At 62.0% G+C, this 57,671-nt stretch carries 46 protein-coding genes and 2 pseudogenes (1 of these 48 only partly in view); 25 read left to right on the forward strand and 23 right to left on the reverse strand.

Translation table 11 applies throughout. The features are described from left to right. Positions 1-52: 52 nt before the first annotated feature. Complete coding sequence (locus AC0L2R_RS21305) at positions 53-946, reverse strand: transglutaminase family protein (protein ID WP_473511352.1); 894 nt, start codon at positions 944-946, stop codon at positions 53-55. 318 nt (positions 947-1,264) lie between these two features. Between AC0L2R_RS21305 and AC0L2R_RS21310 the strand changes: the two genes are divergently transcribed. Then, positions 1,265-1,465, forward strand: a complete 201-nt coding sequence (locus tag AC0L2R_RS21310; protein ID WP_473511354.1) for a hypothetical protein — start codon at positions 1,265-1,267, stop codon at positions 1,463-1,465. Between the two features lie 128 nt (positions 1,466-1,593). Here the strand turns inward: AC0L2R_RS21310 and AC0L2R_RS21315 are convergent, their stop codons facing one another. Then, entirely contained in the window at positions 1,594-1,794 is a 201-nt protein-coding gene (locus AC0L2R_RS21315; protein WP_023800267.1) for a CsbD family protein, read from the reverse strand. Between the two features lie 207 nt (positions 1,795-2,001). Further along, on the reverse strand, positions 2,002-2,265 hold the full coding sequence (locus tag AC0L2R_RS21320; RefSeq protein ID WP_027155567.1) for a hypothetical protein: 264 nt from the start codon (positions 2,263-2,265) through the stop codon (positions 2,002-2,004). Between the two features lie 225 nt (positions 2,266-2,490). Here AC0L2R_RS21320 and AC0L2R_RS21325 point away from each other — a divergent pair, with 225 nt between their 5' ends. Next, positions 2,491-2,769, forward strand: coding sequence for a DUF3606 domain-containing protein (locus tag AC0L2R_RS21325; RefSeq protein WP_473511355.1), 279 nt, complete (start codon positions 2,491-2,493; stop codon positions 2,767-2,769). A gap of 33 nt (positions 2,770-2,802) precedes the next feature. On the opposite strand, the gene AC0L2R_RS21330 is transcribed toward AC0L2R_RS21325, so the two are convergent. The 3 genes from AC0L2R_RS21330 to AC0L2R_RS21340 form a co-directional block, all read right to left on the reverse strand. Further along, positions 2,803-3,723, reverse strand: coding sequence for a YihY/virulence factor BrkB family protein (locus AC0L2R_RS21330; RefSeq protein ID WP_473511357.1), 921 nt, complete (start codon positions 3,721-3,723; stop codon positions 2,803-2,805). 175 nt (positions 3,724-3,898) lie between these two features. After that, on the reverse strand, positions 3,899-4,618 hold the full coding sequence (locus AC0L2R_RS21335) for a hypothetical protein (protein ID WP_473511359.1): 720 nt from the start codon (positions 4,616-4,618) through the stop codon (positions 3,899-3,901). 216 nt (positions 4,619-4,834) lie between these two features. After that, on the reverse strand, positions 4,835-5,608 hold the full coding sequence (locus tag AC0L2R_RS21340; protein WP_091595146.1) for an SDR family NAD(P)-dependent oxidoreductase: 774 nt from the start codon (positions 5,606-5,608) through the stop codon (positions 4,835-4,837). A 195-nt stretch (positions 5,609-5,803) separates the two neighbouring features. Here AC0L2R_RS21340 and AC0L2R_RS21345 point away from each other — a divergent pair, with 195 nt between their 5' ends. Beyond that, positions 5,804-7,120: an NAD(P)H-dependent oxidoreductase gene (locus AC0L2R_RS21345; RefSeq protein WP_473511361.1), complete on the forward strand. Its 1,317-nt coding sequence runs from the start codon at positions 5,804-5,806 to the stop codon at positions 7,118-7,120. 249 nt (positions 7,121-7,369) lie between these two features. Here AC0L2R_RS21345 and proC read toward each other — a convergent pair whose 3' ends face one another. The 3 genes from proC to AC0L2R_RS21360 all read right to left on the reverse strand — a co-directional run bounded on the left by proC (position 7,370) and on the right by AC0L2R_RS21360 (position 10,600). After that, positions 7,370-8,185, reverse strand: a complete 816-nt coding sequence (gene proC, locus AC0L2R_RS21350) for a pyrroline-5-carboxylate reductase (protein WP_473511363.1) — start codon at positions 8,183-8,185, stop codon at positions 7,370-7,372. A gap of 128 nt (positions 8,186-8,313) precedes the next feature. Beyond that, complete coding sequence (locus tag AC0L2R_RS21355; protein ID WP_473511365.1) at positions 8,314-9,633, reverse strand: O-antigen ligase family protein; 1,320 nt, start codon at positions 9,631-9,633, stop codon at positions 8,314-8,316. Then, complete coding sequence (locus AC0L2R_RS21360) at positions 9,602-10,600, reverse strand: glycosyltransferase family 2 protein (RefSeq protein WP_473511366.1); 999 nt, start codon at positions 10,598-10,600, stop codon at positions 9,602-9,604. The genes AC0L2R_RS21355 and AC0L2R_RS21360 overlap by 32 nt, the downstream gene beginning before the upstream one ends. Positions 10,601-10,775: 175 nt before the next feature. On the opposite strand from AC0L2R_RS21360, the gene AC0L2R_RS21365 reads away from it, so the two are divergent. From AC0L2R_RS21365 to AC0L2R_RS21395, 7 genes are all read left to right on the forward strand, one after another. Then, the gene (locus tag AC0L2R_RS21365; protein WP_473511368.1) at positions 10,776-11,948 is read left to right on the forward strand and encodes a glycosyltransferase; all 1,173 of its coding nucleotides are present in this window, start codon (positions 10,776-10,778) and stop codon (positions 11,946-11,948) included. Then, a complete protein-coding gene (locus AC0L2R_RS21370; RefSeq protein ID WP_473511370.1) occupies positions 11,945-12,763 on the forward strand; it encodes a WecB/TagA/CpsF family glycosyltransferase in 819 nt (272 codons plus the stop codon). Before AC0L2R_RS21365 ends, AC0L2R_RS21370 begins: the two co-directional genes overlap by 4 nt. After that, positions 12,760-13,683 (forward strand): DUF6492 family protein, encoded by a 924-nt coding sequence (locus tag AC0L2R_RS21375; protein WP_473511371.1) that lies wholly within the window; start codon positions 12,760-12,762, stop codon positions 13,681-13,683. The genes AC0L2R_RS21370 and AC0L2R_RS21375 overlap by 4 nt, the downstream gene beginning before the upstream one ends. Positions 13,684-14,046: 363 nt before the next feature. Beyond that, positions 14,047-15,597, forward strand: coding sequence for an AbgT family transporter (locus AC0L2R_RS21380; RefSeq protein WP_473511373.1), 1,551 nt, complete (start codon positions 14,047-14,049; stop codon positions 15,595-15,597). Positions 15,598-15,648: 51 nt separating this feature from the next. Further along, positions 15,649-16,851: a M20/M25/M40 family metallo-hydrolase gene (locus AC0L2R_RS21385; protein WP_473511374.1), complete on the forward strand. Its 1,203-nt coding sequence runs from the start codon at positions 15,649-15,651 to the stop codon at positions 16,849-16,851. Between the two features lie 46 nt (positions 16,852-16,897). After that, complete coding sequence (locus AC0L2R_RS21390) at positions 16,898-18,733, forward strand: SLC13 family permease (RefSeq protein ID WP_473511376.1); 1,836 nt, start codon at positions 16,898-16,900, stop codon at positions 18,731-18,733. A 6-nt stretch (positions 18,734-18,739) separates the two neighbouring features. Continuing rightward, positions 18,740-19,783, forward strand: a complete 1,044-nt coding sequence (locus AC0L2R_RS21395; protein ID WP_473511377.1) for an AI-2E family transporter — start codon at positions 18,740-18,742, stop codon at positions 19,781-19,783. A 44-nt stretch (positions 19,784-19,827) separates the two neighbouring features. Here AC0L2R_RS21395 and AC0L2R_RS21400 read toward each other — a convergent pair whose 3' ends face one another. Next, the gene (locus AC0L2R_RS21400) at positions 19,828-20,166 is read right to left on the reverse strand and encodes a hypothetical protein (protein ID WP_473511379.1); all 339 of its coding nucleotides are present in this window, start codon (positions 20,164-20,166) and stop codon (positions 19,828-19,830) included. A gap of 40 nt (positions 20,167-20,206) precedes the next feature. Then, positions 20,207-20,722 carry a DUF1269 domain-containing protein gene (locus tag AC0L2R_RS21405; protein WP_091595172.1) on the reverse strand — a complete coding sequence of 172 codons (516 nt, stop codon included), beginning with the start codon at positions 20,720-20,722 and terminating at the stop codon, positions 20,207-20,209. 464 nt (positions 20,723-21,186) lie between these two features. Here AC0L2R_RS21405 and AC0L2R_RS21410 point away from each other — a divergent pair, with 464 nt between their 5' ends. From AC0L2R_RS21410 to AC0L2R_RS21425, 4 genes are all read left to right on the forward strand, one after another. Further along, positions 21,187-22,392, forward strand: coding sequence for a M14 family metallopeptidase (locus AC0L2R_RS21410; protein WP_473511380.1), 1,206 nt, complete (start codon positions 21,187-21,189; stop codon positions 22,390-22,392). Positions 22,393-22,674: 282 nt separating this feature from the next. After that, positions 22,675-22,980: a hypothetical protein gene (locus tag AC0L2R_RS21415; protein WP_091595177.1), complete on the forward strand. Its 306-nt coding sequence runs from the start codon at positions 22,675-22,677 to the stop codon at positions 22,978-22,980. Positions 22,981-23,138: 158 nt separating this feature from the next. Continuing rightward, positions 23,139-24,755 carry an alpha/beta hydrolase gene (locus AC0L2R_RS21420; RefSeq protein WP_473511465.1) on the forward strand — a complete coding sequence of 539 codons (1,617 nt, stop codon included), beginning with the start codon at positions 23,139-23,141 and terminating at the stop codon, positions 24,753-24,755. Positions 24,756-24,793: 38 nt separating this feature from the next. Continuing rightward, the gene (locus AC0L2R_RS21425) at positions 24,794-25,537 is read left to right on the forward strand and encodes an META domain-containing protein (RefSeq protein WP_473511382.1); all 744 of its coding nucleotides are present in this window, start codon (positions 24,794-24,796) and stop codon (positions 25,535-25,537) included. A 50-nt stretch (positions 25,538-25,587) separates the two neighbouring features. Here the strand turns inward: AC0L2R_RS21425 and AC0L2R_RS21430 are convergent, their stop codons facing one another. Continuing rightward, entirely contained in the window at positions 25,588-26,655 is a 1,068-nt protein-coding gene (locus AC0L2R_RS21430; RefSeq protein ID WP_473511384.1) for a helix-turn-helix domain-containing protein, read from the reverse strand. Positions 26,656-27,029: 374 nt separating this feature from the next. Further along, positions 27,030-28,325, reverse strand: a complete 1,296-nt coding sequence (locus AC0L2R_RS21435) for a lipopolysaccharide biosynthesis protein (RefSeq protein WP_473511386.1) — start codon at positions 28,323-28,325, stop codon at positions 27,030-27,032. A gap of 196 nt (positions 28,326-28,521) precedes the next feature. On the opposite strand from AC0L2R_RS21435, the gene AC0L2R_RS21440 reads away from it, so the two are divergent. The 7 genes from AC0L2R_RS21440 to AC0L2R_RS21470 all read left to right on the forward strand — a co-directional run bounded on the left by AC0L2R_RS21440 (position 28,522) and on the right by AC0L2R_RS21470 (position 36,145). Beyond that, positions 28,522-30,714, forward strand: coding sequence for a GumC family protein (locus tag AC0L2R_RS21440; RefSeq protein WP_473511466.1), 2,193 nt, complete (start codon positions 28,522-28,524; stop codon positions 30,712-30,714). Positions 30,715-30,837: 123 nt separating this feature from the next. Beyond that, complete coding sequence (locus AC0L2R_RS21445; protein WP_473511387.1) at positions 30,838-31,737, forward strand: bifunctional methylenetetrahydrofolate dehydrogenase/methenyltetrahydrofolate cyclohydrolase; 900 nt, start codon at positions 30,838-30,840, stop codon at positions 31,735-31,737. 19 nt (positions 31,738-31,756) lie between these two features. Further along, a complete protein-coding gene (locus AC0L2R_RS21450) occupies positions 31,757-32,755 on the forward strand; it encodes a GlxA family transcriptional regulator (RefSeq protein ID WP_287055993.1) in 999 nt (332 codons plus the stop codon). A gap of 165 nt (positions 32,756-32,920) precedes the next feature. After that, positions 32,921-34,582 (forward strand): vWA domain-containing protein, encoded by a 1,662-nt coding sequence (locus AC0L2R_RS21455; RefSeq protein ID WP_473511389.1) that lies wholly within the window; start codon positions 32,921-32,923, stop codon positions 34,580-34,582. Positions 34,583-34,772: 190 nt separating this feature from the next. Next, positions 34,773-35,096 carry a type II toxin-antitoxin system RelE/ParE family toxin gene (locus AC0L2R_RS21460; RefSeq protein WP_473511391.1) on the forward strand — a complete coding sequence of 108 codons (324 nt, stop codon included), beginning with the start codon at positions 34,773-34,775 and terminating at the stop codon, positions 35,094-35,096. 13 nt (positions 35,097-35,109) lie between these two features. Continuing rightward, positions 35,110-35,421, forward strand: a complete 312-nt coding sequence (locus AC0L2R_RS21465; protein ID WP_473511393.1) for a helix-turn-helix domain-containing transcriptional regulator — start codon at positions 35,110-35,112, stop codon at positions 35,419-35,421. Positions 35,422-35,611: 190 nt separating this feature from the next. Beyond that, positions 35,612-36,145: a dihydrofolate reductase family protein gene (locus AC0L2R_RS21470; protein ID WP_473511395.1), complete on the forward strand. Its 534-nt coding sequence runs from the start codon at positions 35,612-35,614 to the stop codon at positions 36,143-36,145. Between the two features lie 370 nt (positions 36,146-36,515). Here the strand turns inward: AC0L2R_RS21470 and AC0L2R_RS21475 are convergent, their stop codons facing one another. From AC0L2R_RS21475 to AC0L2R_RS21485, 3 genes are all read right to left on the reverse strand, one after another. After that, positions 36,516-38,405: a CHASE2 domain-containing protein gene (locus AC0L2R_RS21475; RefSeq protein WP_473511397.1), complete on the reverse strand. Its 1,890-nt coding sequence runs from the start codon at positions 38,403-38,405 to the stop codon at positions 36,516-36,518. A 5-nt stretch (positions 38,406-38,410) separates the two neighbouring features. Continuing rightward, positions 38,411-38,947: a FecR domain-containing protein gene (locus tag AC0L2R_RS21480; RefSeq protein WP_473511398.1), complete on the reverse strand. Its 537-nt coding sequence runs from the start codon at positions 38,945-38,947 to the stop codon at positions 38,411-38,413. A gap of 448 nt (positions 38,948-39,395) precedes the next feature. Continuing rightward, complete coding sequence (locus tag AC0L2R_RS21485) at positions 39,396-42,794, reverse strand: AAA family ATPase (RefSeq protein WP_473511400.1); 3,399 nt, start codon at positions 42,792-42,794, stop codon at positions 39,396-39,398. A gap of 508 nt (positions 42,795-43,302) precedes the next feature. Between AC0L2R_RS21485 and AC0L2R_RS21490 the strand changes: the two are divergent. After that, a pseudogene (locus AC0L2R_RS21490) lies at positions 43,303-43,758 on the forward strand (adenylate/guanylate cyclase domain-containing protein); the annotation flags it as partial. Positions 43,759-43,869: 111 nt separating this feature from the next. On the opposite strand, the gene AC0L2R_RS21495 reads toward AC0L2R_RS21490, so the two are convergent. Then, on the reverse strand, positions 43,870-44,247 hold the full coding sequence (locus AC0L2R_RS21495) for a hypothetical protein (protein WP_473511477.1): 378 nt from the start codon (positions 44,245-44,247) through the stop codon (positions 43,870-43,872). Here AC0L2R_RS21495 and AC0L2R_RS21500 point away from each other — a divergent pair. Both AC0L2R_RS21500 and AC0L2R_RS21505 read left to right on the forward strand, forming a co-directional pair. After that, on the forward strand, positions 44,141-47,791 hold the full coding sequence (locus AC0L2R_RS21500) for a FecR domain-containing protein (protein ID WP_473511402.1): 3,651 nt from the start codon (positions 44,141-44,143) through the stop codon (positions 47,789-47,791). The genes AC0L2R_RS21495 and AC0L2R_RS21500 overlap by 107 nt on opposite strands. Further along, positions 47,791-49,635: a CHASE2 domain-containing protein gene (locus tag AC0L2R_RS21505; RefSeq protein WP_473511404.1), complete on the forward strand. Its 1,845-nt coding sequence runs from the start codon at positions 47,791-47,793 to the stop codon at positions 49,633-49,635. The genes AC0L2R_RS21500 and AC0L2R_RS21505 overlap by 1 nt, the downstream gene beginning before the upstream one ends. Here AC0L2R_RS21505 and AC0L2R_RS21510 read toward each other — a convergent pair. The 4 genes and pseudogenes from AC0L2R_RS21510 to zwf form a co-directional block, all read right to left on the reverse strand. Further along, positions 49,632-50,165, reverse strand: a pseudogene (locus tag AC0L2R_RS21510) (GNAT family N-acetyltransferase). The gene AC0L2R_RS21505 and the pseudogene AC0L2R_RS21510 overlap by 4 nt on opposite strands. 499 nt (positions 50,166-50,664) lie before the next feature. Continuing rightward, on the reverse strand, positions 50,665-52,509 hold the full coding sequence (gene edd, locus AC0L2R_RS21515; RefSeq protein ID WP_473511406.1) for a phosphogluconate dehydratase: 1,845 nt from the start codon (positions 52,507-52,509) through the stop codon (positions 50,665-50,667). A gap of 66 nt (positions 52,510-52,575) precedes the next feature. After that, a complete protein-coding gene (pgl, locus tag AC0L2R_RS21520; RefSeq protein WP_473511408.1) occupies positions 52,576-53,292 on the reverse strand; it encodes a 6-phosphogluconolactonase in 717 nt (238 codons plus the stop codon). Next, positions 53,274-54,743, reverse strand: coding sequence for a glucose-6-phosphate dehydrogenase (zwf, locus tag AC0L2R_RS21525; protein ID WP_473511410.1), 1,470 nt, complete (start codon positions 54,741-54,743; stop codon positions 53,274-53,276). Before zwf ends, pgl begins: the two co-directional genes overlap by 19 nt. Before the next feature lie 308 nt (positions 54,744-55,051). Here zwf and AC0L2R_RS21530 point away from each other — a divergent pair, with 308 nt between their 5' ends. Further along, entirely contained in the window at positions 55,052-55,798 is a 747-nt protein-coding gene (locus tag AC0L2R_RS21530; protein WP_473511467.1) for an SDR family oxidoreductase, read from the forward strand. A 112-nt stretch (positions 55,799-55,910) separates the two neighbouring features. Here the strand turns inward: AC0L2R_RS21530 and AC0L2R_RS21535 are convergent, their stop codons facing one another. Next, positions 55,911-56,762 (reverse strand): SH3 domain-containing protein, encoded by an 852-nt coding sequence (locus tag AC0L2R_RS21535; RefSeq protein WP_473511412.1) that lies wholly within the window; start codon positions 56,760-56,762, stop codon positions 55,911-55,913. 228 nt (positions 56,763-56,990) lie between these two features. Next, positions 56,991-57,671, reverse strand: partial view of an NAD(P)/FAD-dependent oxidoreductase gene (locus AC0L2R_RS21540; RefSeq protein ID WP_473511468.1) — the 3' portion only. It continues 603 nt past the right edge of the window; only the last 681 of its 1,284 coding nucleotides appear in the window; its start codon lies off the right edge, out of view; its stop codon occupies positions 56,991-56,993.

The following is a 57,671-nucleotide window of genomic DNA, read 5'->3' on the forward strand; positions in this document are numbered from 1 at the left end:
CGGCGAGCAAACTCCCGCGAACAGTTGCGAGACGTATTAGGATACGCTGATTTTATTGATGCTGGTGATTGCCGGCTTCCCTCACCACCTTGACCTCCACCGTCATGCCGAGAAAGCTCGACGCGCTGCCGCAGTAGCTTCCCGAAAGTGGGATGGCTTGCCCAGGATGCCTGGCCACAGCCACCCTGATCAGATCCCGGTTCCCGACAATGCCGTTGGTGGGATCGAACTCGACCCAACCCGCGCCAGGCAAATAGACCTGGCACCAGGCATGCGTCGACCCGCCGCCGACGACAGAACCGCTGTCGCGGCTCGGCACATAGACATAACCGGTCACAAACCGGGCGGCAAAACCGAGCGAACGAACCGCTTCCATCATGAACAGCGCAAAGTCCCGGCATGTGCCTCGACGCAGGTGCAAGGTCATCAGAGGCGGTTGCGTCCCTGATTCAGTTCGACGCGAATAAACAAAGCTCTCGTGTATGGCGTAGCAAAGCGTCATCAGCAATTTGCCCGTCTCGGTGCGCCCTTTGGCGCTCACGAACTGTCGTGCCCATTTGCCGATCTCGTCGCCATCATCGAGGTGATGGCGCTCGATGGTTTGGCTGAGGTCGGTTGCCTCGTCGGAATCATAGGAAAATGGATAGCTGAGTGCTGCGTCATCGATACGGAAATCAGGCGCATGCTGCGGCGTGTGATCGAGCCGGATGTCTGTCACGAAACGCAGTTCGTCGCCCGAGCCGTTGAAATCGATTACCGCAACGCAGTTTCCGAAAACGTCGTGGATCCAGCCAATTTCTTTCGGCTCGGGGTCGACAAACAGGCCGTGATCCAGAAGTCGCTGATCGAAACTGTCGCGCGGCCTGAACATCAGCCGGTGCTCGCCGAACGTCACCGGCTGCGTATAGCGATAGACGGTCGTGTGCTTGACTGAAAAGATCGGCATTGGCTTGCGTCGACCACCTGCGATATCAGCGCCATCATATAATCTTTTTTGATGTGCAGCGGACAAAATGGGGCTGCCCCTCAAGACGGCCGTATCAGGCGGATCGATGAACAGATCGGCACGGCTAGCGCCGAAGTGATCCTCCATGCTGGCCCGCTGCTCTTGGTTCCGTTGGCAGCATGGCCGCGAAAAAAGCAGCGGACTTGCGCCGCAGGCCTTTTGCAATCTCTAATTGGTAGACTCTCTCAAGGCCGGGGAAGTTAATCCTTGCGCCGGGGAGGGGGCCAAGGCGAGGAACGTCGCAAACGGGAGGAAGCAATGAATGAGGACTACGAACTGGCCATAGACCACGACAAGCCTTACGAAATAGCTGCTTTCGCTAAAAAGCACGGCCTTACGACAAGGGCTGCCGAACTGATCCTTTTCGCCTATAGCCCGTCCCGAGCGGCGTGCGATACTGCCGCAACGGCTTTCCTTACCGCCGTCGCCGTGCAAGCCAAGAGACAAGCGGCGCGCTAGCTCCGAAAACCGGGAGCGACAGCTGGCACAGATCAACTCACCACCGTCGCATGCACCACATTTGCGAGCGTGAATTTGGATGATGCCGAGGCTGCGCCGATCGACGGCGCAGCCTGGATATTGAAGACTCAGGTGAGGCTTCTGGACCAGTCGTCTACCTGGCGCTCTGCCTCTTCCTTGGCGATTCCATACCGCTCCTGAATGCGTCCTGCGAGTTGGTCACGATTGCCCTCGATGCGATCAAGGTCATCGTCGGTAAGGTCGCCCCATTGCTCCTTGGCCTGGCCTTTGAACTGCATCCATTTTCCCTTGATTTGATCCCAGTTCATGAATTCCTCCTTTGTTGTCTAGAGGAAATGCAACTGGACACCACATGTTCCCAAACAGCGGATCGCCATGACGATTATTGCCGATGACGATTGTCATTGGCGACGCGGCAAACACGCCGCCGGCCGGAGCCAGCGGCGCGAATTGGAGCAGGACGGGAACGATCCGCGTCTTGAAATCACACTCGCCGGAAAGGTCCCTCAGCCGGATCAGCTGGCGCGCGCCAAGGCTATCGATATGACGTTGTCTGCATCCGCCCCCGGCAGATCGAACAGCATCGGAAGTTGGCGGGTCATGGCCATTTCAACGATCAACTCTTCGATGGAAGCTGTCGGCAGATCGGTCTCGAGACTATTCGAGATCATCGAGGCAAGCTTGTGGACTGGCACGGGTGCCGACTTCGCACGGTCGTCGAGCAACCTGCTGATTTCGATTACAACGTCTGCGTCAATGCTCTTTGGCAATTCGCGCATGGCTTTTCCTCCCTGCCCATATCATGCGCGTGCCTGAGGGCTGAGTCTCGAAAAATCGACGTATGGACTTAACCAGATACGTGCTTCGACCCGATTGCTTTGGCCGGGCGCTCGGGCCTGCGGCGAAAAAGCGAACTGCATTGGTGTCGCATGCGGCAACGAATTCGCCCGTTTTGCGTTGGCCAATCGTACATCGTCAGCAAACGTGACCAAAGGAGAGTAAGCATGGCAGCCGACGCGGCGAAGCTCTATCCTCGCCACCGGGATCGGATTTCTGGCAGCGAGGATTATGTGGTAAGGCATTTTGCCCGGCAAAACGGCATCACCCCGGCGCAAGTCCATCAGTTGATCAGGAGATACGGAAGCGACCGTGCCAAGCTGGTGGCTGCGGCGAAGGAACTTCGCATGTCGCTGCGACCGGCCAAAGCCATGCTCGCCTCAGGGCGCCGCGCCGGGCGTTTTAGCGCCGGTGTCGATGCCGGGAATGGCTTCGGGAGGCAGTGAGCAACCGGCTGAAAAAAATTCGAGACTTCGTTTTCAGACTTTTCGATCATGGCCGCCGTGGCTGGCTTCTGCTCGCGTTTTGCTTGCTTCAATGGTCGCCTCCAGATCGGACCGGCTGCCATATCGAACCGAGTAGGCTCGCGTAAATTCGGCGCCCAACAGAAAGATCTCGGACGAATAAAAGACCCACAGCAGCACGACGAGCAGTGCGCCGGCTGCCCCGTATGACGATGCGACGGCGCTGGTGCCGATATACCAGCCGATCAGCGACTTGCCGATCGTGAAGAGAAGCGCCGTTGCTACGGCGCCGACGCCGACGTCGCGCCATTGCAGGGCGCGGTCGGGCAGGACCTTGTAGATTGCCGCAAACAACAGCGCGATAAGCGCAAACGAAACGATCCCGTTGATAGCGCTGAGGATGAGGGTGCCAAAGGGCAGATAAGCGTTGATGATATCTGCAAGCGCCGATATTGCCGCGCTTACGACCAGGGACACCAGCAGCAGAAAGCCAAGCGCCGCGACCAGACCCAGGCTGGCAGCTCGTGCCCGCACGAGACGTGAAATCGATGTGCCGCCCGGTTTGACTTTCCAGATCTCGTTCAGGGCAACCTGCATTTCGCCGAACACGCCGGATGCGGTAACCAGCAGCGTAACGAGCCCCAAAATGCTCGCCAGAGTTCCCGCCTCCTTGTGTGCTGCGTTCTCGATTGTCGCTTGCAGGAGCTCGGCGCTCTGCGGACCCATCAGGCCCGCCATCTGGGCCGAAAGCGCCAGCTGTGCCGCATCGTTTCCGAAGGCCATGCCTGCGATGGCGACGACGATGAGCAGGATCGGCGGGAGCGAGGTCGTGGCATAGAACGCCATCGCCGCCCCGTGGCTCAAGGCATTGTCATTGATGAAGCCGACGATGCTCTCCCTAAGGAGTGTCCAGGCCTCTTTCGCCACATCCCACATGTTTGCCTCGCCTGCTTCTCAAGCAAATAGAGGCAGCACCGCGGCGGACCAGAGCGTGGCAGGTCGCAACCTCTAGGATTGGCTGAAACACCCCTCCACTTCGTCATCCTGGGGCGGAGCAAGGAGCGAAGCGACGCGGCGCAGACCCTAGGATGACGAAGGCGTGGCAGAGCAATCAGATGACCGATCCTGGCTTGTTTGGCGCGACCTGTCCGGCGGCTCTTTTTGTGAGACCGTCCTGCGTCGGGAAGGCCGCGAATGCCGCGATGGCCAGATAGATCGGAATCCCCAATTCGAGGATTTCCTCGAACACTGCCGAGGTATCGTTCCGGGCAACATGTATGCCGAGAAATGTGAGATTTGACGGCGCCCCGTCGATGACCTTCGAAAGGACGGCGCAACCGATAGCGGCGGCAATGGCAACGGCAGTCGCCTCGCCGTGGCGAAGCCCTTGCACAAAGCTACGGAGGCCGTCTTTGAGGAGAAAATAGAAGGCAATGGCGAGGGCGATAACGACCGTCGCGCCGATCAGCTTTTCCAACAGCGGAACGTCAGGCGAAATGTAGAGGGTGGTCTTGGTGATGTTGTGGGTGGTGAAATGCGCATGGAAGTCCAACTCGCGCAGGCACATCGCGATCGCTATGGCGACGAGATACCAGCGCTTGAGCAACTCCCGATAGGACATTTCCCGCACAAGCGTCGCCACGACGATCAGGTAACCGGCGGCCGAGAAGACTTCGATGGGACCGCCCTCGCTGAGGTAGAACTTCCTGATATCTTCGGGAAGAAAGGCGAGCGGCAGGGCGATGAGAAAGACGAGCACCAGCAGCGCAAGGCCCATTTGAATGAAATAGTGGCCCTTGCCGTAACCGATCTTTCTTTCATCCCATGCCATATGTGTCTCGCCCATCTGTCTTGTGCCGGTTCTCTATTAATCGTGATTTCACTCAATTTGAAAGACTGGACCGTTGTCAAGTTGCCGCATCGTAATGCCCGGCCACCTGTCGGTGCCCTGACGGCGTAAGCGCGGCGAACCTGCCGGGGCAAAGTGCGGCGTTGGCTGTACTGTCCAGACGTGTCTTTGCAGCCATCAGCGAGACGACCCATTCGCTCACGCCACTGACCAGCCGCCATCGACCAGTACATTCGCGCCAGTGATCATTGACGCGGCGGGCGAGGCCAGGAACACCACCGTGCCGGCGACATCGATCGGATCACCGATGCGGCCGAGCGGGATGTGCCCAAGCACATGTGCATGAAAGTCCGGATCGGCGAGCGAGGGCCGTGTTCCGTCGGTCCAGATGAAGGTCGGCGCGACGCTGTTGACGGTGATCTTGTGCTGCGCCCATTCGGCCGCGAGGCAGCGGGTGAGGTGGTTTATCGCCGCCTTGGTCATGCAGTAGATCGCTTCGCCCTTCAGCGTCACTGTGCCGGCCTGCGAACTGATGTTGATGATGCGTCCGGATTTCTGCTTGATCATCAGCCGTCCGACCGCCTGGGTGGTGAAGAACGTGCCCTTGAGGTTGACGTTCACGGTGAGGTCGAAATCCGCTTCGGTCACGTTCTCCGCCAGGTTTTCGGGCCCGAGCCCGACATTGTTGACCAGAACGTCTATGCGGCCGAAGGCGGCGTGGGCGTCGGCGACCGCTTTTCGCACCGTCGCCAGATCGGTGAGGTCCATCTGTACCGCCAGCGCGCGCCGGCCGATGCGCTCGATCTCGGCGGTGATATCCGCGCCGTCGGCAGCGCTGCGAACGCCAACGATCATGTCGGCGCCAGAGCCGGCGCAGGCGAGCGCGCAAGCGCGCCCGATGCCGCGCGAGGCGCCGGTGACCAGCGCCACCTTGTCAGCCAGATCGAATTTCGGCGTGAACTCGTTTGTCATCTCAACCTCCCTGAGAGCCCTGTCGGGGCGCCGCCCGACAGGGCGGTCTCCTCATCTCTGAACAGTAACTGGGAAGACTATCCGCTCGCGGCGCGAAAGCCAGCCGCAAGAAATTGACGACGGCGGCCGGTTTCGTTGGCAAAAGGCTGCCGTTCCCTGCTATTCCCCTTCAGATCAAAAGCAGTGGACTTGCGCATGACCAATGTCGCCTTGACTGGGCTTGCCCGCGATCTCGCCAAGCGTGCCGCGGAAGGCCGACCGGTGCGCATCGGCGTCATCGGCTCCGGCGAGATGGGCACCGACCTGGTGACGCAAGGCATGCTGATGCCGGGCATTTCGGTGTGCGCCGTCTCGACTCGCCGCCCGCACACCGCGCGTGATGCCATCCGCATCGCCTATGGCGATGAGGCGATGGCGCGCGAGGCCGATACGCCGTCGAAGCTCAGCGAGGCGATAGAGAGCGGAAAAATAGCCATCACCTCGAACGAGATGCTGGTCACCAATCCGCTGATCGAAATCGTCATCGACGCCACCGGCAAGCCCGGTGTCGCCGCCGATTTCGACCTGATGGCGATGCAGCACGGCAAGCATCTGGTGATGATGAATGTCGAGGCCGACGTCACCATCGGCTGTTATCTGAAGCAGCAGGCCGACCGCCTCGGCGTCGTCTATTCGGTCGGCGCCGGTGACGAGCCGTCGAGTTGCATGGAACTGATCGAGTTCGCCTCCGCGCTCGGCTACACCATCGTCTGCGCCGGCAAGGGCAAGAACAACCCGCTCAACCACGACGCCATCCCTGACGACTATCGCGCGGAAGCGCTGCGCCGCAACATGAACCCGCGCATGCTGGTCGAGTTCGTCGACGGCTCGAAGACCATGGTCGAGATGTGCGCCATCGCCAACGCCACCGGGCTGGTGCCCGACATTGCCGGCATGCACGGTCCCAAGGCCGACCGCGATGAATTGGCCAAGGTGCTCATCCCGCGCGCCGACGGCGGCATCCTGTCGAGGAAGGGCGTCGTCGACTACACAATCGGCAAAGGCGTGGCGCCCGGCGTGTTCGTCATCGTCGAGGCCACGCATCCGCGCATCATCGAGCGCATGGACGATCTGCATATCGGCCATGGACCCTATTACAGCTTCTTCCGGCCCTATCATCTGACCTCGCTGGAAGTGCCGCTCACCGCCGCGCGCATCGCGCTCTATGGCAAGCCGGACATGGTGCCGCTGCCGAGGCCGGTTGCCGAGGTCTGCGCCGTGGCCAAGCGCGATCTGGCGGCGGGAGAGACATTCGACGCCATCGGCGAGACCTGCTACCGCTCCTGGACGATGACTGTCGAGGAGGCCCGCGCCAACCGCGCCGTGCCGGTCGGCCTGCTCGAAGGCGGCAAGGTGCTGAGGCCGGTCAGCAAGGGCGAGCTGCTGACATCAGCCAATGCCGCGCCCGACCCGACCACCAGGTTGTTCGCCTTGCGCCGGCTGCAGGACGAGATGCTGTACGGGGCGGGGTAGTGCGCAGAATTTTGATGCCGGCGGGACAGCGCGCCCCTCTGTCCTGCCCTCTTTGCCAAAACTTGGGATCTCCCCCACTTGGGGGGAGATCGGGCGTCACGCCGGCTTTCGCCTATCTCCAACATCGCAGTGGTGAGTGGACCGCCGAAGCTGCCAATCTCCCCCCTTGTGGGGGAGATGTCCGGCAGGACAGAGGGGGCGCCGTAGAGCGCTGTATCCCGCACCTTGGATGCGACGTCGGACAAGCCACTACTTTCCCAGCTCGATCGACCGCAGCCGTGCCGCCTCCACCGCTTCGGTGAGCAGGTGGATCAGCCGGTCCTCGCCCATCAGCACGGCAAGTGCGGCGGCCGTGGTGCCGTTGGGGCTGGTCACCTGCTGGCGCAGCACGCCCGCATCTTCGCCGCTTTCGGCGGCGAGCGAGGCGGCGCCATAGACCGTCTGCACGGCCAGCAGCCTGGCGGTTTTGGCTGGCAATCCGGCCGTCTCGGCAGCCACCGCCAGTGCTTCGATGAAATGGAAGACATAGGCCGGGCCAGACCCTGACACCGCCGTCACCGCGTCCATCAGGCCCTCGTCGTCGATATCTGTCACTTCGCCGCTCGCCGAGAGCAGATCGGCAACGAAACGTTTCGTATCGATGGAAACCAGCCGGTTGGAAAACACCACCATCATGCCCTTGCCGATCGCCGCCGGCGTGTTGGGCATACAGCGCACGATCGGCGCGCGATCGCCCAGAATGGACTCGAAAGTGGCGACCGGCGTTCCGGCGGCGATGCTGAGGAAGGTGGTGCGGCCATCGTTGAAGCGCTTGTAGGCGGCGGTCACCTCGCGGATCACTTGCGGCTTCACCGCAATGACGGCGAGGGCCGGCACCGCGTCTGCCGGAATGCCGCCGGCATCCGAGGCAGCATTGCAACCCAGCGCTTCAGCGCGCTTGCGCAGATCGGCATTGGGCTCGACCACGAAAACCGCCGCCGGGGGGAGCTTGCCCGATTTCAGCCAGCCGGAGAGCATGGCGTAGCCCATATTGCCGCAGCCGGCGAGAACAAGCCTGATCGTCATGGAAAACCTCCGCAGAGCATTGGGCCCAAAAGTGGGTACCGGTTTTGGCAAAATCCGATGCTCAAACCAAAAGATGTTCTCCCATAGACCCTCGCGACTAGGCGGGGAAGCCCTGTTGGGACGGAGGATCAGGACGGACCACGAACCGCCATCGGCCGCAGCGACACTTGCCTCAGGCCGAACATGCCGAACACGAAGAGCAGCCAGACCGGGTCGGCGCGATGGAAGAAGAAGCTTTCGAGGAAGGCGTTCAGCGCTGCGAACAGCACCACCATCATGAAGAAGTCGCCGAGATAGATGTTCTCCTTGCGCAAGGGAATGCGCATGTAATCGCGCAGCGGCGCGACTAGGAACGTGTAGACCGCCACGCACAGCGCCGGGATGCCCATCAGCACCGCGATGTCGAGATAGCCGTTATGGCCGTGCACGATGGTCCGGATGTCCCAGGCGCGGTCGAAAGGCTGGTCCTGGTTCAACAGCAGCGGCGTGCCCCAGAAGCTCTCGAAGCCATAGCCGGTCCACGGCCGCTTCGCCAGCATCTCGCCGGCGAACTCCCAAAGCGTCGTGCGCCCGGTATAGGTCAGGTCGGGGAAATAGAGTGCCGCCAGATGCTTCACCGGCGGCAGGAAGACGATGCCCAGCGTGCCGATCGCTGCGGCGATGATGGCCAGCGCGAACAGGATCGGCGTGCCAAGCCGCATGCCGATCAGGCTTGGCAGCACGACGATCAGGATCGAAAACGGCACCAGTCCGGCCGTCGTCTTGGAACCGGTGTGCAGCATGAAGATCATCGCTGCGCAAAAGATCGATGCGCCCCAGAGCCGCTGTCCGCGCCGGTAGAGGTACAGCCCGGCGAAGCTGAAGCAGGCCATGACGGGCCCGGCGATGTTCTTGTGGGTGAACACGCCGCGCCACAGGCCGGCATGTTCCGGCTCCAGCGACGCGGCGGTGTGCAGCGCCTCGTTTGGAAAGACGATGAGCCCGATATAGGACAGGCCCATGACGACGACGATGGTGAAGATGATGACTTTCGAGAAAGCTTCGGCGTCGCGCGGCAGCGCCAGGATCGTCGCCATCGTCAAAATGCCGATCAGCGTGAAGAAGGCGGCGCGCATGGCCGACGGCGGATCGGTTGCCATCACCACCGAAAGCATCAGCAAAGCCAGCATCAGCAGCCAGGACGGGCTGAGCAGCGAGCGCACCACGCGCGGGTCGGCAAAAGCCATGAGCGAGAAGACCGAGATCGCGCCAAGCGAGCCGAAGCCGAGCTGGTTGACGATGTCGCCGCCATCGCCGGTCGTTGCGGCGCCGGCCGGCTGGAACGGACGGAACGACACCAGGATGACAGTGAACAGCAGCGCGGCGATCGCGGACGCGACACCGTCGCGTGTGAAGGCCGCGCTGAGCGGCGCGCGTTCAGTTCTTCTCAGGCTGCCGGTATTGCTCATTGGCGTATCCGAATTCGGCAAGCACGCGGCCGACAGCGACATGGATTGGGTATAAGGCCGTCGCCAACGACCCCGTCTGCGCCAGCCTGGCCGCGCCGCGAAACGGCGAGACGGCAAGCAGCGCCAGGCTCTTCAAGAAAACCCTGGTGCCGGCGAACGGCGTGCCGGCCCGCTTCTTCTTCTCGACCAGTGTCGAGATGACGCCGTTGCGCAGGCTGCGGGCACGGATCCAGTCGGCCTCGATGCGCCGGGCCGGAATTGTTTCATGCACTTGCGCTTCGGCGCACCAGCCAAGCACAAAACCTGTTTGTGCCGCCCGGCTCAGGAAATCGGAATCGCCGCCGCCCATGAAGTTGAATTTCAGGTCGAGGAAGGGCGGCCCCATGGCGGTGAGCACGTTGCGGCCGACCAGCAAATTGCCGGAGGAATACAGCGCGGGTACCCGCCCGGTCTGCCGATAAGGTGGCGCAAAGACCGGGTGCTCGGCCCAACTGGCATGGGCCGCGTCGGCAAACACAGGCGTTTGCGGGCCACCGACAATGTCGGCACCGATCGTCTCGGCCGCCTGGCACATGCGCTCGAGCCACTGCGGATCGGCGATCTCGTCGTCGTCGATGACCAGCAGGTGGCTGAAGTCAGGAAAGTGCAGGATAGCCGTCTGCCAGCCGGCATTGTAGGCGCTGCAATTGCCGCGCTCATGCGCGACGATCACCATGCCCGGGATGTCGCCGCGCTCGAACAGCGGCAGTGCCGCCTTGGCGCCGGCGCGCGCCTCGGCTTCGTTCTCGATGACGATGATTGCGAATCGTCTGCCGGTTTCCTGGGCCTTGAGCGATGCCAGCGTCGCCAGCAGTTGCTCGGGCCGTTTGAAGGTCGGCAGCGTAACGACCGCCTCGACGGCAGCGGCGACAAGTCCCGGCGACCGCCCTGCGATCGACACCGAACCGTCCAATGGCAAAGGGATCATCCGTGTCCAGCCCGGGATTGGTGAGTTTGGCTCTCGATAGCATCCGTGATGATAACGTTTCGTTTATCACCTTCGTGGACAAGCCCGCAAATCGGCAACGCCGGGCCACCAAATATCTTCACTTAATCAAGGCTTCACCGCGCTTTGTTAGCTGTATCCGCTTAGGATAGGTGAGATGCATCTGCTGTTCGCCACATCGATCGTGCCCGACGGAGCCCTTGCCTCGGGCTACGAGATCGCCAATGCCGCGATCATCGCCGCGTTGCGGCGCGCCGGCGCGCGGGTCACCGTGATCGGCTTCACCTGGCCGGGCAAGCCTGCGAGCGATCCGAAGAACACCATCGTGCTCGGCGCCGTCGATGTGCGCACCGAAACCGCCTCATCGCTGCAAAAGCTCGCCTGGGTTGCAAGGGCGATGCTCTCCGGCCTCACTTTCGCGTCGGTCAAGCTGCGCGTGGTCAACGCCAGCGAGGTCCGCGCCGCCGTCGAACGCGCCGGCCCTTTCGACGGCTACGTCTTGAATTCCGTGCAGTTCGCCGGCGCCTTCGAAAGGCTTTTCGGCGACCGGCCGTCGATCTTCGTCGCCCACAATGTCGAGCATCGTTCGGCGCGTGAGAACGCCGCTGCCGCCGGCGGCCTTTTCCAGCGCCTGCTGTTTCGCCGTGAGGCAAGGCTGCTCAAGACTGTGGAAGAACGGCTCTGTCGCCGGGCACGCTTCGTCTTCACGCTGGCCGAGGAAGATCGCTCAGCGCTCGGCGTCGCCTCCGACGACCGCTCGGCGGTGCTGCCGCTGGTGACCTGCGCCGAGCCGCCGGTGCAAAAAACCCCGCGCCGCATCGACTGCGACGCGGCGCTGATCGGCACCTGGACCTGGCAGCCGAACCGCATCGGTCTCGACTGGTTCCTGGAAAAGGTGGTGCCGTATCTCAGGCCCGATTTCCGGGTCAGGATTGCCGGCGGCATGCCGTCGGACCTCAGGTCCGCGCATCCCGGCATCGAATTCGTCGGCCGCGTGCCGGACGCGCAGGCTTTCGTGCGGAGCGCCGCCGTCATCCCGCTGATCAGCACCTCCGGCAGCGGCGTGCAGCTCAAGACCATCGAAACCTTCGAACTCGGCCTGCCCTCCGTCGCCACCAGCCATTCTCTGCGCGGCATCGACCATCGCCCGGTCAATTGCGTGGTGACCGATGATCCGGTCGCCTTCGCCGGCGCCCTGGAAGCAGCAGTAGCCGATGTCGGGGACGTCGACGGCAGCGCTTTCCACCGCCGGCAGCTGAAGGCGCTCCATGCCGCAATCAGGCTCGGCCTGGAAAAGCTCGGGCCTGTCGGCCAGGAGATGTTTGTATGAATGTGCACAACACCCGCGCCGTTTTCGGGGCCGACAGCTTGAAATCGATCCTGGGCATCCCGGTCCTTGCCATCCGCTGGGACGATGCGGTCGCGCACCTGACCCGGTTGATTGCAGAGCGGCGCTTCACCAAGGTCACCTTTCTCAACGCTCACAACGCCAATGTCGCCTATATGGACCCGGTAGTTGCCGAGGCGCTCGACGATTTTCTCATCCTGCCGGACGGCGTCGGCGTCGATCTGGCGGCGAAACTGCTTTACGGAGCATCGTTTCCGGACAATCTCAACGGCACCGATTTCATCCCTGCCTTCCTGCAGGCGTCCGCCAGGCCGCTGACCGTGGGGCTGCTCGGCGCGACCCGTGTCAACGCCGAGGCGGCGTCGAAGAAGCTGGCAGCGCTCGCGTTGCAGCACCGGTTCGTGGTCATCCATGACGGTTATTTCTCTCCCGCCGAGGAGCCGGCAATCGTCGATGGCATCGCCAGATTGCGGCCGGACGTGCTGCTTGTCGCCATGGGCGTGCCACGCCAGGAATTATGGATCGCACGCCACATCGACGCGCGCCACTGCACGCTGCCGATCGCCGTCGGCGCGCTGCTCGATTTCCTGAGCGGCACGGTGCCGCGGGCGCCGCTGTGGATGCGTCGGCTCAGGCTCGAATGGCTGTTTCGGTTGTGGATCGAACCGGGCCGTCTCTGGCGCCGCTATGTGGTCGGCAATCCCCTGTTCCTGTGGCGCGTCATCGGCCAGAAATTCTTGCGGAGGCCCGCTCCTGCCAAAACTCGCCCCAGAGCAGGCCCCGGAGCAGATCATTGAACAACCGGTTCGTGCCGAGCCCTGACACGGAGGCCGATTTCCTTCCCCGGGCGCCGACGGCGGCGGTCGTGACGGCAAGCTATGCGCCGGATTTGGAGCGCTGCCGCCTGCTGTGCGACACAATCGACCGCTACGTTTCCGGCGTGGCGCACCACTATATTCTTGTCGAGCATCGTGACGTGGCGCTGTTTCGTCAGTTGGAGAACAATCGCCGCACCATCGTCGACGAGCGGGACCTGTTGCCGCGCTGGCTGCATGCCTTCGACGATCCGCTCAGCCTGTTCCGCCGGCGCATCTGGCTCAGCCTGAAGACCAAGCCGCTGCGCGGCTGGCATGTGCAGCAGCTTCGCCGCATCGCGATATCGGCGCATGCCGGCGAAGACGTGCTGGTCTTCTGCGATTCCGACGTGGCGTTCCTAAAACCTTTCGACTGCAGCGCCTTCTGGCGCGATGGCAAGGTGCGGCTGTTCCGCCGCGACGGCGTGCTGTCTGCTGACGGTCATGAGGAGCATCGCATCTGGTCGCGCAATGCCGGTTCGGCACTTGGCATCGAGCCATCGGAGGTTTCGACCCACGACTACATTTCGACGCTGATTGCCTGGCGCCGCCAAACCGTGACGGCGCTGTGCGCGCGGATCGAGAAGATCCATGGCCGCAACTGGGTCGAAGTCGTCGGTGCGGCGCGCAAATTCTCCGAATGCATGATCTACGGCCGCTATGTCGACGACGTGCTCGATGGCGCCGGCCATTTCCATGACTCGGAGGCGTTCTGCCGCGTCCACTGGACGGGCGAGGCGCTGTCGGATGACGAGTTCCGCCGTTTCGTCGCCGCCATGGCGCCGCAACAGGTGGCCATCGGCATGCAGTCGTTCATCGGCACCGACGTCGGCCGCATCCGCCGTCTGATCGGGCTCGATTAGTGCTGGGTAAAAGCGCGATTACCTCGACCCGGTTCTGCATGACAATGCCGGGACCGAACCCCAAAGTATTTAAGCATCACGGCTGCTCATGGCTCTTCGAGAACCTTGACCGAGACTAGCAATTGCCGCCGCCCTTACACATCCGCTTAAAGTCCAGAGTCTACGCTGATCGTTCCATTCCTTGTGTTTCATTGTCAGGGCGATCGGGCGTGAAAGACTTACGGGCGATTTCGGGACAGGCGGCCAAGGCTTTGGATTCTGCGCTCATGACTCCTCACAGTAGAGGACTAAGCTCAAAGCCCGTTTGATCTGAGTATTGCCGGGGGGACGCGCTGCGCGGGTCCTGCAGAGAGGAAGGCCGAGATGCCCAACGCGAATGCGGTTCCAAAAACCGCAATGCAAAGATTTCTCGACGCAGTCGAAAGAGTGGGGAACATGGTTCCTCATCCGGTCGTCATTTTCCTGATCCTGATTGCAATCGTCATCGTCTTGTCGGCGCTCCTGAGCGCCTTCGGCGCCGCGGTGACGTTCGAACGCATCAATGCGGACACGCATGAGATTGAAACGGCGACCACCGAGATCCGTAGCCTGCTGAGCATTGAAGGCATACGCTTTCTGTATGCCTCGCTCATTCCCAACTTCATGAGCTTCACTGCGGTCGGGCTGATGATCGCAGCAATGGTCGGCGCCGGCGTGGCGGAGGAATCCGGCCTGGTCACCGCGCTGATCCGAAAGCTCGTAGTCGTGTCACCGGCCTGGGCCCTGACCTATATCCTCGCCTTCGTCGGCATCATCGCCAGCGTTGCCGCCGACGCGGGTTATCTGGTCCTGATTCCGCTGGCCGGTATCGCTTATCTCGCAGTCGGGCGTCACCCGCTTGCCGGTCTCGCCCTGGGTTTCGCCGCGGTGGCAGGTGCCTTTACAGTCAATATGCTTATCAAGCCGCTTGATGCAGTGCTGGTCGAATTTACGAACGATGCGGCGCATCTCGTCGACCCCAACAGATCGATCGGCTTGGCCTCGAATGTCTGGTTCTCCATAGCATCCGTGCTGTTTCTGACAGTGATCATCGCGTTCATCTCCGACCGCATGATCGAACCGCGGCTCGGGGTCTACAAGCCCGAGAAGTCTGTGGATGGAACGGTTCCCGATCAGAGTGCGGGACTGTCCGAAAGAGAATCCCGCGGATTGCGCTATGCCTTATACGGGCTGATCGGCCTGATCGTCGTCTTTTGTTTCCTGACACTGCCGTCTTGGGCGCCGCTGCGAAACCCCGAAACCGGCGAACTGATCGGCAACTCGCCCTTCATGAACGGCCTGATTGCGCTGATCATGCTGATCTTCCTGGTGACCGGCTGGTCGTACGGCATCGGAGCCGGCACGCTGCGCACCCTGACCGAGGTCATCGGCGCGATTGAAAAGTCGATCAAGAACCTGGGCGGGACGATCTTTCTGTTCTTCGTGCTCAGCCAGTTCGTCGCTTACTTTACCTACACCAACATGGGAACGGTGATGGCGCTGAGCCTGTCGGGTGCGCTGCAAGCTGCAAACATAGGCGCACTGCCCCTTCTGCTCGGCTTCATCCTCGTGGTCGCGATCATCGATCTGCTGTTGACTGGAGCAATCGCGAAATGGGCGATTTTCGCTCCGGTCTTCGTACCTTTGCTGATGAAACTAGGCGTCGAGCCGGAAGCTGTTTTGGCTGCTTATCGTGTCGGTGACTCACCGATGAACGCGATAACCCCGCTCAATGCCTATTTTGCTCTCGTAGTTGGATTTGCCCAAAAATACGACAAATCCGCAGGCGTTGGCACGATCGTATCGCTGATGCTTCCCTACGTCCTGTGGATGTACGTCCTGTGGACGGCACTCTTCGCGGGTTGGCAGGCGTTTGGCCTCCCATGGGGCCTGTAATGGCTGATCCAGCACGATGCGAAACAGCACTCAAATCTTGGAGGAGGTAACATGAGCGAAGTTCCGATTCCCCTCGATGTCGCTGCCGCCGAAGAGCACCTGATGCGGTTCCTTTCGATCGAAGGTGTGACCGGATACGAGGCCAATATCGCGGCGGCTGTCAGTGACGCACTGAAGGCCGTTGGCGTGCCAGCTTCGGCAATCCGCTTCGATGACGCCAATACCCGCATTGCGTTGCCAACCGAAACCGGCAATCTGATCGTAGATCTGCCTGGAACGCGCAGCGCACCAAGGCTGCTGTTCTCCACCCATCTTGACACAGTTCCGCTGTGCGCCGGGGCGAAGCCCCGAAGGGAAGGCGATCGCATCGTCTCCGACGGCACGACAGCACTCGGAGGCGACGCTCGTACCGGTGTGGCGCTTCTGGTTGTGCTTGCCGAAACACTGATGAGGCACAAGCTGCCGCATCCGCCGATCACGCTGCTTTTCACGGTACGGGAAGAGAGCGGGCTTCACGGGGCGCGCGAGTTGAACCCCGCCGATCTTGGTGGCCCGGTCATGTGCATCAATGTCGATGGGCAACTCGCCTCCGATCTGATCATCGGCGCGGTCGGACAGGAAAACTGGGAAGTCGAGATCAAGGGCCGCGCGTCCCACGCTGGCGTGGCGCCCGAAAAGGGCATATCGGCGACGCTGGTAGGAGCGATCGCCTTGACTGAGGCGCGGCAGGCAGGCTGGTTCGGCAAGGTTGTGAAACCCGACGGCCGGGGAACCAGCAATGTCGGCATTTTCGGCGGGAGGGATGGAAAGCCCGCGGGCGATGCAACCAATGTCGTTACCGACTACGCATCCATCAAGGGAGAGGCTCGCAGCCCCGAGGCAGCTTTCGCAACGAAGATCGCCAAGGGTTACGCAGATGCCTTCGGCAAGGCGAAGGGGCAGGTCAGAGATCATGAGGGCCAGACGGCAGAAGTAACGTTCAGCCACCAGACCTCCTACCCTCCTTTCAAACTCGCAGAGGACAGCCCGGTCGTGACGCGCGCCATCAAGGCGTTGAAGATGCTGGGTATCGAGGCCAACTGTCTCTTCTCCAATGGCGGGCTGGATGCAAATTGGCTCGACAAACATGGCATCCCTACCATCACCATCGGTGCGGGCCAGGCCGAGATCCATACCATCAAGGAATACGTGAACCTTGCCGAATACGAGAAGGGCTGCCGCCTGGGCGTACTTATGGCGACACTGGAAGAGTAGCAGTCATGCCGCGGGTCGGCCGTAGGGCCGGTGAGGAACCAAGCGATTGAGCCCCATAGCGTACACTGCCACCATCATCGCAGCCGTCGTCGTCCTGTTCGTCTGGAACCGGCTGCCAGTCGTCGTTGTCGCGATGGCGACGGCCACCGCGTTGTGGGCAACCGGCGTCCTGACGATTGATCAGGCGCTCGGCGGCTTCGGTGATCCCGCGGTGATCTTCATAGCCTCCCTCTTCATCGTCAGCGCCGGCCTCGACGTGACGGGCGTCACCGCCTGGGCCGGGCAACTTCTGATCCGTGGCGCAGGCGAAGAGAGCCGCGCCCGCCTGCTGCTGCTGACGATGAGTATGGTCGCGCTCCTTACGGCGCTGATCAGTGTCAATGGCGCCGTGGCTGCACTCCTGCCAGTGGTGGTCGTCATCGCCGTCCGCCTGAAGCGAAATTCGGCCCAGCTGCTCCTGCCTCTCGTTTTTTCCGCGCATGCCGGCTCAAAGTTGGCTCTGACGGGATCGCCAGTGAACGTGTTGGTGTCGAACGCGGGCAGCGACGCCGGCGTGGGCAGCTTCGGCTTCTTCGAATTCGCGCTTGCAGGCTTGCCGCTGCTGGCAGGAACGATGGCCATCATCATAGTGTTCGGAAAACGGCTGTTGCCCGAACGCAACGGCGCGACCATGCCTGCCGACTTCAGCCGCCATGCGAAGACGCTCGTCGAGCAATACGGCCTTGCCAGCGGCGTCTACCAAATGCGCGTGCGCGCAAGTTCGCCGTTTATCGGCATGCCCGCGTCTGCGATCGAGTTGGGCACCTATCCCGACCTGCAAGTCGTCGCCGTTCAGGAGGGTGAAACGGCCAGCCCGCTTCGCAGACCTGTTATCGCCGAGGGGGATCACCTGCTGCTGCGGGGCGACGCCGAGTCGGCCGCTGCGTTCGCTGCCGACAAACACCTCGCATTTAGCGAGTCGGCGGCGCCAGGGCAGGGAGAGGAGACGCTGTTCAACCGCAGCTCGGGCCTCGCCGAGGTGGTGATTCCGCCACGCTCCGGCCTTATTGGCCAGAACGTTTTCCCGGGCATGGTCACCGAGAGCGGCGACCTGATCGTCCTTGCCGTGCAGCGCGCCGGCGCAGAGGTGGTCGCCACCAACGCAACACGAGATGCAGGAGGTATCGTGCTGCAGGCCGGGGACACGATGCTCCTGCAGGGAACGTGGAAAGCTCTCGATCACCGCCTCAAGGATCCGGATGTCCTGGTCGTCAATTCGCCCGAACTGGTGCGTCGTCAGGCGGTGCCGATGGGGCCGGGTGCCCGCCAGGCCGTTGCCATTCTGATCGCGATGGTCGTGCTCCTCGCCACGGGCATCACCCCGCCAGCGGTAGCCGGCCTGCTCGCCGCCGGAGCGATCGTCCTGTCGGGGATCATGAGTGTCGATCAGTCCTACCGAGCCATCGATTGGACGACCGTGATCCTTGTCGGCGCGATGATGCCGCTGTCCACCGCCATGGTCGAGACAGGCGCCGCGAAACTGATGGCAGAGCATCTGGTGTCGCTGGTCGGCGACGCCGGTCCCATTGCCCTACTCGCCGGCCTGTTCGTGCTGACTGCCATAATGGGGCAGCTCATCAGCAACACCGCGACTGCTCTCATCGTCATCCCGATCGGGGTCGCAGCCGCGCTAACCATGGGTATTTCGCCCCGTCCCGTGCTCATGAGCACCGCCGTGGCGGCGGCCGCAGCATTCCTGACGCCGATCGCAACCCCCACGAACCTGATGGTCATGGGTCCCGGCGGTTACGCTTTCGGTGACTACTGGAAGCTTGGTCTACCGCTCATGCTCTGGTTCTTTGTCGTGGCCGTGCTCATAGTGCCGATGATCTGGAGCTTCTGAATTGCCATGAATGCCCGCTGGGTTCCGGTTCTGCTGGGCATCATCTGCGCAATTCTCCTGCTGGCCGCGCTCTATTTCGCCGACGCGATCATTGCGCCGGTCGCCTGCGCCCTCTTTATCATCGCGATCGTCTGGCCGGTTCAGAAACGGCTGCAGGCACGCCTGCCGCAGCTTCTGGCGCTCGCCATTGTTGTAACGCTCGTCATGCTGGTCTTTATCGTGTTCGCGTCCGTCGTGGCCTGGGGTTTCGGTCGGATCGGCAGATCCGTCATCGCCGAGACGCCGCGGCTTCAAGCGCTCTACGAACAGGCGACAGCCTGGCTGGAGACGCACGGGATCGCCGTTGCCGGCCTATGGGCGGAGCATTTCAATGTGCGCTGGGCTGTGGCGGCGATGCAGGGCCTGTCAGCACGGCTGAACACGACGATCTCGTTCTGGATCGTGGTACTGATCTACGTGCTGCTCGGCCTGCTCGAGGTCGGCCCGCTGGCGCGTAAAATCCCCAGCATCTTCAGCGGCGAGGCTGCGCGCATCCTGATCGTCGGCGGCGAACGCACAGCCGCCAAGCTGCGCCGGTACCTGGTGATCCGAACGATCATGAGCATTGCAACGGGTGGCATGATCTACGTGTTTACCCTGGCGCTTGGCCTGCAGCTTGCCACGGAGTGGGGCGTCATCGCCTTCACTTTGAATTTCATCCCCTTCGTCGGCCCGTTCGTCGCAACGCTGCTGCCGACCTTCTACGCGCTGGCCCAGTTCGAATCCCTGTATTCCGCACTTTTCGTCTTTGCCTGCCTCAATCTCATCCAGTTCGCGATCGGCAGTTATGTAGAGCCGCGTTTGGCCGGCAAGGCGTTGGCGCTGTCGCCCTTTCTCGTGCTGTTTTCTGTCTTCCTTTGGATGTTCCTCTGGGGCCTGTTCGGCGCCTTCATCGGGGTCCCGATAGCAATTGCAGTGCTGACCTTCTGCGCCCAGTCTCCGTCGGCCAGGTGGCTCGCCCAGTTGTTAGGCGCCCCTGACGATGAGGTGGGAAGCGCCCAAGGTAGATAGGGAACATGTGGATAGGGAACAGTAAGAGCAGCCAGCCCCGGAAATTAACCTTTCACGCGGGCTCGGATTAGACCGAGAACAGTCATCAGAACGACGCCACCGAGCAGGCCCGAAACGCCGACCCCGATCAGGACGGCAGGGGTAAGCCCGCCCAGCCCGCGCATGACGGAATCGGCGGCGTTTTCAGCGTGCCCAACCAGGTGGCCAATGCCGGGAATCTGCGCAGCTACGAAGGTCAACGCAAAACCTCCGGCCATGCCGGCCAGAACGGCTGCGATCTTGGTAAGTTCAACGCTGGGCCACCACCACCGCACAGCGAGTGCCCCCGCCGCGCCGCAGAGCATCTCGATGGCGATGGCTATGACAGTTTCGGTCGGGGACAACAGTCACTTTCTCCAGCACGAACGGGAGCGGCGATGCCGCCTACGCCGACGGCGCCGAACCGGCTTCTGCGGAATGGCGCTTGAGGGCGTCGCGCAGAACCTGCTCCTTGGTCTCGTCGAGCGAGGTCTTGAGGACGATTCCACCGAAGCCCTGGATCTGCTTCAGAACCTTGTCTTCGGTCATCTCCTGGATCAGCAGGAAGAGCGCGGCATTGCCTGGCACGATGCTTGCCGACAGATCTTTCATGAAGGCATCATTGATGCCGACATCGGTCAACGCGCCCCCAAGCGCACCCGAAGCCGTGCCAACCGCCACGCCTATAAGCGGATTGAGGAATAAAATCCCGATGAGCAATCCCCAGAAGCTGCCGGAAACGGCGCCGGTAGCCGTGGTGTTCATAAGCTGGTTCAGCTTGACCTTTCCCGCCTCGGTCTTGGTGGCGATGACAGCGTCGCCAAGCTTGATCACATATTCCTTCTGTAGACCGAGCAGGGTTTGGCGGACTTCTTCAGCCTTCGCCTCGGTGGGATAAACAATGACGATGAGGGTTGACATGGAGGCTCCTGTCGACGGCAGCCATTAGGGCTGCGTAGGGGGTGCCGTATTTTAGGGCGTCCAGCACCTGAAGAAATCGGCATGGAGTCCTGCTTATGTGCCCCATGTCTCTTTTTCGCAGCGCCGGGGAATCGATTGACTGATGTCAAATCCGTTTCCAGTCTTGCCACAGCCTGAGGCAACTAACTTGGCCTCACGCTTCCTCATGCCGGCGTCGCTGGCGAAATCGGGCGATAGGCCGAGGGAACAGGAGCGCTTTGGAGAATATCGTCCGATGTAGGACGAGAGGCACAGTTTTGGAATTCTGGGCCAATGGCAAGGCGGCCAGAAGGCGCTATCGTCAACAACGGAAGCGGAAGCATCCTAAGCTGTAGTCACGGTCCATCTGATGATCTCCGAGCGTTCCTTTCTCCATCAATGACCGCTCAAGCCGAAGCGACCTTGATACACACAAGGACTTGATCATGTCGGACCTATCCAAAAAAGGCCTCGACCGTCGCGATCTGATAATAGCATCCATCGCGACGGTTGGCGCGGCGGCCGCCCTCGCGGCCAACGCTGGCTCTGCAACCGCCCAGGACGTAGCGGCTCCCTCTGCCGACGCCGCATCCGGTGGGTCTCAGGGAACGGTCTATACCGGCGAAGTGATCCAGGGGAAAAAGGTCGTCAGTGCGCTCGACGTCAGCGACCTGGAAGCCGGGCAGAAGCACCTCTTGTACTTTCAGGGCGTGCAGATGCCCACCGGACAGTATTGGTATGTGTCCGTGGCGGTCGCCAAGGGGGCAAAGCCGGGCAAGCGCGTCGTTCTGACCAGCGGTGTGCACGGCGACGAGATGAGTTCCGTGCATACGGTCCTGACCGTGATGAACCAGCTCGATCCAGCGGAAATGTCGGGCACGGTGATGGCGGTCACGGACATCGCCCGCCCGGCTATGGAGGGCATGCAGCGCAGATGGCCCAATTCGGGCAGGGGCGCCGGCCTGATCGACATGAACCGGGAATGGCCCGGGAACGAGAACGGCTTCACCGCGCCCAGCCGGCACGCCGCGCTGCTGTTCAACCGGCTGCTGCGGCCGAACGCCGACGCGGCGATCGACTTCCATACCGGGACAAGCGGATTCGAAGTCACCGCATTCAATATTGCAAGCATGGATGTGCCCGAGATACGGTCGATGGTGGAACTCTACCCGGTCGGCCAGATCTTCGACAATCATACATATCCCGGTGTCCTGCATAACGCGTTTGTCGACGCGGGTATCCCGTCTTTTTGCCCGGAGGTCGGCGCTGCGCGCGTCCTCGATCTCGAGATGATCCCCCTGTTCGTGGAGGGCACGATGAATGTCCTCAAGCATCACGGCATCCTGGCCGGCCCAATGGGACGGACAGGCAAGGACGTGGGTGTTTTCTTAGGCAACAGCGCGGTTCCGGTCGTGGCAACCCAGGGCGGGTTTATCGAGCATCTGGTCAAGCTCAACGACAAGGTTGAAGCCGGACAAAAGGTGGCCATCCAGCGCAACAGCTTCGGCGAAGTGGTCGCGGAATATACAAGCAGCGTTAATGGAGAGATTGCGGGCCAGCGCAGCGAAGTACCGTCCGAGCCTGGCGACCCCTTGGCATTCATCCTTTTCAACAAGGCGGGGCCGGATGGCGGTGAAACTTACCCGGAGTGAGTACGCCACGACAGCGCCGAGAAAGGCGCCAGCTCCGGCTCCGGCTCCTGCGTCCGGTTCCTGCCCCCTTTTCGGTGGCGCCAAGGACGGCAACACGCAGACAGGAGGCAAGTTTTGTTTTCTACTCATCTCGAACTTAGCTTCGATGGAGAGAGGTCATGAGCACAGAGTCCTGAACTTTGTATGGTTGCCCCTGAGATATTGGCCGCCACCGTCTTTGCCTTGACAAGGCAGCCGAGGACGAATTGTTCTCGAAGAGCCCGTCGATATGGAGGAAGTCTTATGCGTCGTCTTTTGTTCGCTTGCTTTGGTGTAGCTCTCAGCTTCGTTCTCCCTGTAGTTTCGTCAACGCCCGCCCACGCAGTCACGATAAACATCAATATCGGCACCAGCCTCAATAACGGCCGTGCCATCACTTGTCGTGATGGCGAGCGAATCTTGCGCAATCGCGGCTTCAGAGACATTCGACGTGTCGATTGCCGCGGGCGGTTCTTCGTCTATCGCGCCAGGCGCGGCGCAAGCCGTTTCGAAATTGCAGTGAGCGCGAACAATGGCCGCGTCGTCGATCTGCGTCGCCTTAGAAGATAATGGCTAGGGCTATCTTCCAGGGTCTGGATTCCGTTAGACTCAGCCTAAGGACTCGATCGTTACGCCGTCCTTGCAAGTTTGCTGTCCGTTAAACGCTGAGGACCAATGGGTTGCGCGCGATCCTGACAAAGCTCGCACACTCATTCCTCGCGGCAGGGATGCTGGTAGCGACCCTTGCGTTCGCGGTCTCTCTTACGCCCAGCCTTATACCACGATCCTATCTGGTCCAGGGTGTGCTTTCGGGACTTTCGGCTGCTCTCGGATACGGCATCGGCTTCGTCGCTTATTCGCTGTGGACCTATCTCGAATTGCCGCAGCTACGGGACCGAACCCTGAAGGCGGCGAGAATTGCAGTCGCCGGCACGTGCGTTGTGATTGCCGCTGTCTTCCTTTGGAGAACTCTGGAATGGCAGAATTCGATCCGCGTTTTGATGGATCTCGCTCCGCTGGACACCGCGAGTCCGCTCAAGACAGGGATTGTCGCTGTCGTCGTATTTGCGACACTCATGTTGTTGGCACACCTTTTCAGGCACACCTTCCTGGTGTTCTCCGGCTGGCTTGGGCGCTTCGTCCCGAGGCGGGTCTCCCATCTTGTCGGCGGCCTGCTGGCGGTCGCGCTGTTCTGGTCGGTCGTCGAGGGACTGGTCTTCAGCCTGACGCTTAGAATCCTGGATTCCTCGTTCAAGCAGATGGATGCTCTCATTGAAGATGACCTCAGCAGGCCCGCGCAATCGATCAAGACGGGAAGCGCGGCTTCTTTGCTGTCATGGGAAGAACTCGGCAGGCAGGGCCGCAGGTTTGTCAGTTCCGGTCCAACGGCGGCAGAGATAACCACTTTCTTCGGGGAAGGGGCTGTGGACCCTATTCGGGTGTATGTCGGAATGGGTTCGGCCGACACTGCGGATGAACGCGCGAAGCTGGCCTTGCAGGAATTGAAACGCACCGGCGCGTTCGAGAGATCCATACTGATCATCATCGTGCCGACTGGTACCGGCATGATTGATCCGGCTGCGCTGGACCCGGTTGAATATCTTCACAGGGGCAATATCGCGAGCGTCGCAATGCAATACTCTTACCTCGCCAGTTGGTTATCCCTCCTGGTCGAGCCGGACTACGGTGCGGAGGCCGGCGACGCGCTGTTCCAAGAGGTCTACACCTACTGGTCTTCGCTTCCACGCGACGCCCGCCCGAAACTCTACTTGCACGGCCTAAGCCTCGGGGCGATGAACTCTGAACAGTCGGCGAACCTTTACGATGTCGTCGCAGATCCGTTTCAAGGCGCCTTGTGGAGCGGGCCACCTTTCGCAAGCCGCACCTGGCGATCCGTTACCGACGGCCGCAATTCCGGATCGCCCGAATGGCTCCCCCGCTTTCGCAACAGCTCGATCTTCCGGTTTACCAATCAGAACGATGCCTTGGACATTCCAGACGCGGAGTGGGGACCGATCCGGATAGTCTACCTTCAATACGCCAGCGATCCGATAACCTTCTTCGACGTCGCCACGCTTTATCGAGAACCCGATTGGATGAAAGAGCCGCGCGGACCCGACGTATCGGAGCAGGTTCGCTGGTATCCGCTTATCACGATGCTGCAACTGACGGTCGATATGGCAATGGCGACGACGTCTCCAATGGGCTACGGCCATGTCTTTGCACCGCAGCACTATATCGATGCGTGGCTGGCCGTAACCGATCCGCCGAGCATTACACCTGAAGACGTTGCTCGGCTGAAGGTCCTTTTCATCACGCGCGGGACGACGCCTGTCAGCGGATAAATCAGTTTTGTCATTGTTACAAAAGTAGGAGAAACGCCGTGAAGCTGCTGTCAGCCCTTGTTGCCGCAGCCATGTGCTGCCTGGCGTCGCATGGCGCGTATGCTGCGGATGTGAAACTGTCCGGCAGCGCCTTCTACCGGGAGCGGATTGCGCTACCCTCAGATGCCACTCTCCTTGTGGAATTCATAGATTTGGCCAAGCCAAAAACCGCCCTGGCCGCAACTGCGGTGGCGCCGGCCGGACAAGTTCCCATTGCCTTTGGCCTGGTTGTCGATTCAAGCAAACTCTCGAACGGAGGGGCCTATGCGATACAGGCCCGCATTGAGGTCGGCGGCTCCGCCTGGTTCGCCAGTGCCGAGCCGACCCCGTTTGATCTGGCGAGAGCGGGAGAATTGTTTTCAATCCTCCTCGTTCAGGCAGGCAGTAAGGATGCAGAGGAGGCTTCCGGCGTCTCGCTGGCAGGTACCGAATGGAGGGTTTTAGAGCTGGAGGGCAAGAAGGCCGATACGAACGTGACGTCGACGCTTATTTTTGATGCTGATGGCGCGGTGAGCGGCAATGGTGGCTGCAACGCTTTTCGCGGCGACGTCGATATAGAAGGTACGACAATGAGATTTGGCCAACTGGCATCGACAATGATGGCCTGCGAAGATGCCAAGTCCGTTCAAGAGGCGGTCTTCCACGCAGCGCTTTCGCAAACTGCGGCGTATTTTGTACAGGATGGAAATCTGATGCTCGTCGATGCTGCAGGTAAGACCGTCGCTCGCCTGGGAGCGCCGTGAGGCGGCTAAGCTGACGTTAGCGGGGACTTGTCCCGCCGTGCTCGGTCCGGTCAGGTTCCATCTACAGTGCGGAGTAGCTGGTAAAGCGTTTGCGGCCCTTCGTGTCGTGCCTGGCATTGCTGCGCCACGACGAAGCCATCGCTCGCCCAACCTATATCCCGTGCTTCCTTCGGTGAAATGCCGAATTCGTGCCTGAACGTTCGACTGTAGCTGGAAGCATCGACGAAGCCCCATTGCTCGGCGATCCGGGATATGGACCGCGTATCGCCAATGTCGGAGAGCGCGTCCCGCGTTCGCAGTAGCCGCTGCTTGCGAATGTAAGAAGCTACTCCCCCGAGCGGCTCGAAAATTCTGTATAGCCGGGAGCGGGACACGCCAAGTTCCGCGCACAGCGTTTGGGACGTCAGTTGGCGATCCACAAGTCTGCCGTCAATCATCCGTCGCGCTCGGCCTAGAAATGTCGCGTCGATTGGGGTTTGTGCTTCTCTCAAGCGATCCTGGGAGGGCGCGAGACATACGGCCACAAGGCTTCGTGTTGCCTCGACGACGTATGGTATCTCCGGCGACTGCAAATCCGCCAGCGACCGGTTGAGAAGAAGCAGGTAGTCTGCCAGCAGCTTACCGAGCCCTCCTTCGAACTTGGCATCCAACATTCGATGGAGCCCGGCAGTCGAGGTAAACAGATCGTTTGGGATGAAGAGCGTAAGGACCCCGTCGTGATTGATTTGTCTATCGAACGGGCTGGCCAGGCAGTGCAGCTCAGGCACAGCTTTCTCGCCTTTATGCCACTCACCCGGCAAGCAAAACGGCAGGGTGACATACCAATGGTCAAGAACGGCATTTTTCAGATGCTTCTGGCGATGAGCATGATTTTCGCCTGGAAGCTCAGTTCGCATAAAAGCGAGTCGATCCAGGTTCCACACCGTTTGGCGGGCCGGAAAGGATTGAGGACAATCCCGCACGGCTGACAAGTCCATCACGCCTCGATTGGCGAAACGGAAAGCCGGAAATTGCTCGTGCGGTTGAAAGCTAAAGGTTGAAAAATCAAGAGAATGCGTAAATTTCGCATTCTTACTTTCGTGCTCTTCGAGCGATTGGAGCGCGGAGTCTTGATACATTAGATGACTCTAAATTACCGTTGCTCCGCGTAATGTCCAAACAAACATCACCTTCTTTGTACCATATCGTACCACGCACAAGCCTCAAAACAAAATTGACAGAGCGTGTGAGCAATTGTCCTTGAATTGGGCCTGATGGCTCGATGCTTGCGAAGCGGCCAATCTTCTGAAAAAAACGAATCTAGCAGTTTCGGCGTCGGAAAATGCTGCAGGGATTCATGCGAAAGCTTTTCATGCGTGATCTGCACGGAGCGCGGAGCTACGGCTCTGGTCGTGCTTCTTCATCCGTGAATGATAAAGTAATGGAGAATGCGGCGGGTTGGAATTGGCCCGCCCGTATCTCGATCTTTGATAGCCAGTCCCGATATTTGCCCTTAGACCGGCTTCGCCGGCCTGCGCATCGCCGAGTAGGTGAGCAGCGCCGAGGCGAGATAGAGCAGCAGGAAGACGACGTTGAGCGACAGCACCAGATCGGGTGTGTCCAGGATATGGGTCAGCACATAGGTCAGCAGCACCGCCTTCAGCCCGGCAAGCAGCGCCAGGTTGATCGCCCGCACCAGCGTCTGACCGCGCGCGAACAGAAGCTCGGCCTGGTATTCGACGAGATTGCGCAGGCCCGGCACGCAGATCGCCAGCGCCACCAAAGGGGCGGCCTCCGCAACATTCCTGCCGAGCGCGTTGGGGAAGAAATGCAGCACGATGGCGAGTGTCGCCAGCGCCAGCGTCGAGACCGCGAACACGCCGCCTTCGATACCGCTCTTGACCGAAAGGCGCGACAAAAGTTCCGGCGCCCGCATCATGCGCTGAACCAGCATCATCGAGAACGTGCGGATCGGGATCGCCGTCAGGTCGACCAGCCGCATGATGATGGCATAGATGCCGGCGAGGTGCGGACCGCCGATCGCCAGCACCAGCAGCTTGTCGAATTCCATCTGCAGGTAGAACAGCACCTCTGCGCCGGCAACGTAGATGGAATCGGCGAGCCGCCGCAGATAGAGCGCCAGCCGCAGCCGCAGCCGCTGTCGCGGATAGAAAAATCCGAAGGCGATGAGCAGCGAGGCGGCGTTGGCGCCGATGTAATACCAGGACCAGGCTCCTATGGTCGGCTGCGCCGCGAACATGAACAGCACGGCGCCGAGCGCCCGCAAGGCCGTCGCCAGGATCGTCAGCAGGGCGGCGCTGCCGAATTTGCCGAGGCCGTTGTTGACGATCAGCGCCACCTCGACCGGCCGCCACAGCAACGCCTCGGCAAACACGATCGCCGCAAAGACCGACAGCGGCACGGTGCCGGCAAAGAAGACCAGGTAGACGCCGTAGGAGGCGGCAGCCAGCAACGGCAGCGATATCGCGCCAAGCAGCAGGAAGCCGGCCGTGAAGGTGCCGATCAGATTGGGGCGGATGGTGGCGGTTCGGTAAAGCGCCGAGATGAAGCCGAAGGCCAGGATGCGCGACAGCATCACGCCGGCCGCTGAAGCGGTGGCGAACATGCCGAATTCGGCGATCGACAGCGTGTTGGCCAGCGCGATGAAATAGGCGAGCGAAAACACCAGCCGCCCGCCGGCGCCGCTGATCGCCGAAAGATAGTCGCGAACCAGCCGCCGTCGCTCAGCGACGAAAGCGCGGATCCGGGCGAGAGGCCGTTTTTGCGGGATGTTGCCAGCCTGGGTCATGTGTCGAGACAGCATAGGCCGGAAAGTTTAACGCGCGGTTCTGGGCGCTTTCGATGCTTTCAAGAAGGGCACAACCCTAGAGGGAAACCGTGTCTTCAAGGCTGGGAAATTAACCTTTTGTTTCCTATACTTGTTTAGCGTGGTTTAACGAATGGCTGACCGCGCGTCCAAGCCGCAAAGGGCAAGCTCCACGACAATGGTCGACAGGCAAAACCGTGAAGATTGGAAGCGCGAGCGCTCCTTGCTGGCGCTCGGCCAGGCGTTGCGCGGCGAAGAAGAACCATCGCTGGTTGCGATCGGGGACCGGGCAGACCCGTCATGGCGCGAGGATGCTGCAGCGCGCCATCGTGTCGCGCGCTTACGCCGCGAGCGGCGGGCGCATCCGGAATTCTCGGCAAACCTGGAGCCCTCGGCGACCCCGGAACGCTGGGTGACTCCGGAGCTATCGGCGAACGATGAAACAAGCCGGTTTCAAGCCGAGGATGCATCGGCCTCGGCCGCCCGGATGCCGCCTGAGACTGACGAGCCCATTGAAGCGGACCATGCGGAAGCCATGCCACGGGAGAAGCCGGTTGCTGCCGCTGTTTCCGAGGACCGCCGCTCCGATGCCGACTCCCGTTACGCCGCGTTCGAGCCTCGATACGCCGCGTTCGAGCCTCGATACGCCGCACCCGAACCTCGATATGCCGCACCCGAACCCGGATATGCAGATGACGAGCGGCGGTCTTCCCGTCAGGATGACGACAGACAAGAATGGAAGCCGTTGATCGATCCGATGCAGGTCGTCCGCGGCATTGCCCGCTCGAAGCTGCTGATCGTCGCCATGACGATACTGGGCGCCACGCTTGGCGTCGCCATCGCGCTGTCGACGCCGAAGAAATATGAAGCCACCGCAGAGCTGATCGTCGACCCGCGCGACCTGAAGCTCACCGACCGCGACCTCACGCAATCGGTGGTTGCGTCCGACGCCACGCTGGCCATCGTCGAGAACCAGGTTCGCGTGCTCACCTCCGGCACCGTTCTCAACAAGGTCGTCGACAAGCTCAATCTCGTCAATGATCCGGAGTTCAACGGGCAAGGTTCCGATGGGCTGGGGATGATGACGGTCATCCGGTCGATCCTGTCGCGCAATGACGGGCCGGCTGCCGGTGAAGGTCGCCGCCGTGCGCTGGCCGTCGCCAATCTGGCGGAGAGCCTTTCGGTCGAGCGCGGCGGCAAGACCTTTGTCATCTCCGTCAGCGCCACCACGCAAAATGGCGAGAAGTCGGCGCTCATCGCCAACACGATGACGGATGTTTTTCTGCAGACCTTCGGTCAGATCCAGTCCGACACCGCTGGCCGCGCGACCAACGAGCTGACGGGCAGGCTCGACGAGCTGCGCAAGGGCGTCGAAGTGGCCGAGCGCAAGGTCGAGGATTTCAGGGCCGCGCACGACCTCGTCGACGCGCAAGGCCATTTGATTAGCGACGACGAGATGCTCAAGCTCAACCAGCAGCTGGCCATCGCCCGCGCGCGCACGCTGGAACTTAACGCCCGCGCGGCGTCGGCGCGCTCGATCGACGTGAATTCGGTTCTGAGCGGCACCTTGCCGGAGGAGATCAACTCCAACACCATGAGCGAGCTGCGCTCGCAATATGCGACGCTCAAGCAGGAGGCCGACCGCGCCGCGATCCGGCTCGGCCCGCGCCATCCCGAGCTCCAGGCGCTCAATGCCCAGCTTGCCGGATCGCGCGAGCGTATCGCCGGGGAACTGCGCCGCATCGCCTCGTCGCTGCAGGTCGACTTGAGGCGCGCCGTGCAGCTCGAACAGGATCTGGCCTCCCGGCTGGCACAGTTGAAGGTCCGCAGCGGCGACGTCAACAGCGACTTGGTCACGCTGCGCGAACTGGAGCGCGAGGCCGCCGCCAAACGCTCCGTCTATGAGCAATATCTTCTCCGCGCCAGGGAGACCGGCGAGCAGAAGGACATCAACACCGCCAACATCAACGTGATCTCCAAGGCCTTCGCCCCGCTCGAGCCAAACGGACCGTCGCGCGCCATGACGGTGCTTGCCGGCCTGCTGGCGGGGCTTGCTTCCGGTGTCGGCCTCGGCGCCATGCGCGGCGCCTATGCGAGCCTGCGCGAAACCGCCGATTCGCGGCCGCGCCGCCGGACAGAGGAGCGCCGGACACCCATTGAAGACAAAGCATACCAGCCGCCCGTTCCGCCCCATGCCGGACCAGTGCCTCATCCGCAGCAGCAGTATCCGCGAGCCTCGTCGGACGAGGCAGATCAGGCTTCGAAAGCCGCTGAACAGCAAGCCTCCATCGAGGAAATCCGAGCCAGCTTGCGCGAATTCCGCGAAGCGGTTCGCGAACTCACCGAAAGCCGATCGCGGCGCTATTTCTGAGCGCCGAATAGAATAAAAGCCATCGGTTTCGAGTTAGCGGCATAAGACGGCGCTTTGACGGGATTGCCCGGTCGGATTTTCGTGAGAATGCCGCCCGAAGCAGAGCGATGTCGAGGATGGTTGATGGCCGAGTTGATTGACGGAAAAAGCGTTGCCGAAGGCGTGGTGCGGCGCGTCAAGGCCCTGACGATCGAACTGATGGAAAAGGGCGCGCACAAACCCGGTCTCGCCGTGGTCATCGTGGGCGAGGATCCGGCGAGCCAGGTTTACGTCGCCTCCAAATCCCGCACCGCCAAGGAATGCGGCTTTCATTCGGTCCAGCACACGCTGCCGGCCGAGATGTCCGAACTGGAACTGCTTGCTATCATCGGCGAACTCAACGCCGATCCCGGCATCAACGGCATCCTGGTGCAGCTGCCGCTGCCTGGCCATATCGATGCGGGCAAGGTCATCCAGGCAATAGCGCCGCAAAAGGATGTCGACGGCTTCCACTTCATCAATGTCGGCAAGCTCGGCACCGGCGAACTGGAGACGGCGTTCGTGCCTTGCACGCCGGCCGGCTCGATGCTGCTCATCGAGCGTGTGCGCGGCAAGGATCTTTCCGGGCTCAATGCGGTGGTCGTCGGCCGCTCCAATATTGTCGGCAAGCCGATGGCCAATCTTCTGCTTGCCGCCAACTGCACCGTCACCATCGCGCACAGCCGCACGAAGGACCTGGCTGCACTGGCGCGCACCGCCGACATTCTCGTTGCCGCTGTCGGCAGAGCTGAAATGGTCAGGGGTGACTGGGTCAAACCGGGCGCCACCATCATCGACGTCGGCATCAACCGCATCGCGGCGCCAGAAAAGGGCGAAGGCAAGACCCGTCTCGTCGGTGACGTCGCCTATGCGGAAGCGGCCAGGACGGCCGGCGCCATCACGCCAGTGCCCGGCGGCGTCGGCCCGATGACCATTGCCATGCTGATGGCCAACACGCTAGCTTCCGCCTATCTCGCGGCCGGATTGAAACGGCCGTCTTTCTGAACCTGGAAAGCCCAAAGCTTTGCCGAACCTCACTGTTCCCCCAGAGCGGCCGGTCGCCAATGATCCCATTCACGGCGGCCGGCAGTTCGGCTTCCTGCTGGTCGACAAGTTTTCCATGTTCTCGCTGGCCGCCGCAATCGACACGTTCCGGTCGGCGAACCGGCTGCTCGGCCACGACTTCTATGGCTGGACGACGGTGTCGGCCGACGGCGATGCCGTCATGGCCTCCAACGGCCTGCCGCTCAAGATCGACTACGCTGTCGCCGATCTGCCGCCGGTCGATATTCTTTTCGTCTCGGTCGGGCTGACCACCGAGTTTCCCGGCAAGAGCAAGGTGCTGGCGGCGCTGCGCAGCTGGGGCCGGCGCGGCAACGCGCTCGGCGCACTGTCGGTCGGCTCCTATCTGCTCGCCGAGGCAGGCCAGCTCGAAGGCTATCGCTGCACCATCCACTGGGAAAACCGCGCCGGCTTCGTCGAACGGTTTCCCGACATCAACTGCACCGGCAACGTCTTCGAGATCGATCGCAAGCGTTACACATGCGCCGGCGGCACCACCTCCATCGACCTGATGCTGGAGATCGTGCGCGGCGATTTCGGCTCGAGCCTCGCCAACGGCGTCGCCAACCAGTTCCAGCACGAGCGCATCCGCTCCGCCGGCGACCGCCAGCGCGTCGGCCCCGAGCGAGACCTGACCGGCAAATCGGAGAAGCTGCGGCGCATCGTCGAGCTGATGGCCGACCATCTCGACGAGCCGCTGTCGGCGGTGCAGCTCGCCAAGTCGGCGGGCCTGTCGGTGCGCCAGGTCGAGCGGCTGTTCCTGCGTCACCTCAGTGTGACGCCCGGCCGCTATTACATGCGGCTCAGGCTTGAGCGGGCGCGCGAATTGCTGCGCCAGACCAACATGCCGATCCTCGACGTGGCGATCGCCACCGGCTTCACCTCGCACTCCTATTTTGCCCAGAGCTACCGGCTGCAGTTTGGCCGGCCGCCTTCCGAAGAGCGGCGCACGACATATTGAGGGGTTTGGCGCAGTCAGGCCCGCCACGTGCCCCGGCGCCCGGGCTTGTATCCTGACGCGGCGTCAAATAGCTTCCCCCGGCTGGGACGGACTGGCGGGCATGGACTGCTGGCAGAAGCTGACTGGCTGCGACGAACTGGCGGCCACTGACTGGGGGGAGATTTCATGGCGGGACTTGCACGGAGCATCGTTGCGGCGGCGCTCCTGTTGTGGATGACGACGCTCGGCCTTGCCGCCGACCGTGTCGTCATCGTTCTCGACGCCTCCGGTTCGATGTGGGCGCAGATCGACGGCAAGCCGAAGCTCGAAATCGCCCGCGAATCGCTGCGAACGGTGCTGCAATCGGTCCCCGCCGACAAGGAAATCGGCTTCATGGCCTATGGCCATCGCGAGAAGGGCAGTTGCGAGGACATCGAGCTCATCGTGCCGCCGCAGGCCGGCTCGGCAGGTGCTGTTTCCACTGCCGCCGACAGCCTGAAATTCATCGGCAAGACGCCGCTGACATCAGCCGTCAGGCAGGCGGCCGAGGCGCTGAAATACACCGAGGACAAGGCCACCGTCATCCTGATCACCGACGGGCTCGAGACCTGCAAAGGCGACCCCTGCGCGCTCGGCAGGGAACTGAGGGCTGCCGGCGTCGACTTCACCGTAAACGTCGTCGGCTTCGGCCTGACCGCGGACGAGGGCAGGCAGGTTGCTTGCCTCGCCGACAACACCGGCGGCAAATACATCCAGGCGTCGGATGAGAAGGCGCTGCAGGACGCGCTGGTCGAGACCATCGCCGCCGCACCTGCACCGGCGCCCGAACCAGCGCCAGCGCCGCAGCCGGTCGCCGCGTCGGAAAAACCGGAGTTCAACTTCATGCCCGCCGTGGTGCTCGCCGATGGCGGCGATCCCGTCACCGACGGCAATTCCTGGGAGATATTCAAGGCAAAGTCCGACGGCACGCGCGGCGAGTACGTCGCCACCGAATACGGAGCTTATAAAGGCAATTTGGAGCCGGGTGACTACACAGTCGTGGCGCGCCATGGCGAGGCCAGGACCGAACAGAAGATCACGGTCGAGGCGGTCGAGGTCTACAAACCCCTGTTCGTGCTCGATGCCGGCACGCTCATCATTCATCCGCGGCCAAGCGAGGGAGCGGATGTGGCCGATGGTGCGGCTGTCGTGATCGCCTTTCCGGGCGTTGAAATGCCTGCGACCTATTATGGCGACACCAAGGTGGTGTTGCCGGCCGGCGATCAGAAAGTCACGGTCAGGATCGGGCAGGGCGAGGTTACCGAAACCATCCCGCTCACTGCCGGCAACGTCGTCGACAAGGATATCGTCGTCGGCGTCGGCCGTGTCGTTGCCAACGCCTACTACATTGCCGGTGGCGACAAGGCCGACGGCTCGGGCATTGGCTTCAAGGTGTTCAAGGCAAAAAAGAAGATCGACGGAACGAGGCAAGAGGTGGCTTATGCCTATGGCCCCGACAGCAAGTTCGATCTGCCGCCCGACGACTATGTGCTGACGGCGACGGTCGACCTTGCCGTCGTCGAGCAGCCGTTCAGCGTCAAGGCCGGTGAGCATCAGGATCTGAAGATCGCCATCAATGCCGGCGTGCTGGCGATCACCGCGCCAGGAGCTTCGAAGATCGAGATTTTCGATGCGAAGAAGGACATCAACGGCAACCGCAAATCGCTTGGCTACGCCTATGACGAGAAATATCAGGCGGCGCTGCCGGCCGGCGACTACGCCGTCGTCTCCGAAAAGTTGGACAACAGCTCGAAGGAAAGCACGGTGACCATCACAGCCGGCGAGCGAGCCGAGTTGACGGTGCAGTAGGGACATTCGACGTCTGAAAAAGGGTGGCCGCGAGCCCAGCCCCTACCCAAATGTGGACATGCCGTCTGGCGCCAGACTCGCGATTTGTCGCGTAATTCCTGATATCCGCGAGGTACAGCTCCCACATTGTGATGGTCAGCGGGCAAAAAAGGGCTTGCGAAAAATTCGTTTTTAAACGAATATCGCCTAAATGTTCGATGTACGACACTACATCACGCGTGACGGCGAAGACCTGATTGCCGGCTGGCTGCGCAAGCTTCGCGACGTACAAGCCAAAGCGGCGATCATCCGACGATTGAACCGGCTTGAGCAAGGCAACTTCGGTGATTTCAAGCCGCTTCGCGAGGGCGTCCACGAACTGCGCATCGATGTCGGCCCTGGCTACCGGGTTTACTACGTCCGATCGGGCAAGACGGTGATCCTGCTCTTGTGCGGCGGCACCAAACGAACACAGGACGCCGACATTGACCGGGCGTGTGACTATTGGCGCGACTGGCAAAACCGTACTGTTTGAAGGAGCAATGACGATGAAAGACCGCAGTCATGACGACGCAATGGCCGATCTGTTCCGGGACGATCCGGCGACGGCCGCTGCCACGCTCGACGCGATCCTTGCGGATGGCGACCAGGGCGAACTGCTGGTGACGCTCCGGCAAATGACCAAGGCGTTCGGCGGCATGCCCGCCGTCGCCAAGTCGGCCGAGCTGAACCCCACGCAACTCTACCGTACCCTTTCGGAGAAGGGGAACCCAGAGCTGCGCAGCCTGAATGCCGTCCTTCGCACGATGGGCCTGCGCTTGGCGGTGCAGCCACTCGGCAAATCCGTGCCCCACGTCTGACGTTAGAAAGGGCGTCGCAGAACATCCGGTTTTGCGACGTCAATATCAGTCGCGAAACCGATTCAAGACTCGGGAATTTTGCGACATGAACCGGCTAACGACCCCCACAAGAAAAAATTTCGAGCATGTGTCGGGGGCGCTTGGCTGTCGTTCGTCTTGTATACCTGACGCGACGGGGGGATTTTGCAGCATGGCGAAAATCGTATTCGGAATGAACCAGTCCCTCGACGGCTATGTCGACCACGAGGAATTACCTGCGCCAAGTCCCGCGCTCTTTCGTCACTGGATAGAGCATGTGCGCGACCTGACCGGCAGTGTGTACGGTCGCCGCATGTACGAGGCCATGCGCTATTGGGACGAAGATCGTCCTGAGTGGAGTACGGAGCAACACGAGTTCGCGGCGGCGTGGCGGCGCCAGCCGAAATGGGTTGTATCGCGCTCGTTGAAGTCGGTCGGTCCCAATGCCACGCTTATCGCGGATGACGTCGAGGTAGTGATACGCAGGCTAAAGGCCAAGCTAACAGGAGAGATTTCCGCTTCCGGACCAGAGTTGGCGCAAAGCCTGACCGAAATGGGTCTGATCGACGAATACCGCCTCTACCGTCACCCCGTGGTGCTTGGTCGCGGCAAGCCCTTCTTCGCCGGCTCTCGGCCACCGCTCCGCCTTGTGGCCAGCGAGCGAATCGGCGGGGAAGTCATCAGGTTGACCTACGTTCCTGCCTGATTACAGACCACGCCGATGAGAAGGCGATGCATCGAAATCCCCCTTTCGGTTCAGCATACGTTGCGGAAAGGATTCGGAAGAACGACGGCTGCGGGTGGGGAGATCGCCATTCGGCGGGGATCGGCCGAACGGCTTAGGAGCGCCATTTGCCGATCCTTATTGCGTTTCTCCAAACCTGCCGTTCGCGCTACAGCCTGATACGACCTTAAGCGGAAGCTCGTTCGCCCCCGGCCGAATTCACGCCCATGACCCGAAGCTGCCTTCCATCATTGCGGATTTATTCAGAATCTCCCGTTCGGGTTGGCCGAGGCCTCAGGCAGGATTCGAAATGTCGCGGCCAAACGGTCGCCATTCAGACATTCCGGTACCATCATTGTTCACGGGGCCTGGTATCCTGCAGCGTCTGCGAACTCTGCCACAGCCAGATTGCGAGCGAGCCTGAACGCCCGCGGACCTGTGCTTCCACAGGTCCTCTTAGAGCACCAGATTTGAACAACTCGCAGTCGCGGCCGGCGACTTGCAGGATTTCGTCGCTCACTGCGACTTCGGCATTTTGGCCGGCCGCGATCTCCATCAAGCGACTGGCGACGTTAACCGTATCACCCGTAGTCGCGATGTGCTGACGGCCTTTGCCACCGAGTCTCGACGCAACGATTGTTCCGTAATGCGCTCCGATCTTGAAGCCGAGCCTGGATGCAGTTGATGCGGGCAACGAGACGAGCCAGTTGTTGGTACGGCTGGCGAGCGCTGCGCAGCAGCGGGCAGCATTGAAGGCATCATCTGTCGCTGCTTCCGGTAGCCCGAACAGGATCATGGCTCCGTCACCCATGAAATTCGTGACAACGCCACCGCAGCTTGTCACCTCTTCGTCCACCAACGCATGGAACGTGTTCAAAAGTTCGCGTGTGGCGTTCGGCCCCAATGTTTCGCTCAGTCCGGTGAAACCGGACAGGTCAATGAATAAGATGGCGGCGTCCCTCCGGAGAGGTTCCAGGAGAAAGTCGCCATGCTTCGCGAGCCACGCCTCAAAGCCCGGGGCCTGAACTCGTTGAAGCAATTCGCTCTGCGTGGCGAAATACTGGGCCTGGTTCCGGCCCAACCAAAGCTGCGCGGCCCCGAACAAAATAGCCGGTGGAACGGCGGCGGCCATCGGCAACGCCGCGCTCAGCCAGATATGGTGTGAGAATGCGGTCATATTGACCACGAACCAGATCACAACCACGCCGACGATCGCTGCAAGGCCGATGGCATTGCGACGCCATGCCAACAGCCCCACAAGAACCACCGGCAGCACCACCGCAAAGCCGGCATCTGCAAGGCGAACGTACTGATCTCGCACTATGCCGTCGCCGGTCATCAGATGGGCAATGGCCGTCGACATGACCTCGACGCCTGGGAGCACGGGATCAAACGGTGTCGGGAAAACATCGCCGGCGCCGGTTGCAGTTGCTCCGATCACAACAATTCGATCCCGAATAATGCCGCCATCGACTTGGCCGCCCAGCACCGTCGTGGCGCTGATCGTGCGGATCGTGCCGCGGGGGCCATAGAATGTCAGAGGGAGTATGTGACCAATGTCCGTCCGAATCCGCTGTCGGCCCAGAGATAGATAGTCGGGCGCTATTCCCGGATCCTCTCCCACCGCCATGGCGGCAACGCGCAGGGAGAAAGACGCTTCCGTCCGATCTCCGGCCCGAAACAGCAGCGGGACGAACCGAGGCGTTCCCGTCCAGTCGGTAACCACGTTCACGACGCCGACAGCGGCGATATCCGAGAACGCTTTGAGGGGCCACAAAAACTGCTTGGCATTCGGCACTCGGGCGAGAGGGCCATCGCCCTCGACTGCAATCGATTGTTTACCTCCCGAGTAGACCGCTGCAGCAGCGATTACGCTTGAAGTTCCACGCAGCGAACGCGCGAGCGCCTCATCATCATCTTTTGTCCCGGGATCGACCAGCAGCAGGTCGACCGCAATGGCTTTCGGCCCAAAGCGAGCTATCGTGTCGACAATCCGGGCAAGCGTGGCGCGGCTGAGCGGATAGCGGCCCTCGTTTCGGACCGCTTCGTCGTCTATTGCGACAATGGTAATCAGCTCCGGCGGCTTTGTGGTTCCCCGAACAAGCGTTCGAAGATCCGTCATCGTTGCTTCGACGCGATCGAGGCCCCACATGTTGCCGCGCCAGTGCGCAAAGCCAAGCCCGGCCCCCCAAAGACCCGCCAGGACGAGCGCGATCAGCGTCTGAAGCGCTCGCCCGCTCATTTAGCTTACTGACCGAAACGCGCCATCAATGCCGAAACACGTGCGGCGGGCCAGCGCTTGACTGTCAGTGTGCCTGTTCCGGCTTCCACATCGACGCCTTCACCCGGCCCGAGGACTACGCCAGCATTGGACGCCGGCCTTTGCACGGCGACGCGACCTTTGACGACGAAGACAGACGTCTTGCCTCGGGCAACGTCAACTGCCCATTTTGTACCTCGCACCGCGGCGATCGCCTGCGGGGTGACGACAGCGAAGCCACCCCGGACCCTGCCGGCTGGAGCATCGAGCAACAGCGCCTTGCGCCGTAATCTGACCGCATCGGCACTGCCATTTCGATCACGGTCCACCAGTGCAAAACGAGCGCCATCTTCCGCAATGATGGTAAGGCCTTGCCGGCATCTCAGAATTTGTCGGGACGTCCCTGCTACCTGTCGGAACGTACAGCCGGCGTTATTCGACTGCGCTGAAGCGGTATCCACCCAGAAGACACAGGCAAGCATGCAGGCCATCAGGCTCCGGAGATATCGGCCACTTGCGCTCATGAACGTCTCCTTGCTTTTGCGAGAATCTGCGGCAAGAAAATCTATGCATTGTCTTCTGCGGTCAGCTTGGCAGTATACTCATGCGTACGAACCGGCACTTGCAGCCGCGTTGCCTTTAGAGGTAGCACGGTGCCGACCAGCGATCTTAGCACGATAGCTTGCTCCAACGCCAAATAAGGCGACATCAAGCCGTTTGAGGCGGCCGCGCTGCGAATGTCGCGAACGTCACGCGGCGACGCTGCTGTTCGGCTCATCTGCCAGAACGAGCAGGTCGCGCCACATCCGGACATTCGGCGGGCTTCTCCATTGCCGGACCTTCGCTCAACCGCAGAATTCGACCCGTTCCTGTCTTTCAGCGTCTGACGCTCAACGCCGCAAGTTGACCTAGAGCGGACACTTCGACGGTATCCGGTTCGACCCGGTAGCTAACACACCGCAGCCTTTGGCCCTAAGCGGATGGATTTTCGCCCGCAACTGTCGCGAGTAACAACCGCGCTTCATTGAGATCCGAAGTGCCCAAGCCCTCGCTGAACCAGCCATAAACCGGTGCAAGAAGCTCATAGGCTTCCGCGCACTTGCCGTGGTCCCGCCAGAGGCGGGCGAGGCTTGCCGCAGCCCGCAGCTCGAGCATCTTCGCGCCTTGGGCTTGGGCGACCGCGATCGCCGAACGGTAACATGCCTCAGCCTTGGATGCGTTGGGGGTAGTGAGCGATAGCAGCATCTCACCGGTTAGCCGATGCAGTTCCGCCTCACACCAGCGTTCCTCGGTCTCCGCCACCAACATAACGGCCTCGGCGAGCGCACGTAGCGCTTCATCCGTTTTGCCCGAGCGGTGTAGGGTCTCAGCAAAAAGACTCAGGTGATATGGCGCGCGCATTCGATGTCGCGCCGCTCGGCACTCCGCCATGCCCTCAAGGATTTGTGGAACGCTCTCCGATGGCGATCCCTGTGCACCCGATGCCCAACCCCGGAAGATCTTTCCGTGGGCCAGCCACAAACGTAGCCCGTGCTCCTCGGATAGGGATATCACCGCGTCCGCGTGCAGTCGAACGGCCGCAGCATCTCGACTGAGATGAGCCAGTGTCGCAGCCCCCCAGGCAAGCACGTAGCCTCGGCTGTTAAAGTGATTGAGCTCTTCAAGCGCCTTAGTCGCGCGGTCCATCGTTTCCGATGCTCTTTCTGGAAAGCCGCTCAGCCACAAGATCATGGACAAGATGGCGAGACCAGCTGCCCTCTGATCCTGCCCGAAGCGGAAGGCGAGAGATCGGTGCTGTCCCGGATCGTAAAGCGCAAGTGCCTGCTCGATTTGCTCTCGACCAGCCAGCAAATCTCCAATATGCGCAAGCGAAAATCCGAGAATCCTGTGTCCGACGAGCTTCATGGCCCGGTCGGCGTGGAGTTCGGCGCGACCCAGAAAGTCCTCTGCGAGTTGGCGCCCCTTCGACCACTCGCCGCCGGCTGCGCGATAGGCCCATTGACCGTAGAGGATCGGAAAATGCTGCTGCTGGCTACGGCCCAGCCGCTCGCAAAGCTCCTGCGCTCTCGCGTGGGCGGCGCCGGTCTCCGGAGCTCCGTAACCCTTTGTGGCCATGAGCGGCATGCCGAGAGCAGTCTGAAGGTCCAGCTCAAGTTCATCGCGCCGACGCGTTTCGGGAATTGATTTCAGAGCTTCCAGACCGTTCATCAGATGGCCGATTGCCTCCGCATTGGCGGAGAGTTCCGCCGCCTGCTGCCCGGCTTTCAACCAGTAGCCGACTGCCTTCTCTGCGAGGCCAGCCTCACTGTAGTGGTGGGCGAGCACCTCCGGCTGGGCGGTGCCCTTCTCAGGGAAGTGCTCCTCTATGGCTTGCGCGAGGGCTGCGTGTATTTGTTGCCGTTTACTGCGGAGCAGACTTTCATATGCGGCCTCCTGAACCAGGGCATGCTTGAACGCAAAAATGGCTTGCGGTGGCGTGCCGCGCCGATAAACCAGTTGCGATTCCTCAAGCCGCGCCAGTGCTCCATGGAGCTCGCTCTCGCGAAGTGGAGTGACCAGGGCGAGCAGCTCGTAGGAAAACTCCCGCCCAATGGCCGCGCCGATCTGCGCCACCTCCTTGACCGGCATCAAGCGATCGAGACGTGCGGTCAGCGAGTCTTGAAGGGTTGCTGGGATTGCCAAGGGCGGCAGGGGGCCAGCCAACACATAGCTTCCACTCTCTTCGCGCAGCAGCCCGGATTCGAGGACATTTTTGGTTAGCTCCTCGATGAACAGAGGCACCCCATCCGTCTTTGCCACGACCTGCTGCAGCACCTCCGTCGGCAATGTCTTGCCGGCAGTCAGCCGATCGATCATCGCGCAACCCGATTTGCGGCTGAGGCGGTTCAGCGTGAGAGACGTGACATGCGGGTGACCGCTCCAGGAGTGTTTGAATTCGGGCCGGAACGTGATCACCAGTAGAACCGGTAGACTACGCACACGCTCGATGAGCCGCTCCAGTAGCTCAAACGATGTCGGGTCGATCCAGTGCACGTCCTCAAATAGCTCCAGCACCGGTCGCCGCCGCGCCAAACCCTCGACCTGATCGGCCAGCGCGTCGAGCGTTTTTGACATCAGCTCTTCTGGCGCGAGTTGTAGTTGCGGATAGCGCCCGCCGGATGGAATCGACAGGAGCGCCGCAAAGATAGGCATCACTTCTGTGACGTTCTGCGTCGAAAGCGCGAGCAGTTCCTCGAGTTTTGCGAGTTTCCGTTCGTCATTGTCATCCCGATCGAATCTGGCGGCGCGCTGCAGATGATCGATGATCGGGTGCAGCGCACTGTGCACGTGGTAAGGCGAGCAGAAGTGGATAATGCGCGTGTAGGTGCTCTCGTCCGATCTTTGCTGTAGAGCGCGCGTAAGGCGCGATTTGCCAATTCCCGGTTCCCCTGAGAGCAAGACAACCTGCCCTTCGCCATCTCGCGTCTCGTCCCATCGCCGCTGCAGCAGAGCCAGCTCCTCCTCGCGGCCAACGAGCGGTGTGAGCGCGGCTGGGTGCAGCGCCTCGAAGCGGCTCTCTGCTTGGCTTTCGCCGATCACTCGCCAAGCACGCACTGGCTGGGCGAAGCCTTTGATATGCTGAGAGCCGAGGTCGGCAAGGTCGAACAGACCACCGACCAGGCGGCGCGTGTTCCGGCTGATCACCACGCTATTCGGCTCAGCCAGCGACTGCAGCCGTGCTGCCAGGTTGGGTGTCTGGCCGACGACAGACCTCTCCTGCGCCTCCCCGGCTCCGATAAGCTCTCCTACCACCACGCCGCCTGTTGCGATGCCGACGCGGACCTCCAACGACAGGTCGTATTTTGGCTTAAGGCTGTGAATGGCTTCGACCGCGGCGAGGCCAGCCCGCACTGCGCGTTCCGCCTCGTCTTCATGGGCTCGCGGATAACCGAAATAGGCCAGCACGCCGTCGCCCATATATTTGGCAATGTGCCCTTCGTAGCGCGCAATTGCGGCGGCCACGGCGCTCTGATAGGCCCGCAAAAGTTCACTCACCTCCTCGGGATCGAGCCTTGACGCGAGCGCGGTCGAGTCGACCAGGTCGACAAACATCACTGTCAGCTGGCGGCGCTCGGCGTCTGGAGCTGCCAGGGTCGTGACGTCGACCGCAGCGAAGGCTTGCGAAGAACGGGCGGGCGCAGAACCCGCGCCGTCGCGGAGGGCGGCGATTGCCGCAAGCAATCTACGGCGGTGGCCGACCGAGGTGATGCCTAGCGCGATGAGATCCTCTGCCGTGAGGTCGGCGAGAACCTCGGCATCGATGTCGTTGGCGCGAAACTCCTGTTCGTACTGCGCGAGCCCCAAATCGCGCAGCCAGGTGCCGACGTCCATTGGACTCCTCCGGCGCTCCGGTTATCCGGAGCGCAAGGCTCGACATTCTACCGCACAATCACCGCGAAGGTGCACGGAAAAGGCACATCCGAAAGGATTCAAGGTCCGCAAAATGGCACACTTTTTGCCGTTCAATTATCCGGGAGAACGACTGCCTTCCATCCCAGCCAGTCGTTCGACGCTCATTTCGGGCGTTCTGCGGCTCTGGTGTTTGAACCAGCCGGACGCGCCATTTCCAGACATTCCCGTCGCTTTTCAGGAGCGGACCTTCGCTTGTCGTCCGAAACCGACCCTAAGCGGAAGCTCGTTCGCCCCGGCTGAATCACGCCCATGACCCAAAGCTGTCATTCCGCCCGAACGTGTCGTAGTTTCTAATGGCTCTGCCGATGGGAGGGGTCATGTCCGAGCGCCCGATTGCCCTGACATAAGGCGCTGGTATTGTGTAGTTACTGGGCTCCAAAGCGGAGCCGTCACACGTGGGAGGAGTCCGAGCGTGGTCGAGAGCGCCGTGCAGCGCCGTTTGGCGGCCATACTCGCTGCCGATGTGGTCGGTTACAGCCGGCTCATGGGCCATGACGAGATGGGCACGCTGACTACGCTGAGAGCGCTGCGGGCCGAGCTGGTCGATCCAAAGATCGCCGAACACATGCGGAGGATTTTCAAGGCGACCGGCGATGGGGTTCTGGCTGAGTTCCCCAGCGTTGTTAACGCCGTTGCCTGTGCGGTCGACATCCAGCGGCGGCTGGAGGCGCGCAACGCCGACTTGCCAGAGGACTGCGCGATCCGACTGCGGATCGGGGTCAACCTGGGCGATGTCATCGTCGAGGGCGAGGACATCTTCGGAGACGGAGTGAATATTGCGGCTAGACTTGAGAGCGTCGCCCCGGCCGGTGGCATAGCGGTGTCGGGCACAGTGCGTGACCATCTGGGCAACAGCTCTGTGCGAGCAGATCAAGTTGGGCAATGACATCACCAATCTCGTAAACCTTGAACGGGGCTACTAAGGGCTCGTATGGCAATAACTGCTTCAGTTCCTTGACGGGATTCGGCCACCTAATGAACCTAATCGATTTGATCATTTCTGTACGGACCATAACTGCGGGCTAAGATGATCAAGGTAATCTTTTCCCCTCGCCGAGCCGATCTCCTGGCTGCCAACAACCGCCAGCTTTTCTTTCGTTGAAGCAGCGTTGAAGCAGCCATTCTTTTTTTCGCCTGTTTTCCTATGCTGTGTGTCCGGGCAGCAACGTTTGCCGTATTCGGCGATCTGCTGCAACGGAGTATTTGACAGTTCGATGAATGAACCGTCATAAAGCCGTTCGAAGAGGGGGCGCTTCAGAACTGCGATGCGGGGGCCGGTAAGTTTTTCGCTGTTGTTGACGGCGCTCGTCGGCATCCAGCCGGCGGCGGCCGATGTTGTGCCGCGCAACCAGCCGGCGGCCGGGTCGGTCATTGCCCGCAAATCGGGCGAGGAAGTGCGCTTCCTAGAATTCGCCTCTTGGCAGGTGGTCGATCTCAGGCAGGACGTCGTCCCCGGCGACTATCTGCGCACCAACGCCACCGGCAGCCTAGCAGTGCTGTTTGCCGACCGCACCCAGATGCGGCTTGGCCGCAATACGACGCTCCTGGTCAAAAAGATCGGCGCGGCGTCCGACACTGAGTTCAAGCTGGAGAGCGGCACCATCTGGGCGCGAGCAGAGCGCGGCGGCGAAGGGCTGACCATCGACACGCCCGCCGCCGCCGCCGCCATCCGCGGCACCGACTGGACGATGACCGTCGACGGCAACGGCCGCACCTCGCTGATCGTGCTGGAAGGCACGGTAGAACTCGCCAACGAATTCGGCTCGGTCAGCGTCGCCGAAGGCGAAGCCGCGGCGGCCACCATCGGCTCGGCGCCGACGAAGGTCGTCATCGTCGATTCGGACGACCGCGAGCAGATGCTGTTCTACTACTCCTTGCGCGACGCTTTCACCGTCCTGCCAGCATCGGCATTGTCGAGCCTGGACATGCGCAAGGCGCGCGCGAGGATAAAGGCGCTGGAGCCGTCGTCCCGATCCGCCGAGGACTGGGTGACATTGGCCGAGGTTAATATTGACTTTGAAGGGCGGGAAGCGGCGCGCGACGCGGCCAGGCAGGCGCGACAATTCCCGCTGGCGCGCGCGCAGGAAGCCCGGCTCGATCTGATCGACGCGTTGATCGCCGGCGCCGAACAGCGCTATGCCGAGGCGGCGCATCTGTTCGAACGCGCGGCGCCGCATCTCGATCCCAGCCGGCGTGTCATGGCGCGCTATGGCGGCTACTATGCGCGCTCGCTGGCTGACCCCAGCCATGTCGAAGCTCCGCCGGTTCATGCGGATGCCGGCGTCGCCGCGGCCATCGCCGAGGCTCTGACGGCCGGATTTCTGGTCGACCTCAAAGCCGCAATTGCCGTTCTCGAAAGAGCCGAACGGCGCTATCCCGGTGATCCGACGCTGCCCGCCCTCAGGGCACAAATTGCGTTCCTGCTCGACGACCGCGAACAGGTGGAAGCGGCAATCGATCGCGCTTTGTCGCTCGACCCGGATAATATGATCGCGCTCCAAGCACGCGCCGGTTATCGGGCCGGAATCAAGAGCGATCTTGAAGGCGCGCTTGCCGACCTCGAGCGCGCGGTGGAGCTGGCGCCCGGCTCGGCGAGCTGGAACGCTCTCGGCCTCGTTCAGAGCGCGCGCGGCGCCACTCGCGAGGCGGAGGCGGCGCTAAAGCGCGCTATCGAACTCGACCCGAAAGATCCTGTCCCCCACGCCAACCTCGCCATCATCTATCTCGAGCAGGACCGCACGGCCGAAGCGAAGGCCGAAATCGACACGGCGCTCGCAGTCGATCCGGCGTTCGACATCGGGCTGGTTGCGCGCGGCCGCTACTATCTGCAGACCGGCGAACTGGACAAAGCGCGTGACGACCTGCTCGCCGGCACGACCGCTAATCCGGCCTATTCCAATGGATTGCTGCTGCTTGCCGTCGCCTATTACGAAGCCGGCGAGCTGGAACCCGCCGAACAGGCTATCGAAAACGCCGATCGCCTTGATCCGAACGATCCGGTGATTTCATCCTTCCGCACGGCGGTTGCAATCGACGAGTACGAAGCCGACAAGGCGATCGCCAGCGCACAGGAAGCGCTGAAGCGCACCAGAGCGCGCGGCGGCGACTATGCCGCGCTCAGCGCCAATCGCGACACCGGCTCGACGTTGAACGACGCGTTCCGGCTACTCAATCTCAACGCCTGGGGCCGCTACTACGGCGACGCGGTTTTCGATCCCTTCACCGGCTCCGGCTATGTCGACCAGGCGCTTGCCGGTAGCATAAATCCCTTCGTCAACAATCTGCGTTTCGGCGACGTGCCGACGGAATCGGGCACTAATACAACCAGCTTCTCATCGTTTTTCCAAGGCTTGATGCTCGACCCGCAAATGCTGGCCGGCCGCCAGAGGAGCGCCAACATTCTCCGGCGACCTTTCATCGAAACCACCGTCGGCGGGGGTTTTGTCGCCGATGACGGCGATCTGGGTTGGAACAGCGAAATCGAAACCCAAGGGTATCAAGCAGCTCCCTTTCCCTGGAGCTTCTACGGCAGGATCTACGGTTTGGAGACCGACACGCGTCGCGGCGACGATCCAGCGACCGGCCAGTTCGATCTCGAGGACCGGTCGATCACCGGCACAGGCTACATGGCCATGAAGCCGACGCCGAATGACCGGGTGGTGGCGTATATCGATGTCAAGGATTTCGAGTTCGACCTAAGCACAGTGCTGGACCCTACCGTTCTGCCGCTAGGAGGAAGGTATGCCGACACCGGCGACACCCGAACCGGCAACGCCGGGGTCGCCTGGAGCCATACATTTGGTTACCAGAACGTTGCCAGCGCGGCGCTGTTTGCGACCGACATTACGGATCGAAGCAACAGAACCCGCTTGGAGGAAATCGGCTTCGGGGAAACAGGATTCATTCTGGAGAGTGAGACCCGCCAGCAATCCTATCTCGCCGCATTCAATCACATCTACGGAACCGGTGACTTGACTCTCCGATACGGTGGTGAGGGCGGACTATTGGAAGTCTCAAAAGACGAAACGTTTTCTTTCGTGTTTCCTTTTATCCCGGACACAATCATATCCGAATCCACTACGGCAGTCGATGTCGCCATTGGGCGCGTCTATTTCGACGCCGTCTACGAGTTCAACCCCAATCTCAAAGTGGAGGGAGCCCTATTCGGCACTTATCTTGACGGTGGCACGATTGATGAACAACGCCTGGAGCCTCGCCTCGGTGTCGCCTGGACGCCTTTCGAAGGCCACTACCTACGAGCCGGGTTCCTGCGCGAAGGCTCATTCATAACGTCGGCGACCTTGGCGCCGGTCGGAATACTCGGCCTGCAATCCAATCAGAATTCTCTAGCTGTCGACGGCTTTTCGGACACGTTTGCCGCGCGCTGGGACGCCGAGTGGAACAGCCGCCTTTTTACGGCCGTCGATTACCAGCATCAGGAATTCGAGAAACTTTCGATCGGCGTTCCGGCTTCCGCCACCACAATCGATCTCAGCGAGGGCCGGTTCGACCGGATCAGCGCCACGACCAACGTCTGGATCGGCAACGGCTTCGGCGCGTTCGCGACCTTTGCCTACGCCGATTCAGAGAACGAAGATCCGACAAGTCCAAGCTTCGGGGGCCCGCTGCCCTTTGTCCCCGAAACGTCCGCGCGGTTTGGCCTGACCTGGGTTCACCCGTCCAACATCAAGGTCACGCTGGCCGGAACCTATGTCGGCTCACGCACCGGCGATGCGGCGGGGACTGAGCTCGAATCCTACTGGTCGACGGATGCCTTCCTGACCTGGGAACCTTTCGACAAACGATTTGAACTCGAAATTGCCGCGTACAATCTGTTCGACGAGGATTTTCAGGTCGCATCGTTCACCCCCGGCTGGGGCCGCAGCATCGTCGGTTCGCTGAAGGTCCGGTTCTGATGTTTGCAGGCGGGCCGTGGTGGAAGGGCCTTGGCGCTTCCGCGCCCGGAACCCCCTCCCGCCGCAACGGCATTCTTGCGATCGCGGTCCTCGCCGTGCTGCTGGTTGCTAGTCTGTCCCTGCTCACGCCATGGAAGCTCGTCGAGGCGCGCGCTTTCGATTATCTCTCGACCATTTCGCCGCCGCCCCCGCCCGATGACGGGCCGGTCATTGTCGCCATCGACGAGCCCTCGCTTGCCGAGATCGGCCTGCAATGGCCATGGCCGCGCGATCTTCACGGGCGGCTCGTCGAGGCTCTGCGCCGCGCTGGAGCGAAAGCCGTCGGGCTCGACATCATCTTTGCCGAGCCGTCGACGCCGGCCGCGGACGAAGCGTTGGTCAAGAGCCTTGGCCCGGACGTGGTTCTGGCCGGCGACGAGACGTTCATCGAGACCGAGCAGGCCGCCCAGCATGTCCGGGTCGAGCCGCTGGCCATTTTCACCGCGACGGGCGCCGCAACCGGCATCGCCTCAATCGCGCCCGACGGCGACGGCATCCTGCGGCGCGTCCCGGGCTATGCCGACGGCTTTGCGGCAGAGCTTCTGAACGCCGCCGGCCGGCCGGCCACTGTACCGCGAAACGCGCTGCTGCAGGCCTTCGGCCCGTCTCGCACATATCCGACCGTCTCCTACTATCAGGCGCTCGATCCCGACAGTTTCCTGCCGGAGAATTTTTTCCGCGGCCGCATCGTCATGGTCGGGCTCAGCCTGCAGAACGCGCCGACGCTGTCGCAAGGCGGCGCCGACATCCACGCCTCGCCGTTCACCATCCGCACCGGCAGGCTCGTTTCCGGCGTCGAGATCCAGGCGACGGTCTTCGACAATCTGGCGCATCAGCTGTTCATCGCGCGCCCCCCGGCATGGGCGGCAATTCTCTCGATCCTGCTTGGCGCGGGCATTGGCGTTCTTGCCGTCTGGAAGTCGACCGGATGGAAGACCCTGGCCGGCGCTGTGGTTGCCGTGCTGGCGCTCCTCGCCGGCAGCTATATGGCGCTGCGCTACGGCCGTGTCTTCGTCGCGCCGCTGGCGCCAGCGCTTGCCTTTACTCTTGTCGCAAGCGCGCAGGCGGCGCGCGATTTCGCGGCGGAGCGGAAGCTTAGGCGCGGCATAACGCGCGCCTTCTCGCAATATCTGTCGCCGGCCCTGGTGGAACGCCTGGCGCGCGACCCGACGCAGCTTCGCCTTGGCGGCGAGGTCCGCACGCTGACCATACTCTTTTGCGACATTCGCGGCTTCACCACCATCGCGGAGGCGATGAGGGGCGATCCCGAGCGGCTGACAACGCTGATCAACCGGCTGCTGACGCCGCTTTCCGACGTCGTGATGGCGCATGGCGGCACCATCGACAAATATATCGGGGACTGCCTGATGGCGTTCTGGAACGCGCCGCTGGACGATCCAGACCACGCCATCCATGCGGTGGAGGCCAGCCTCGAAATGCTCGCCGCGCTAGATCGGCTGAACGCGCAATTGCAGGCGGAGGCCGAAACGCGCGGCGAAACGCCGATTGCGCTGCGCATCGGCATCGGCGTCAACACCGGGCAATGCGTCGTCGGCAATGTCGGATCGGAGCAGCGCTTCGACTATTCGGCGCTCGGCGACGCGGTCAATCTGGCATCGCGGCTGGAGGGCGCCTCGAAGGATCTCGGCGTTCCGCTGGTGATCGGCCGGGCGACCGCCGAACTGGTGTCACACAGGATTCCGCTGACCCCGCTGCGCGAGATCACCGTAAAGGGGCGCGGCGAGTCTACCATGGTCTATGCCCCCGCGGCGGTAAGCGCATCGGTTTCGACAGCCGCAAGTTAGGCGGTTGTCCGTTCGCGTTCGAACAGGATTGTCGGCGACCCGTTGTAGCTCGTTCTGGTTATCTCGCGATAACCGCATTTCAGGGCGACGTTACGGAGCCGGTATTGTCCGGATCGACGATGCACACCGTCTTCGCTCCTTGAACGGGGCGTCGCCCCAGCCATGCACCGCCTTGACGATCTCGGTCGCGAACCCCTGGCCATGCCTGGCCGCGATCAGCCCCAGCCCGCTTCCGGCACGCCTTCGATGGACGGCTTCATGTCGCGTTTCAGATCGTGAAAACCGGCCTCGCCGATGAAGCGGCCGGTGGTTTTTTCCTCGACCGCCCAGAAGCCGAAGCCCAGCATGGCCCACATGCCGCCATGGCGCAGAAAATCTTCGCGAAGTCGCGGCTCTCCGCCGATGAAGCGAATCACGGCCGGATCGGACCACATGGCAGCATAATCGTCGAAATCGCCAAGCCGGTGCCCGCGCAATATGGCGCGCGGCGTCTCAATGACCGGGATGTCGATAGCAGGATGATTCGGCATGCTGCGCTCCCTCTGGGAACGCAGCGCTAGCACCTTCGATGACGCGATCAGATGGAGGTTTTGGGTCATGATCGCTGGTTCGCGGAATGTCGGCTATCAAGACGCTGTTTCGCCGCCGGAATGACCGGATAGGGTCAAATCCGCTGGTTCCGGTGAAAGTCCGCTTTCCGGGAGCAAATTTGAGCCGGGAATGCCCGACTAGGGTCACGAATGCTGGTTCCGGCCAATGTCGGCTTCCAAGACGAGAATTCGACTCCGGAAGGTCTCGAAAGGGTGAACTTATTCCGTAGCGCGAGCGAATCTGGACGACTGGAACGGGTCGACCTTTGCCGTTCCCTAACGACGCAGAACCACTCAACACTGCATCCCTCGATGTGTTTAATGCCCTTCTTAAGGAGATAGGACAGCATGTCTGCCCTGGAGGCAGTGTAGTGGCCAAAAGGGCAAAATAGCGTGGCAAACGAGAACCACCAAAAGGGTGGCCGCGAGCCGCCCTTTTTCACTGCAGCGCGAATTCCGCCACGTTGTTTCCGAATGCGCTGGCGCCGTGGTCGGCACGGCCGACCATTTGCCGCAACCCGGCGAAAAGCTCGCGGCCAAAACCGAATTCATTGCCGACAAGATCGCTGTCGGCTGCCCGGCGCAGCGCGAAATCGCCTGCCGGCACCAAGACTTCCAGCGTACCGGCGTCGGCGTCGAGCCTGATGATGTCGCCGTCATGGATCCTGGCGATCGGCCCGCCCTCGACCGCCTCCGGCGTCACATGGATCGCCGCCGGCACCTTGCCGCTGGCGCCCGACATGCGCCCGTCGGTGACCAGCGCCACATGCTGGCCGCGATCCTGCAGGACGCCGAGCACGGTGGTCAGCTTGTGCAACTCCGGCATGCCGTTGGCTTTCGGCCCCTGGAAGCGGATGACGGCGATGAAATCGCCGGTCAACGTGCCGGCCTTGAACGCCTCGTTGAGCCCTTGCTGGCTGTCGAAAACCTTGGCAGGCGCCTCGATGATGCGCCGTTCCGGTTTCACGGCGGAAGTCTTGATGACGGCGTGGCCGAGATTGCCTGACAGCATTTTCAGCCCGCCCGTCGGCTGGAACGCCTTCTTGAACGGCGCCAGCACCTTCTCGTCGCCGCTTTCGCGGGGCGAGGCCTCGCGCACCACGCCGCCATCGGCGCCGAGCTTGGCCTCGACCGCATAAGGCCGCAGCCCTTCGCCCCAAACCGTCTGGACGTCCTCGTGCAATATTCCCTCGTCGAGCAGTTCGCGGATCAGGAAGCCGAGCCCGCCGGCTGCGTGGAAATGGTTCACGTCGGCAAGGCCGTTCGGATAGACCCGCGCCAGCAGCGGCACGGCTTCCGAAAGGTCCGAAATATCCTGCCAGCTAATGGCGATGCCGGCCGCGGCGGCCATGGCGATCAGGTGGATGGTGTGATTGGTCGATCCGCCGGTGGCGTGCAGGCCGACGATGCCGTTGACGAACGAGCGCTCGTCGATCATCCGGCCGACCGGCGTGTAGGCGTTGCCGAGCGCGGTGATCGCCAGCGCCCGCTTCGTCGCCTCCCGGGTCAGCGCGTCGCGCAACGGCGTGCCGGGGTTGACGAAGGAGGCGCCCGGCGTGTGCAGGCCCATGATCTCCATCAGCATCTGGTTGGAGTTCGCCGTGCCGTAGAAGGTACAGGTTCCCGGCCCGTGATAGGATTTGGACTCGGCCTCGAGCAGTTCGGCCCGTCCCGCCTTGCCTTCGGCATAGAGCTGGCGGACCTTGGCTTTCTCGTCATTGGGCAGGCCCGTCGTCATCGGCCCGGCCGGGATGAACACCGCCGGCAGATGGCCGAAGGTCAGCGCCGCGATCACCAGCCCCGGCACGATCTTGTCGCAGACGCCGAGATGGACGGCGGCATCGAACATGTTGTGCGACAGGCCGATCGCCGCCGCCATCGCGATCACGTCGCGCGAGAACAGCGACAGCTCCATGCCGGGCTGGCCCTGGGTGACGCCGTCGCACATCGCCGGCACGCCGCCGGCGACCTGGGCAATGCCGCCGGCCTCGCGCGCCGCGTCCTTGATCAGCGCCGGAAATGTCTCGAAAGGCTGATGCGCCGACAGCATGTCGTTATAGGAGGTGATGATGCCGAGGTTCGGCACGCGGTCGCCGCCCAATGCCAGCTTTTCCGAAGGGCTGCACACGGCAAAGCCGTGGGCGAGGTTGCCGCAGGACAGCACGGCCCGGTTGGCGGTGCGGCTCGATGCCTCGGCGATGCGGCCGAGATAGGCCTCGCGCCCCGGTCTGGAGCGTTGGCGGATGCGCTCGGTGATGGCTTCGATGTCGCGTCTCGCGGTCATGGCGTCGGTCCTTTCAGGCGAGGTTCCGCAAACACGGTCCGTGCGGGAGCCCTCGGCAAGTTGAAATCAGGGTGCCCAGAAAACCTGTACGGGTCTCTCGGCTGCGTCGAGCACGGCGCGAATGGGCCTTCGCGTTTCCGATGCCATCGCGCTTTCGAATGCCGTGCGCTTGTCCTCACCCTCGATGTGCAGCGCGACGAAGCCGGCACTGACGATCCGCGCCAGCGACAGCGTCAGGCGCGGCTCGCCGGCGCTTGTCGCGTGAACCGGGAGCACGACCCTTTCCGACGACGGGTCGAGCAGTGTTTCCAGATTGTCGGCATCAGGAAAAAACGACGCGGTATGGCCATCGGTTCCCATGCCAAGCACGACCACATCGAGCGGCCAGGGCAGCGACCGCAACATCCTGCTATCGGCCTCCGATGTGTTGCCGACGCTTTCTGCCTCTTGGTAGAGCGGCACGAAACGTGCGGCTGCGGCGGCGTGTTGCAAAAGATTGGCGGCGACCAGCCCGGCATTGGAGCGCGGCGAGGAGACCGACACGCAACGCTCGTCGACCAGCGTCACCGTGACCTTGTTCCAGGCGATCGGGATGCTCGAAAGCGATGCGAAAAATTTCGCCGGCGTCGTGCCGCCGGAAACGGCGAGCAATGCCGTGCCGCGCTCAGCGATCGCAGTGGTCAGGCGGCCTGCGACGTGGCCGGCAAGTGCAGCCGCCAGGTCCTGGCGTTCGGCAAATGCGTGCCAGTTGTAGGCGTCGCCGTTCAATTGCTCTCGTGCCATGTCCGCCCGTCGCGTTCGATCAGCGCAATCGAGGCGGAGGGGCCCCACGTGCCGGCGGTATAGCCCTGCGCCTCCTGCCTGGCGCCTTCCCATGCGTCCTGGATCGGGTCGATCCATTTCCACGCCGCCTCGACCTCGTCGCGGCGCATGAACAGCGTCTGGTTGCCACGGATGACGTCCATGATCAGTCGCTCATAGGCGTCGGGGGCGCGGCCGTCGAAGGATTGCGCGAAGCTCATATCGAGCGGGATCTGGCGCAGCCGCATGCCGCCAGGCCCCGGATCCTTGATCATGATGAACTGCTTGACACCTTCGTCGGGCTGCAGCCGGATGACCAGCTGGTTGGCCGAGATCGGCCCGGCGCTGTCGCCGAAGATCGAATGCGGGATCGGCTTGAATTCGATGACGATCTCCGAAACGCGTGTCGCCAGCCGCTTGCCCGTCCTGAGGTAGAACGGCACGCCCGCCCAGCGCCAGTTGCCGATTTCGGCCTTGAGCGCAACGAAGGTCTCGGTGTTGCTGTTCTTGCCGAGCTCCTCGACATAGCCTATCACCGGCCCGCCGGCCGAGGCCCCGGCACGGTACTGGCCGCGTACCGTGTGCTTGGGCGCTTCATTGCCGTTGATGCGTTTCAGCGCGCGCAGAACCTTCAGCTTTTCGTCGCGCACGGCGTCGGCGTCCATCGACGACGGCGCCTCCATGGCGACGAGGCAGAGAAGCTGCAGCATGTGGTTCTGCACCATGTCGCGCAGCGCGCCCGCCTTGTCGTAATAGGTGACGCGGTCTTCGAGGCCGACGGTCTCGGCCACGGTGATCTGCACATGATCGACATTGGCGGAATTCCACAGCGGCTCGTAGAGCGCATTGGCAAAGCGCAGCGCCATCAGGTTCTGCACCGTTTCCTTGCCGAGATAGTGATCGATGCGGAAAATCTGGCTTTCATGGAAATCGTGGCCGACCAAATCGTTGAGCTGGCGCGCCGAGGCGAGATCGCGCCCGATCGGCTTCTCCAGCACGATGCGCGAGTTCGGCGTGATCAGCCCGTTCTCTTTCAGCTTGTGCGAGATGTCGCCGAACAGCGCCGGCGCAACCGCCAGGTAGAAGGCGCGGATGCATTCGCTGTCACCGATCGCCGTCTTCAGTTTGTCGAAGCCCGCGCCGGTCGTCGCGTCAGCCGAGACGTAGGAAAGCCGGGCAAGGAACGTCTCCAATTCTGCGGCGTCGATATCGGCCGGTTTCACATGGTCGGAAATCGCCTGCCTGGCGAAAGCCTGGAATTCCTCGTCGGTCATTTTCGAGCGCGACGTGCCGATGATGCGCGTCGGTTCGGAAAACTGATGGCCGCGCTGGCGATGATAGAGTGACGGCAAAAGCTTGCGTTCCGACAGATCGCCGGTGCCGCCGAAAATGATGAAGTCGAAAGGGTCGACGGGAATGATCTGGCTGGTCATGGTCTGTCCGCTCTGACGCCGCTCGCTGGTGTACGTGTGGATATAATCTAATCGATTTAGATTTTCCAGTGACACGGCGTCACATCCCAGGGCCAATTGGGCGTTTGCCGATTGTCCTGAGGTGTGCCCTTGACACTGGCGCAACCCGGACGCTTGTCGGCGAGGTGGTTCCGGGAGGCCTTCGCAGCTGCAGCATAGAGCGGGATCGAGGCGAAAGCCAAAGGAGAAATCGAGAGTATATTGATCTTTCGGCGGCCCTTGCCGGAGGTTGCCGGAGCGGGGAGTCTTCAATCATGAGTGAGAAAGCCATGCGCCTGGAAAACAAAGTTGCCATCATCACCGGTGCCGCGTCAGGCTTCGGCGAGGGCATGGCCAAGCGTTTTGCCGAGGAGGGCGCCAAGGTTGTTGTCGCCGACCTCAACGCCAAGGGCGCCGAACGCGTCGCCAACGAGATCGGCCGGGCGGCGATCTGGACCCAGACGGACGTCTCGACCCGTTCCGAGTTCGACGAGATGGTCTATGCCGCAAAGAGTGCCTTTGGCCGCATCGACATCATGGTCAACAATGCCGGCTACACCCATCGCAACGGCGATATGCTCGAGGTCGACGAGACGACCTTCGATCTGATCACTGCCGTCAACATGAAGGCGATCTATCACGCCGCCCTGGCGGTCGTGCCGGTGATGGCTAGGCAAGGCGGCGGCGTCATCCTGACCACGGCCTCGACCGCCGGCATCAGGCCGCGGCCCGGCCTCACCTGGTACAATGCGTCGAAGGGCTGGGCGATCACCGCGACCAAATCCATGGCGGTGGAACTCGCGCCGAAGAACATCCGCGTCAACTGCCTGTGCCCGGTTGCCGGCGAGACCGGCATGCTCGAAAAATTCATGGGCGCCGACACACCCGAAATCCGCGAGAAATTCCGCGCGTCGATCCCGCTTGGCCGGCTTTCGACGCCGCTCGACATAGCCAACGCGGCGCTGTGGCTGGCTTCGGACGAGGCGGCCTTCATCACTGGCGTGGCGCTGGAGATCGACGGCGGACGGTGCATCTGAGCCGTTCGGCCCTGTCGGTTTCAAGTTTGACCTGACCGTCCCTCGCACGCGGGCGGTTGATTGCGGCAGCCAAATGAGCCGTGGGCAACGTCAAAGAACGGCCTGACCGATGCTACGCGCCGGTCTTGACGAAGCTCTTGTAGATCCAGCCGCGTTTGCCGTTGTAGACGATCTGGCACCATTTCTTGCAGCCCATCACCTGAACCGAGGTCTTGGCCGGAATGGTGACGATGGCGGCCGCACTGTTCTTCGGACCGGTGCGCATGGTGACGCCCCTGAGGATACGTCCTGCCGCGCTCGCTGGCTTGGCCTCGACTTTGGCCTGGGCGCCATCCTTCTGTGTCGCGGCCGGCAGAGGCTTCGGGGTCGAGATGGCGGCGGTTGACGCACCGTCCGTCGCCGCCTTGGCGGGAGCAGCGACTTTGGCAATCAATGCTGCCACTTTGGTTTTCGCTGCCGGATCGGCGAATGCTGCCGCGGTGGACGGCTTGTCTGCTTTTTCAGCCTGGCCCGCCGTCTGGCCGCCCGCCGTCTGGCCGCCCCCCGTCTGGCCGGATGTGGTCTTCGGTCCCGATCCTGTCCAGCGAGGATCATTGGGCGCCAGCGCCGCTATCTCGGCCTTCGCTGCGACCACCGCCGACGAAATCGCATCGGTCTTGCTCGCAGCCTGCTGTGCCGCTTCTATCCTTGCGGCCGCGGCCGCGGCCGGCACGATCCTTGTCGTTTTCACCGGAATGCTGGAAACGATCTGCTCGGGACTGGCGACCGCTTGTCTCTCGGTGGCCGGCAATGCCAGCCATAGCGCCATCGCTGCCACGCCAAGCAGCGCTGCTGTTCCAAACGCGGCGATGACCAGATGCAGGTTCGACCGGATTTGCCGCCAGAACCTGGGCTGCATGTCGTAGCCAAACTGCATCGCAAAGCGCCGTCGTTCCGGCGCGCCGAAACTGAAGGGCTCTCTCACTCTTACAACCTCCATTTGCGGGCCAACGTTCTTACGACCTGTGTCGGGAAACCGGCATCTGGTCGGCATCGGTCCCAATCCAACGCGGGCAGGCCCGCAAAATCCCCCTTCGACTGCCCAGAACCGGCATCCTTTGCCGGCGATTGTGGCATCACTGCGCCCTTGCGGTGCGGATTCTGCACCTTTACGATCGATTCTGCAACTTGCAAGGGATTTTGCAACCTGTGGTTATATGCGGTCCCTCAAGGCATACCAGTTGAGCGCAAGAAACATCAGAGGCGCGCGCAAGCGCCGGCCACCGGGAAAGGCCGGGATGTTCAGGTCCTGGATCAGCCTCAGCCGGTCCCGGTTGCCGGCGACGGTCTCGGCATAGAGCTTGCCGAAAAAGTTCGACAGCATGACGCCGTGGCCGGAATAGCCGCCGACCGAGATCACATTGGGCATCACCTCGCGCACGAACGGTTTTCTCGGCATCGTGATGCCGACATAGCCGCCCCAGCCATGGGTGATCTCGACATCCCTGAGGTCAGGGTAAAGCTCGGCGATCTGCCGGCGGATGTGGACATGGATGTCTTTCGGATCGTTGACCGCGTAGATCTCGCGCCCGCCGAACAGCAGCCGCCCATCCGTCGATTTGCGGAAGTAGCGCACGACGAAGCGGGAATCGTCGACCGCCTCACCGCCCGGCAACACGCTTGAATCCGCAAGCGGCACCGTCGCGCCGATGAAGGAGCCGATCGGCATGATATGCGCGGCACTGATCGGCTCGAGCGTGCCGCCATGGGCGTTGACGCCGATCAGACATTTCTCGGCTGATATCGTGCCTTTCGGCGTCGTGACCCTGACCTTGCCGCCAACGGACGCGATGGCGGTCGCCGGCGTCTGCTCGAACAGCTGCGCGCCCGCCTG

Source organism: Mesorhizobium sp. WSM4820 (assembly GCF_055811075.1).

What these genes read in the sequence shown, in the direction of transcription:
- AC0L2R_RS21395 (WP_473511377.1), top strand. Translation starts at nt 18,740, where the DNA reads ATGAATGCCCGCTGGGTTCCGGTTCTGCTGGGCATCATCTGCGCAATT.
- AC0L2R_RS21370 (WP_473511370.1), top strand. Translation starts at nt 11,945, where the DNA reads ATGAATGTGCACAACACCCGCGCCGTTTTCGGGGCCGACAGCTTGAAA.
- AC0L2R_RS21475 (WP_473511397.1), bottom strand. Translation starts at nt 38,405, where the DNA reads ATGAGCGGGCGAGCGCTTCAGACGCTGATCGCGCTCGTCCTGGCGGGT.
- AC0L2R_RS21430 (WP_473511384.1), bottom strand. Translation starts at nt 26,655, where the DNA reads ATGTATCAAGACTCCGCGCTCCAATCGCTCGAAGAGCACGAAAGTAAG.
- AC0L2R_RS21485 (WP_473511400.1), bottom strand. Translation starts at nt 42,794, where the DNA reads ATGGACGTCGGCACCTGGCTGCGCGATTTGGGGCTCGCGCAGTACGAA.
- proC (WP_473511363.1), bottom strand. Translation starts at nt 8,185, where the DNA reads ATGACGATCAGGCTTGTTCTCGCCGGCTGCGGCAATATGGGCTACGCC.
- AC0L2R_RS21500 (WP_473511402.1), top strand. Translation starts at nt 44,141, where the DNA reads ATGCGGGGGCCGGTAAGTTTTTCGCTGTTGTTGACGGCGCTCGTCGGC.
- AC0L2R_RS21405 (WP_091595172.1), bottom strand. Translation starts at nt 20,722, where the DNA reads ATGTCAACCCTCATCGTCATTGTTTATCCCACCGAGGCGAAGGCTGAA.
- AC0L2R_RS21365 (WP_473511368.1), top strand. Translation starts at nt 10,776, where the DNA reads ATGCATCTGCTGTTCGCCACATCGATCGTGCCCGACGGAGCCCTTGCC.
- AC0L2R_RS21445 (WP_473511387.1), top strand. Translation starts at nt 30,838, where the DNA reads ATGGCCGAGTTGATTGACGGAAAAAGCGTTGCCGAAGGCGTGGTGCGG.
- AC0L2R_RS21330 (WP_473511357.1), bottom strand. Translation starts at nt 3,723, where the DNA reads ATGTGGGATGTGGCGAAAGAGGCCTGGACACTCCTTAGGGAGAGCATC.
- zwf (WP_473511410.1), bottom strand. Translation starts at nt 54,743, where the DNA reads ATGACCAGCCAGATCATTCCCGTCGACCCTTTCGACTTCATCATTTTC.
- AC0L2R_RS21335 (WP_473511359.1), bottom strand. Translation starts at nt 4,618, where the DNA reads ATGGCATGGGATGAAAGAAAGATCGGTTACGGCAAGGGCCACTATTTC.
- AC0L2R_RS21505 (WP_473511404.1), top strand. Translation starts at nt 47,791, where the DNA reads ATGTTTGCAGGCGGGCCGTGGTGGAAGGGCCTTGGCGCTTCCGCGCCC.
- AC0L2R_RS21435 (WP_473511386.1), bottom strand. Translation starts at nt 28,325, where the DNA reads ATGACCCAGGCTGGCAACATCCCGCAAAAACGGCCTCTCGCCCGGATC.
- AC0L2R_RS21470 (WP_473511395.1), top strand. Translation starts at nt 35,612, where the DNA reads ATGGCGAAAATCGTATTCGGAATGAACCAGTCCCTCGACGGCTATGTC.
- AC0L2R_RS21455 (WP_473511389.1), top strand. Translation starts at nt 32,921, where the DNA reads ATGGCGGGACTTGCACGGAGCATCGTTGCGGCGGCGCTCCTGTTGTGG.
- AC0L2R_RS21355 (WP_473511365.1), bottom strand. Translation starts at nt 9,633, where the DNA reads ATGAGCAATACCGGCAGCCTGAGAAGAACTGAACGCGCGCCGCTCAGC.
- AC0L2R_RS21495 (WP_473511477.1), bottom strand. Translation starts at nt 44,247, where the DNA reads ATGACCGACCCGGCCGCCGGCTGGTTGCGCGGCACAACATCGGCCGCC.
- AC0L2R_RS21340 (WP_091595146.1), bottom strand. Translation starts at nt 5,608, where the DNA reads ATGACAAACGAGTTCACGCCGAAATTCGATCTGGCTGACAAGGTGGCG.
- AC0L2R_RS21420 (WP_473511465.1), top strand. Translation starts at nt 23,139, where the DNA reads ATGCTGGTAGCGACCCTTGCGTTCGCGGTCTCTCTTACGCCCAGCCTT.
- AC0L2R_RS21320 (WP_027155567.1), bottom strand. Translation starts at nt 2,265, where the DNA reads ATGCGCGAATTGCCAAAGAGCATTGACGCAGACGTTGTAATCGAAATC.
- AC0L2R_RS21315 (WP_023800267.1), bottom strand. Translation starts at nt 1,794, where the DNA reads ATGAACTGGGATCAAATCAAGGGAAAATGGATGCAGTTCAAAGGCCAG.
- AC0L2R_RS21410 (WP_473511380.1), top strand. Translation starts at nt 21,187, where the DNA reads ATGTCGGACCTATCCAAAAAAGGCCTCGACCGTCGCGATCTGATAATA.
- AC0L2R_RS21360 (WP_473511366.1), bottom strand. Translation starts at nt 10,600, where the DNA reads ATGATCCCTTTGCCATTGGACGGTTCGGTGTCGATCGCAGGGCGGTCG.
- AC0L2R_RS21465 (WP_473511393.1), top strand. Translation starts at nt 35,110, where the DNA reads ATGAAAGACCGCAGTCATGACGACGCAATGGCCGATCTGTTCCGGGAC.
- pgl (WP_473511408.1), bottom strand. Translation starts at nt 53,292, where the DNA reads ATGGCACGAGAGCAATTGAACGGCGACGCCTACAACTGGCACGCATTT.
- AC0L2R_RS21310 (WP_473511354.1), top strand. Translation starts at nt 1,265, where the DNA reads ATGAATGAGGACTACGAACTGGCCATAGACCACGACAAGCCTTACGAA.
- AC0L2R_RS21380 (WP_473511373.1), top strand. Translation starts at nt 14,047, where the DNA reads ATGCCCAACGCGAATGCGGTTCCAAAAACCGCAATGCAAAGATTTCTC.
- AC0L2R_RS21345 (WP_473511361.1), top strand. Translation starts at nt 5,804, where the DNA reads ATGACCAATGTCGCCTTGACTGGGCTTGCCCGCGATCTCGCCAAGCGT.
- AC0L2R_RS21480 (WP_473511398.1), bottom strand. Translation starts at nt 38,947, where the DNA reads ATGAGCGCAAGTGGCCGATATCTCCGGAGCCTGATGGCCTGCATGCTT.
- AC0L2R_RS21305 (WP_473511352.1), bottom strand. Translation starts at nt 946, where the DNA reads ATGCCGATCTTTTCAGTCAAGCACACGACCGTCTATCGCTATACGCAG.
- AC0L2R_RS21530 (WP_473511467.1), top strand. Translation starts at nt 55,052, where the DNA reads ATGCGCCTGGAAAACAAAGTTGCCATCATCACCGGTGCCGCGTCAGGC.
- AC0L2R_RS21385 (WP_473511374.1), top strand. Translation starts at nt 15,649, where the DNA reads ATGAGCGAAGTTCCGATTCCCCTCGATGTCGCTGCCGCCGAAGAGCAC.
- edd (WP_473511406.1), bottom strand. Translation starts at nt 52,509, where the DNA reads ATGACCGCGAGACGCGACATCGAAGCCATCACCGAGCGCATCCGCCAA.
- AC0L2R_RS21415 (WP_091595177.1), top strand. Translation starts at nt 22,675, where the DNA reads ATGCGTCGTCTTTTGTTCGCTTGCTTTGGTGTAGCTCTCAGCTTCGTT.
- AC0L2R_RS21460 (WP_473511391.1), top strand. Translation starts at nt 34,773, where the DNA reads ATGTTCGATGTACGACACTACATCACGCGTGACGGCGAAGACCTGATT.
- AC0L2R_RS21325 (WP_473511355.1), top strand. Translation starts at nt 2,491, where the DNA reads ATGGCAGCCGACGCGGCGAAGCTCTATCCTCGCCACCGGGATCGGATT.
- AC0L2R_RS21440 (WP_473511466.1), top strand. Translation starts at nt 28,522, where the DNA reads ATGGTCGACAGGCAAAACCGTGAAGATTGGAAGCGCGAGCGCTCCTTG.